Source organism: Enterobacter sp. C4G1, from assembly GCF_052886895.1.
Genome location: NZ_JBQVVV010000002.1, coordinates 1,535,603 through 1,592,501, shown reverse-complemented (window position 1 = coordinate 1,592,501; position 56,899 = coordinate 1,535,603). Strand labels below are relative to the sequence as shown.

54 protein-coding genes and 2 pseudogenes (2 of these 56 cut by a window edge) are annotated in these 56,899 nt (G+C 53.6%); 43 read left to right on the top strand and 13 right to left on the bottom strand.

Features of this window, described 5'->3' with window-relative positions:
- The 7 genes from truA to purF all read left to right on the top strand — a co-directional run.
- Positions 1-601, top strand: the 3' portion of a protein-coding gene (gene truA, locus ACT9TW_RS21455; RefSeq protein WP_315686294.1) for a tRNA pseudouridine(38-40) synthase TruA. It extends 212 nt beyond the left edge of the window; the window shows 601 of its 813 coding nt (coding positions 213-813); the start codon falls outside the window, past its left edge; its stop codon occupies positions 599-601.
- Positions 602-628: 27 nt separating this feature from the next.
- Positions 629-1,288, top strand: coding sequence for a DedA family protein (locus ACT9TW_RS21450; RefSeq protein WP_446493637.1), 660 nt, complete (start codon positions 629-631; stop codon positions 1,286-1,288).
- Between the two features lie 154 nt (positions 1,289-1,442).
- Positions 1,443-2,348 (top strand): acetyl-CoA carboxylase, carboxyltransferase subunit beta, encoded by a 906-nt coding sequence (accD, locus tag ACT9TW_RS21445; protein WP_182061894.1) that lies wholly within the window; start codon positions 1,443-1,445, stop codon positions 2,346-2,348.
- Positions 2,349-2,417: 69 nt separating this feature from the next.
- The gene (gene folC, locus ACT9TW_RS21440) at positions 2,418-3,686 is read left to right on the top strand and encodes a bifunctional tetrahydrofolate synthase/dihydrofolate synthase (RefSeq protein WP_446493636.1); all 1,269 of its coding nucleotides are present in this window, start codon (positions 2,418-2,420) and stop codon (positions 3,684-3,686) included.
- A complete protein-coding gene (dedD, locus tag ACT9TW_RS21435; protein WP_182061892.1) occupies positions 3,676-4,377 on the top strand; it encodes a cell division protein DedD in 702 nt (233 codons plus the stop codon). The genes folC and dedD overlap by 11 nt, the downstream gene beginning before the upstream one ends.
- A gap of 187 nt (positions 4,378-4,564) precedes the next feature.
- Positions 4,565-5,053, top strand: a complete 489-nt coding sequence (gene cvpA, locus ACT9TW_RS21430; RefSeq protein WP_014071138.1) for a colicin V production protein — start codon at positions 4,565-4,567, stop codon at positions 5,051-5,053.
- Between the two features lie 180 nt (positions 5,054-5,233).
- Positions 5,234-6,751 (top strand): amidophosphoribosyltransferase, encoded by a 1,518-nt coding sequence (gene purF, locus ACT9TW_RS21425; protein WP_182061891.1) that lies wholly within the window; start codon positions 5,234-5,236, stop codon positions 6,749-6,751.
- Between the two features lie 39 nt (positions 6,752-6,790).
- Here the strand turns inward: purF and ACT9TW_RS21420 are convergent, their stop codons facing one another.
- Positions 6,791-8,761, bottom strand: coding sequence for a glycoside hydrolase family 127 protein (locus ACT9TW_RS21420; RefSeq protein WP_446493635.1), 1,971 nt, complete (start codon positions 8,759-8,761; stop codon positions 6,791-6,793).
- Between the two features lie 7 nt (positions 8,762-8,768).
- Positions 8,769-10,175 carry an MFS transporter gene (locus ACT9TW_RS21415; protein WP_446493634.1) on the bottom strand — a complete coding sequence of 469 codons (1,407 nt, stop codon included), beginning with the start codon at positions 10,173-10,175 and terminating at the stop codon, positions 8,769-8,771.
- 298 nt (positions 10,176-10,473) lie between these two features.
- On the opposite strand from ACT9TW_RS21415, the gene ACT9TW_RS21410 reads away from it, so the two are divergent.
- From ACT9TW_RS21410 to hisP, 7 genes are all read left to right on the top strand, one after another.
- Entirely contained in the window at positions 10,474-11,487 is a 1,014-nt protein-coding gene (locus ACT9TW_RS21410) for a LacI family DNA-binding transcriptional regulator (protein WP_182061888.1), read from the top strand.
- Positions 11,488-11,528: 41 nt separating this feature from the next.
- Positions 11,529-12,098, top strand: coding sequence for a UbiX family flavin prenyltransferase (locus ACT9TW_RS21405; RefSeq protein ID WP_182061887.1), 570 nt, complete (start codon positions 11,529-11,531; stop codon positions 12,096-12,098).
- A gap of 290 nt (positions 12,099-12,388) precedes the next feature.
- The gene (argT, locus tag ACT9TW_RS21400) at positions 12,389-13,171 is read left to right on the top strand and encodes a lysine/arginine/ornithine ABC transporter substrate-binding protein ArgT (RefSeq protein ID WP_182061886.1); all 783 of its coding nucleotides are present in this window, start codon (positions 12,389-12,391) and stop codon (positions 13,169-13,171) included.
- Positions 13,172-13,413: 242 nt separating this feature from the next.
- Positions 13,414-14,196 carry a histidine ABC transporter substrate-binding protein HisJ gene (hisJ, locus tag ACT9TW_RS21395; RefSeq protein WP_315686288.1) on the top strand — a complete coding sequence of 261 codons (783 nt, stop codon included), beginning with the start codon at positions 13,414-13,416 and terminating at the stop codon, positions 14,194-14,196.
- A gap of 88 nt (positions 14,197-14,284) precedes the next feature.
- Positions 14,285-14,971: a histidine ABC transporter permease HisQ gene (locus ACT9TW_RS21390; protein WP_182061884.1), complete on the top strand. Its 687-nt coding sequence runs from the start codon at positions 14,285-14,287 to the stop codon at positions 14,969-14,971.
- Positions 14,968-15,684: an ABC transporter permease gene (locus ACT9TW_RS21385; protein ID WP_182061883.1), complete on the top strand. Its 717-nt coding sequence runs from the start codon at positions 14,968-14,970 to the stop codon at positions 15,682-15,684. Before ACT9TW_RS21390 ends, ACT9TW_RS21385 begins: the two co-directional genes overlap by 4 nt.
- 8 nt (positions 15,685-15,692) lie before the next feature.
- Positions 15,693-16,466 (top strand): histidine ABC transporter ATP-binding protein HisP, encoded by a 774-nt coding sequence (gene hisP / locus ACT9TW_RS21380; protein WP_182061882.1) that lies wholly within the window; start codon positions 15,693-15,695, stop codon positions 16,464-16,466.
- Positions 16,467-16,560: 94 nt separating this feature from the next.
- On the opposite strand, the gene ACT9TW_RS21375 is transcribed toward hisP, so the two are convergent.
- The 4 genes from ACT9TW_RS21375 to yfcG form a co-directional block, all read right to left on the bottom strand.
- Positions 16,561-17,082 carry a GNAT family N-acetyltransferase gene (locus ACT9TW_RS21375; protein ID WP_446493633.1) on the bottom strand — a complete coding sequence of 174 codons (522 nt, stop codon included), beginning with the start codon at positions 17,080-17,082 and terminating at the stop codon, positions 16,561-16,563.
- Positions 17,083-17,085: 3 nt separating this feature from the next.
- Positions 17,086-17,991, bottom strand: a complete 906-nt coding sequence (locus ACT9TW_RS21370) for a TIGR01777 family oxidoreductase (protein WP_446493632.1) — start codon at positions 17,989-17,991, stop codon at positions 17,086-17,088.
- Positions 17,992-18,004: 13 nt separating this feature from the next.
- Positions 18,005-18,373: a dihydroneopterin triphosphate 2'-epimerase gene (gene folX / locus ACT9TW_RS21365; RefSeq protein ID WP_182061879.1), complete on the bottom strand. Its 369-nt coding sequence runs from the start codon at positions 18,371-18,373 to the stop codon at positions 18,005-18,007.
- A gap of 74 nt (positions 18,374-18,447) precedes the next feature.
- Positions 18,448-19,077, bottom strand: a complete 630-nt coding sequence (gene yfcG / locus ACT9TW_RS21360; protein WP_315686282.1) for a GSH-dependent disulfide bond oxidoreductase — start codon at positions 19,075-19,077, stop codon at positions 18,448-18,450.
- Between the two features lie 138 nt (positions 19,078-19,215).
- On the opposite strand from yfcG, the gene yfcF reads away from it, so the two are divergent.
- Genes yfcF through yfcD form a run of 3 tightly spaced genes read left to right on the top strand, consistent with a single transcriptional unit; the run spans position 19,216 to position 21,077 of the window.
- On the top strand, positions 19,216-19,860 hold the full coding sequence (gene yfcF / locus ACT9TW_RS21355) for a glutathione transferase (RefSeq protein WP_446493631.1): 645 nt from the start codon (positions 19,216-19,218) through the stop codon (positions 19,858-19,860).
- 55 nt (positions 19,861-19,915) lie between these two features.
- On the top strand, positions 19,916-20,467 hold the full coding sequence (gene yfcE, locus ACT9TW_RS21350; RefSeq protein ID WP_182061876.1) for a phosphodiesterase: 552 nt from the start codon (positions 19,916-19,918) through the stop codon (positions 20,465-20,467).
- A 55-nt stretch (positions 20,468-20,522) separates the two neighbouring features.
- A complete protein-coding gene (gene yfcD, locus ACT9TW_RS21345) occupies positions 20,523-21,077 on the top strand; it encodes an NUDIX hydrolase YfcD (RefSeq protein ID WP_182061875.1) in 555 nt (184 codons plus the stop codon).
- Positions 21,078-21,080: 3 nt separating this feature from the next.
- Here the strand turns inward: yfcD and ACT9TW_RS21340 are convergent, their stop codons facing one another.
- The gene (locus ACT9TW_RS21340) at positions 21,081-22,100 is read right to left on the bottom strand and encodes a LacI family DNA-binding transcriptional regulator (RefSeq protein WP_182061874.1); all 1,020 of its coding nucleotides are present in this window, start codon (positions 22,098-22,100) and stop codon (positions 21,081-21,083) included.
- A gap of 236 nt (positions 22,101-22,336) precedes the next feature.
- Here ACT9TW_RS21340 and ACT9TW_RS21335 point away from each other — a divergent pair, with 236 nt between their 5' ends.
- The 5 genes from ACT9TW_RS21335 (at position 22,337) to ACT9TW_RS21315 (ending at position 26,320) form a co-directional block, all read left to right on the top strand.
- Positions 22,337-22,780, top strand: a complete 444-nt coding sequence (locus tag ACT9TW_RS21335; RefSeq protein WP_315686278.1) for a PTS sugar transporter subunit IIA — start codon at positions 22,337-22,339, stop codon at positions 22,778-22,780.
- An 80-nt stretch (positions 22,781-22,860) separates the two neighbouring features.
- The gene (locus ACT9TW_RS21330) at positions 22,861-23,133 is read left to right on the top strand and encodes a PTS sugar transporter subunit IIB (protein WP_014071121.1); all 273 of its coding nucleotides are present in this window, start codon (positions 22,861-22,863) and stop codon (positions 23,131-23,133) included.
- A gap of 22 nt (positions 23,134-23,155) precedes the next feature.
- On the top strand, positions 23,156-24,547 hold the full coding sequence (locus ACT9TW_RS21325) for a PTS ascorbate transporter subunit IIC (RefSeq protein ID WP_182061871.1): 1,392 nt from the start codon (positions 23,156-23,158) through the stop codon (positions 24,545-24,547).
- Positions 24,544-25,374 (top strand): transketolase, encoded by an 831-nt coding sequence (locus ACT9TW_RS21320; protein WP_446493630.1) that lies wholly within the window; start codon positions 24,544-24,546, stop codon positions 25,372-25,374. Before ACT9TW_RS21325 ends, ACT9TW_RS21320 begins: the two co-directional genes overlap by 4 nt.
- On the top strand, positions 25,367-26,320 hold the full coding sequence (locus tag ACT9TW_RS21315; RefSeq protein WP_446493629.1) for a transketolase family protein: 954 nt from the start codon (positions 25,367-25,369) through the stop codon (positions 26,318-26,320). The genes ACT9TW_RS21320 and ACT9TW_RS21315 overlap by 8 nt, the downstream gene beginning before the upstream one ends.
- A gap of 107 nt (positions 26,321-26,427) precedes the next feature.
- On the opposite strand, the gene pta is transcribed toward ACT9TW_RS21315, so the two are convergent.
- Both pta and ackA read right to left on the bottom strand, forming a co-directional pair.
- Entirely contained in the window at positions 26,428-28,569 is a 2,142-nt protein-coding gene (gene pta / locus ACT9TW_RS21310) for a phosphate acetyltransferase (RefSeq protein ID WP_014071117.1), read from the bottom strand.
- Positions 28,570-28,645: 76 nt separating this feature from the next.
- Positions 28,646-29,848, bottom strand: coding sequence for an acetate kinase (gene ackA / locus ACT9TW_RS21305; protein ID WP_182061869.1), 1,203 nt, complete (start codon positions 29,846-29,848; stop codon positions 28,646-28,648).
- A 337-nt stretch (positions 29,849-30,185) separates the two neighbouring features.
- Between ackA and yfbV the strand changes: the two genes are divergently transcribed.
- From yfbV to ACT9TW_RS21285, 4 genes are all read left to right on the top strand, one after another.
- Positions 30,186-30,641: a terminus macrodomain insulation protein YfbV gene (gene yfbV, locus ACT9TW_RS21300; RefSeq protein WP_014071115.1), complete on the top strand. Its 456-nt coding sequence runs from the start codon at positions 30,186-30,188 to the stop codon at positions 30,639-30,641.
- 91 nt (positions 30,642-30,732) lie between these two features.
- Positions 30,733-31,227, top strand: coding sequence for a YfbU family protein (locus tag ACT9TW_RS21295; RefSeq protein WP_182061868.1), 495 nt, complete (start codon positions 30,733-30,735; stop codon positions 31,225-31,227).
- Positions 31,228-31,238: 11 nt separating this feature from the next.
- Complete coding sequence (locus ACT9TW_RS21290) at positions 31,239-31,898, top strand: sugar phosphatase (protein WP_446493628.1); 660 nt, start codon at positions 31,239-31,241, stop codon at positions 31,896-31,898.
- A 77-nt stretch (positions 31,899-31,975) separates the two neighbouring features.
- Positions 31,976-33,808 carry an SLC13 family permease gene (locus ACT9TW_RS21285; protein WP_446493627.1) on the top strand — a complete coding sequence of 611 codons (1,833 nt, stop codon included), beginning with the start codon at positions 31,976-31,978 and terminating at the stop codon, positions 33,806-33,808.
- Positions 33,809-33,862: 54 nt separating this feature from the next.
- Here the strand turns inward: ACT9TW_RS21285 and yfbR are convergent, their stop codons facing one another.
- Both yfbR and alaA read right to left on the bottom strand, forming a co-directional pair.
- On the bottom strand, positions 33,863-34,462 hold the full coding sequence (yfbR, locus tag ACT9TW_RS21280; RefSeq protein ID WP_182061865.1) for a 5'-deoxynucleotidase: 600 nt from the start codon (positions 34,460-34,462) through the stop codon (positions 33,863-33,865).
- Between the two features lie 95 nt (positions 34,463-34,557).
- Positions 34,558-35,772 (bottom strand): alanine transaminase AlaA, encoded by a 1,215-nt coding sequence (gene alaA, locus ACT9TW_RS21275; RefSeq protein WP_003861471.1) that lies wholly within the window; start codon positions 35,770-35,772, stop codon positions 34,558-34,560.
- A gap of 949 nt (positions 35,773-36,721) precedes the next feature.
- Here alaA and lrhA point away from each other — a divergent pair.
- The 14 genes and pseudogenes from lrhA (at position 36,722) to nuoN (ending at position 53,198) form a co-directional block, all read left to right on the top strand.
- Positions 36,722-37,628 (top strand): annotated as a pseudogene (gene lrhA, locus ACT9TW_RS21270) (transcriptional regulator LrhA).
- 630 nt (positions 37,629-38,258) lie between these two features.
- Entirely contained in the window at positions 38,259-38,699 is a 441-nt protein-coding gene (gene nuoA / locus ACT9TW_RS21265) for an NADH-quinone oxidoreductase subunit NuoA (RefSeq protein WP_014071109.1), read from the top strand.
- Positions 38,700-38,714: 15 nt separating this feature from the next.
- Positions 38,715-39,389, top strand: a complete 675-nt coding sequence (gene nuoB / locus ACT9TW_RS21260) for an NADH-quinone oxidoreductase subunit NuoB (protein WP_003861482.1) — start codon at positions 38,715-38,717, stop codon at positions 39,387-39,389.
- 89 nt (positions 39,390-39,478) lie between these two features.
- Positions 39,479-41,281, top strand: coding sequence for an NADH-quinone oxidoreductase subunit C/D (nuoC, locus tag ACT9TW_RS21255; RefSeq protein WP_014071108.1), 1,803 nt, complete (start codon positions 39,479-39,481; stop codon positions 41,279-41,281).
- A 2-nt stretch (positions 41,282-41,283) separates the two neighbouring features.
- On the top strand, positions 41,284-41,784 hold the full coding sequence (nuoE, locus tag ACT9TW_RS21250; protein ID WP_014071107.1) for an NADH-quinone oxidoreductase subunit NuoE: 501 nt from the start codon (positions 41,284-41,286) through the stop codon (positions 41,782-41,784).
- Positions 41,781-43,118: an NADH-quinone oxidoreductase subunit NuoF gene (gene nuoF / locus ACT9TW_RS21245; RefSeq protein WP_182061862.1), complete on the top strand. Its 1,338-nt coding sequence runs from the start codon at positions 41,781-41,783 to the stop codon at positions 43,116-43,118. The genes nuoE and nuoF overlap by 4 nt, the downstream gene beginning before the upstream one ends.
- A 55-nt stretch (positions 43,119-43,173) precedes the next feature.
- On the top strand, positions 43,174-45,897 hold the full coding sequence (gene nuoG, locus ACT9TW_RS21240; RefSeq protein WP_446493626.1) for an NADH-quinone oxidoreductase subunit NuoG: 2,724 nt from the start codon (positions 43,174-43,176) through the stop codon (positions 45,895-45,897).
- Positions 45,894-46,870, top strand: a pseudogene (nuoH, locus tag ACT9TW_RS21235) (NADH-quinone oxidoreductase subunit NuoH). Before nuoG ends, nuoH begins: the two are co-directional and overlap by 4 nt.
- A gap of 13 nt (positions 46,871-46,883) precedes the next feature.
- Positions 46,884-47,426: an NADH-quinone oxidoreductase subunit NuoI gene (nuoI, locus tag ACT9TW_RS21230; RefSeq protein WP_014071104.1), complete on the top strand. Its 543-nt coding sequence runs from the start codon at positions 46,884-46,886 to the stop codon at positions 47,424-47,426.
- Positions 47,427-47,436: 10 nt separating this feature from the next.
- Positions 47,437-47,991, top strand: coding sequence for an NADH-quinone oxidoreductase subunit J (gene nuoJ, locus ACT9TW_RS21225; protein ID WP_182061860.1), 555 nt, complete (start codon positions 47,437-47,439; stop codon positions 47,989-47,991).
- Positions 47,988-48,290, top strand: a complete 303-nt coding sequence (nuoK, locus tag ACT9TW_RS21220) for an NADH-quinone oxidoreductase subunit NuoK (RefSeq protein WP_003861496.1) — start codon at positions 47,988-47,990, stop codon at positions 48,288-48,290. Before nuoJ ends, nuoK begins: the two co-directional genes overlap by 4 nt.
- Positions 48,287-50,128 carry an NADH-quinone oxidoreductase subunit L gene (gene nuoL / locus ACT9TW_RS21215; protein ID WP_446493625.1) on the top strand — a complete coding sequence of 614 codons (1,842 nt, stop codon included), beginning with the start codon at positions 48,287-48,289 and terminating at the stop codon, positions 50,126-50,128. Before nuoK ends, nuoL begins: the two co-directional genes overlap by 4 nt.
- 76 nt (positions 50,129-50,204) lie before the next feature.
- The gene (nuoM, locus tag ACT9TW_RS21210; RefSeq protein ID WP_182061858.1) at positions 50,205-51,734 is read left to right on the top strand and encodes an NADH-quinone oxidoreductase subunit M; all 1,530 of its coding nucleotides are present in this window, start codon (positions 50,205-50,207) and stop codon (positions 51,732-51,734) included.
- 6 nt (positions 51,735-51,740) lie between these two features.
- Positions 51,741-53,198 (top strand): NADH-quinone oxidoreductase subunit NuoN, encoded by a 1,458-nt coding sequence (gene nuoN, locus ACT9TW_RS21205; RefSeq protein ID WP_182061857.1) that lies wholly within the window; start codon positions 51,741-51,743, stop codon positions 53,196-53,198.
- A 163-nt stretch (positions 53,199-53,361) separates the two neighbouring features.
- Here nuoN and ACT9TW_RS21200 read toward each other — a convergent pair whose 3' ends face one another.
- Together ACT9TW_RS21200 and rnz are read right to left on the bottom strand one after the other, a co-directional pair.
- Positions 53,362-54,366: a chemotaxis protein gene (locus tag ACT9TW_RS21200; RefSeq protein WP_446493624.1), complete on the bottom strand. Its 1,005-nt coding sequence runs from the start codon at positions 54,364-54,366 to the stop codon at positions 53,362-53,364.
- Positions 54,367-54,430: 64 nt separating this feature from the next.
- Positions 54,431-55,348: a ribonuclease Z gene (rnz, locus tag ACT9TW_RS21195; protein WP_446493623.1), complete on the bottom strand. Its 918-nt coding sequence runs from the start codon at positions 55,346-55,348 to the stop codon at positions 54,431-54,433.
- A gap of 72 nt (positions 55,349-55,420) precedes the next feature.
- On the opposite strand from rnz, the gene ACT9TW_RS21190 reads away from it, so the two are divergent.
- The 3 genes from ACT9TW_RS21190 to menF all read left to right on the top strand — a co-directional run.
- A complete protein-coding gene (locus ACT9TW_RS21190) occupies positions 55,421-55,882 on the top strand; it encodes a GNAT family N-acetyltransferase (RefSeq protein ID WP_446493622.1) in 462 nt (153 codons plus the stop codon).
- 53 nt (positions 55,883-55,935) lie between these two features.
- On the top strand, positions 55,936-56,241 hold the full coding sequence (gene elaB / locus ACT9TW_RS21185; RefSeq protein WP_182061853.1) for a stress response protein ElaB: 306 nt from the start codon (positions 55,936-55,938) through the stop codon (positions 56,239-56,241).
- 98 nt (positions 56,242-56,339) lie between these two features.
- Positions 56,340-56,899 carry the 5' end (the start) of an isochorismate synthase MenF gene (menF, locus tag ACT9TW_RS21180; protein WP_446493621.1) on the top strand. The gene runs 736 nt beyond the window's last position, so only the first 560 of its 1,296 coding nucleotides appear in the window; it begins with the start codon at positions 56,340-56,342; its stop codon lies beyond the right edge, outside the window.

Below are 56,899 nucleotides of genomic sequence, written 5' to 3'. Positions count from 1 at the left end.
TTTCGAAACCACCGCTGTACGTAAAGATGCCGCATGGACGCTGGGCGTAAATGCGAATTTACCTGGAGACATTGCGGTTCGTTGGGTGAAAGCTGTGCCGGATGATTTTCATGCGCGCTTCAGCGCCACCGCACGCCGCTACCGCTATGTCATCTATAACCAGCGCCTGCGTCCTGCGGTGTTAAGCCAGGGCGTGACCCATTTTTATGAACCGCTGGATGCAGAACGTATGCACCGTGCGGCGCAGTCTTTGTTAGGAGAAAATGACTTTACGTCGTTCCGTGCGGTGCAGTGTCAGTCCCGTACGCCGTGGCGTAACGTCATGCACATTAACGTCAGTCGTTATGGCGCATATGTGGTGGTAGATATCAAAGCCAATGCCTTTGTACATCATATGGTCAGGAATATTGTTGGCAGCCTGATGGAAGTGGGTGCCGGACACCAGCCGGAGAGCTGGATTGCAGAACTGCTGGCAGTTAAGGACAGAACGCTTGCGGCAGCAACGGCGAAAGCTGAAGGGCTGTATCTGGTATCAGTCGATTATCCGGAACGGTTTGACCTTCCTAAACCGCCAATGGGCCCGCTATTTTTAGCGGACTAAACAAGGTGCAATTAAGGCTTATATAATATGGACTTAATACGTTTTCTGATTGATTTCATTCTGCATATCGATGTTCACCTGGCGGAGCTGGTCGCACAATATGGCGTGTGGGTATACGCCATTCTGTTCCTGATCCTGTTCTGTGAAACCGGTCTGGTGGTTACACCTTTCCTGCCGGGAGATTCGCTGCTGTTCGTTGCCGGGGCGTTATCGGCGCTGCCAACGAATGATCTGAATGTACATATGATGGTGGCGCTGATGGTTGTCGCAGCGATTGTGGGTGATGCCCTCAACTACACCATTGGTCGGGTGTTCGGTGAGCGATTATTCAGCAACCCTGACTCGAAGATTTTCCGCCGTAGCTACTTAGACAAAACGCACGCGTTCTACGAACATCATGGCGGCAAAACTATTATCCTTGCGCGATTTGTGCCAATTGTTCGTACTTTTGCCCCCTTTGTGGCAGGAATGGGCCATATGTCCTATCGTCACTTTGCGGCGTACAACGTTGTTGGCGCACTGCTGTGGGTACTGCTGTTTACCTACGCAGGTTACCTGTTTGGTGACCTTCCGGTGGTGCAGGAAAACCTTAAGTTGCTGATTGTAGCCATTATTGTGCTCTCAATCCTGCCAGGCGTTATCGAAATTATTCGCCACAGACGCGCGGCGGCAAAACAAGCGAAGTAAATGCACATCGGCGGTTCGACCACTTTTTTATCCAAAGTTTCGGGCTGTTATGTTTTAATGTGCAACATTCATGGTCTGTTGGAGGCAAAAATGGCATTATTCGCCTCTTATAGCAAAACTGGCATCCGACCAGGTTCAGGCAGAAAGGTTATCAATGAGCTGGATTGAACGAATTAAAAGCAACATAACCCCGACTCGTAAAGCGAGTATTCCAGAAGGGGTATGGACGAAGTGTGATAGCTGCGGCCAGGTTCTGTACCGCGCGGAGCTGGAACGCAATCTTGAGGTGTGTCCTAAGTGTGACCACCACATGCGCATGTCGGCGCGTAACCGCGTGCATAGTCTGCTGGACGAAGGTTCTCTGGTAGAACTGGGTAGCGAACTCGAGCCGAAAGACGTGCTGAAGTTCCGCGATTCCAAAAAATACAAAGATCGTCTGGCCTCTGCTCAGAAAGAGACTGGCGAGAAAGACGCGCTGATCGTGATGAAAGGCACTCTGCACGAGATGCCGGTTGTTGCCGCAGCGTTTGAGTTCTCCTTTATGGGTGGCTCAATGGGCTCCGTAGTGGGGGCGCGTTTCGTTCGTGCTGTAGAGCAGGCGCTGGAAGACAACTGCCCGCTGATCTGCTTCTCCGCCTCTGGTGGCGCACGTATGCAGGAAGCGCTGATGTCCCTGATGCAGATGGCGAAAACCTCTGCTGCGCTGGCGAAAATGCAGGAACGCGGTCTGCCGTACATTTCTGTACTGACCGACCCAACCATGGGTGGCGTCTCTGCAAGCTTCGCGATGCTGGGCGATCTGAACATCGCTGAGCCAAAAGCGCTGATCGGCTTTGCGGGCCCTCGCGTTATCGAACAAACCGTACGTGAAAAACTGCCGCCTGGATTCCAGCGCAGTGAATTCCTCATCGAGAAAGGCGCTATCGACATGATCGTTCGCCGCCCGGAAATGCGCCTGAAACTGGCAAGCATTCTGGCGAAGCTGATGAATCTGCCAGCGCCTAACCCGGATGAGCCGCGCGAAGGCGTGGTCGTACCGGATCAGGAACCCGAAGCCTGATAACTGAAAAGGGCAGGGCCGGTTGGCGCTGCCCTTTTTCTTTCTAATCGTTAATGACAACCGGGCATCATGGAAAATAACAGCATTCCCCAAGCCACGTCGCCCCTGGCCGCGTGGCTTTCTTATCTGGAAAACCTGCACAGTAAAACTATTGATATGGGGCTTGAGCGCGTAAGCCAGGTCGCCGCGCGTCTGGACGTGTTAAAACCGGCACCTTTCGTGTTTACTGTTGCGGGCACTAACGGTAAAGGTACCACCTGCCGCACGCTGGAATCGATACTGATGGCCGCGGGCTTTAAGGTTGGCGTTTACAGCTCTCCGCATCTGGTGCGTTATACCGAGCGTGTGCGCGTACAAAACAGCGAATTGCCGGAATCTGCCCATACCGCCTCCTTTGCCGAAATCGAAGCCGCGCGCGGTGAGATCTCATTAACCTATTTTGAATACGGTACGCTCTCTGCATTGTGGCTGTTTAAGCAGGCACAGCTTGATGTCGTGATTCTGGAAGTTGGCCTGGGCGGGCGTCTTGATGCCACCAACATGGTGGACGCTGATGTCTCCGTGGTGACCAGTATTGCCCTGGATCATACCGACTGGCTGGGGCCGGACAGGGAAAGCATTGGCCGCGAGAAAGCCGGTATTTTCCGCGCTAACAGGCCTGCTGTAGTAGGCGAGCCGGATATGCCGCACACCATTGCTGACGTTGCGAAAGAGAAGGGCGCTGTGCTGCTGCGTCGCGGGGTTGACTGGCAGTACGAGGTGCAGGAAAACGGCTGGCGTTTCAGTGATGATCAGGGTGCGCTGGAAAACCTGCCGCTGCCGCAGGTGCCGCAGCCGAATGCGGCAACCGCACTGGCAGCGCTGCGTGCCAGTGGACTGAACGTGAGTGAACAGGCGATTCGCGATGGCATCCGGAATGCGGTTCTGCCCGGGCGTTTCCAGATTGTCAGTGAGTCACCGCGCGTGATCCTGGATGTGGCGCATAACCCTCATGCGGCAGCATATCTTGCCGGACGTCTTAAATCGTTACCAAAAACCGGGCGCGTCCTGGCGGTTATCGGTATGCTTCATGATAAAGATATCGCTGGCACGCTGGCCTGCATGGAGACTGTGGTCGATTGCTGGTATTGTGCTCCACTGGAGGGGCCACGTGGCGCCACTGCCGAACAGTTGATGGAACATCTCGGCAAAGGCGAAATCTATAAAAGCGTGGCGCTGGCCTGGGAAGCTGCGATGGCAGATGCTAACCCAGAAGATACCGTGCTGGTGTGTGGGTCGTTCCACACCGTAGCACATGTCATGGAAGTGATGGACGCGGGGAGAACCGGTGGCGAGTAAGTTTCAGAACCGTTTAACAGGAACCATTGTGCTTGTTGCGCTGGGGGTGATTATTCTCCCCGGTTTGCTCGACGGGCAGAAAAAGCATTATCAGGACGAATTCGCGGCAATCCCGCTGGTCCCTAAGCCGGGCGACCGTGACGAGCCTGATATGTCTCCTGCTGCCACTCAGGCTCTGCCTGCTCAGCCCCCGGAAGGTGCGGCTGAAGAGGTGCGGGCAGGGGATGCTGCGGCACCGTCGCTCGATCCTTCTCGTCTGGCAGTGAACACCAACAGTGAAATCGATCCTGTGCCTGTTCCGGTTGAGCAGCCTAAGCCTGTTGAAAAACCGAAACCTGTCGAGAAACCACAGCCAAAACCGCAGCGTGATAAAACCACCGATCAGCTTGCGGCTGCGTCAGAAACACCGCCTCCGGCAAAACCGGCTCAGCAGGATGCTGCCCCAACCGGTAAAGCCTACGTTGTGCAGCTCGGTGCGCTAAAAAATGCCGATAAAGTCAATGAGGTAGTGGGTAAACTGCGCAGTGCGGGTTATCGGGTTTACACTTCACCTTCCACGCCTGTACAGGGTAAAATCACCCGTATTCTCGTGGGGCCGGAAGCATCTAAAGATAAGCTGAAAGGATCGCTTGGCGAACTGAAGCAAATCTCTGGTCTGAGCGGTGTGGTGATGAATTACAGCGCGAACTGATCTCCCTCTCTCCCCCTGGGGTGAGGGAAACATACGTCCGCAGAGACGTAAAAAGCCTGTGGCGTTGAACATTTTTTCAGCGCCTTTTTTATTTACGCGCGGGAAGGAAATCCCTACGCAAACGTTTTCTTTTTCTGTTAGAATTCGCCCCGAACTGGATGACAGGGCGTTTAATCGTGGGACACATATGGTCTGGATTGATTACGCCATCATTGCGGTGATTGGTTTTTCCTGTCTGGTTAGCCTGATCCGTGGCTTTGTACGTGAAGCGTTATCGCTGGTGACATGGGGTTGTGCTTTCTTTGTTGCCAGTCATTACTACACTTACCTGTCTGTCTGGTTCACGGGCTTTGAAGATGAACTGGTCCGAAATGGAATCGCCATCGCGGTATTGTTTATCGCGACGCTGTTAGTCGGCGCTATCGTGAATTACGTGATAGGTCAGCTGGTCGAGAAAACCGGTCTGTCAGGAACGGACAGGGTGCTCGGGATCTGTTTCGGGGCGTTGCGTGGCGTGCTGATTGTGGCTGCGATACTGTTCTTCCTTGATACCTTTACCGGGTTCTCAAAAAGTGAAGACTGGCAGAAGTCGCAGCTCATTCCAGAGTTCAGCTTCATCATCAGATGGTTCTTTGACTATCTGCAAAGCTCGTCGAGTTTCTTGCCCAGGGCATAAGCTCTGAGATGTGGCTTAGAGTTTGGTTTATTAGGCTATTTTACTTGCCATTTTGAACCAGGGCAGTGCTCACAATCCTCGCGTACTACGTGTACGCTCCGGTTGTTGCGCGCTGTCCGTGTTCAAACTGTCTGCGACAATTACGCCTACTAAACCAAACTCTTAACGAGGAAAAGACGAATGTGCGGTATTGTCGGTATCGCCGGTTTCATGCCGGTAAACCAGTCTATTTATGACGCATTATCGGTGCTTCAGCACCGTGGACAGGATGCAGCAGGCATCATCACCATTGATGCAAACAACTGCTTCCGTTTACGTAAAGCAAACGGCCTGGTAAACGATGTGTTTGAAGCCCGCCATATGCAGCGCCTGCAAGGTAATATGGGGATTGGTCACGTTCGTTATCCTACTGCTGGCAGTTCCAGCGCCTCTGAGGCTCAGCCTTTCTACGTTAACTCTCCATACGGCATCACGCTTGCCCACAACGGCAACCTGACCAACGCCCATGAGCTGCGTAAAAAGCTGTTCGAAGAGAAACGTCGCCACATTAACACGACTTCTGATTCTGAAATCCTGCTCAATATCTTCGCCAGTGAGCTGGATAACTTCCGCCATTATCCGCTGGAAGCAGACAACATCTTTGCCGCCGTTGCCGCGACTAACCGCCAGATCCGTGGCGCGTATGCTTGTGTGGCGATGATTATCGGTCACGGAATGGTTGCCTTCCGCGATCCAAACGGTATCCGTCCGCTGGTGCTCGGCAAGCGCGATCTTGGCGATGGCCGTACTGAATATATGGTTGCCTCTGAAAGCGTAGCGCTGGATACCCTGGGCTTTGAGTTCCTGCGTGACGTCGCACCAGGCGAAGCGGTTTACATCACTGAGAAGGGCCAGCTGTTTACCCGTCAGTGTGCCGACAACCCGGTCAGCAACCCATGCCTGTTCGAATACGTCTACTTCGCCCGTCCTGACTCCTTCATCGATAAGATTTCTGTGTACAGCGCACGCGTGAACATGGGCACCAAACTGGGTGAGAAGATTGCCCGCGAGTGGGACGATCTTGATATCGACGTGGTTATCCCAATCCCGGAAACTTCCTGCGATATCGCACTGGAAATCGCCCGCATTCTGGATAAGCCATACCGTCAGGGTTTTGTGAAAAACCGTTACGTTGGCCGTACCTTTATCATGCCGGGCCAGCAGCTGCGCCGTAAATCCGTGCGCCGTAAGCTGAACGCCAACCGTGCTGAGTTCCGTGACAAGAACGTGCTGCTGGTGGATGACTCCATCGTGCGTGGTACGACGTCTGAGCAGATTATCGAGATGGCGCGTGAAGCTGGTGCGAAGAAAGTGTACCTGGCCTCTGCAGCACCGGAAATCCGCTTCCCGAACGTGTATGGCATCGATATGCCAACCGCCAATGAGCTGATTGCTCACGGTCGCGAAGTGGACGAAATTCGCCAGATAATCGGTGCCGACGGCCTGATCTTCCAGGACCTGACCGATCTGATCGACGCCGTACGCGCCGAGAACCCGGATATTCAGCAGTTCGAATGCTCCGTATTCAATGGTATCTACGTAACTAAAGACGTTGACCAGCAGTACCTTGACTACCTTGACTCGCTGCGCAACGACGATGCGAAAGCCGTCCAGCTGCAAAACGATCTCGAAAGCTTAGAGATGCACAACGAAGGTTGATAAACCTGAAGGGCGGCGCTGATGCCGCCCTTCGATTTTTTAACGGCCTTCATTCACCCAGATCCGCATTTCTCCTTCTCCTCTGTTCGCCCAGCTAAACCATGGGATAAACGTCAGCGTCTGCATTTCCACCGCCGTCTGGCGAGTATCAAAGCTGTACAGCGGTTTTTCTTCCTGCGCTGTCAGAACACGTAATCCTTCCGCTTGCAGCAACACTTTTCCTTTCAGCACGCCCGTGCCCGGTTTCTCGCGAAACGCGCTCGCTTCCGGCAGGGTGAGGTTATGCAATTCTGCGCCGTTATCCGCCTCTTCCAGGCAGTAGACCAACGGCCCACGCTGAATTGCCACTTTACCAGCAGCATGACGTACCAGCGGGTTGGCGTAGACGCGACGAATGGTCATTGGCAGATGAAGCGTAATGACGTCACCTTCTCGCCATGTGCGGTGCAGGTGCAGATAGCCTTTGATGTTTTTACCCTGGTCCGCTTCACCGTTGACCAGAACCTGCGGGGTTGCACACCATTCTGGCAGGCGCAGCGCCAGCGTATGCTCCACGGCCCCGGGATGGGTAAAGCGAATTGTCACGTCTTCATCCCACGGGTAGTTGCCCTCAATAATGAGCGCCAGCGTCTGATTATTTACCGTAAATTGCGCCTCGCTACCGGCATAGAAGTTGATGAACAGCGCATCCGGGCGAGGGGTGTAAATGTAATGGCCGATTGCCACTAACGTGCGGGCGATATTGGGCGGGCAACAGGCGCATCCGAACCAGCGCTGGCGAACCGGTTTGATATGGTCATAAATGTGGTTATGGGGAATGCTTTTCGGGTAGGTTTCCAGCGGGTTAACGTAAAAGAAGTGCTTACCGTCCAGGGCCATGCCGCCCAGCACCGTATTGTAGAATGCCCGCTCCATGACATCGGCATAGTGTGCATCGCCTTCCATTTCCAGCATCCGGCGGGCAAACATCATTAGGCCGATTGAGGCACAGCTTTCGCCGTAAGCGGTGTCGTTTGGCAGGTCGTAGTCACTGGTAAACGCTTCCCCGATCCCCTGTGAACCGATACCGCCGGTGATATACATCCGCCGCTGGACCATATTGTTCCAGATGCGCAGGCAGCTCTGACGCTTCTCTTCATCGTGCGTCATGCGCGCGATATGCGCGAGGCCTGCCATCAGGTACACCGAACGCACCGCGTGGCCTACAGCTTCATGTTGTTCGCTGAGCGGCTTATGCGCGTGGGTATAGGTTTTGTCTTTGATCATCCCCGGCCAGGCATCGCCCCAGCCGACCCAGTGGCGAGTGCCGCCGCGTTTTTCAAACTCAATATCGTAATAGTGCGGCTGCTGACCGCGCTCTTCGACGAAGAAACGGGCCAGTGCCTGATAGCGCGGTTCGCGGGTAATTTCATACAAGCGCATCAGCGCCAGTTCGATTTCCGGGTGGCCTGGATAACCGCGAAGATGACCGGGACCCGGGCCGAACACCGAGTCGATGTGATCGGCAAAACGGCAGGCGATTTCGAGCAGGCGGCCCTTGCCGGTGGCGTTAAAGAACGCGACCGCCGCTTCGAACAGATGCCCGGCACAGTAAAGTTCGTGGCATTCGGCCAGGTTGGTCCAGCGCTGACCTGGCTCCTTCACGGTATACCAGGTGTTCAGATAGCCATCTTCGCACTGGGCCTGTGCCAGCAGTTCAATTACCTCATCGGCGGTTTTTTCAAGCTGTGGATCTGGCTTCTGGCGTAAAGACCAGGCAACCGCTTCAAGCCATTTGGTGACGTCACTGTCCTGAAAGACCATGCCGTAAAACTCACCGTGCTCCAGCCCGGCGGCGATACGGTAGTTGGCCAGCGCGTGGCTGGGCTCCGCCTCTGGGAGAGCGTCATTAAGGGCTTCCCACTGATAAGGGATCACGACGTCGCGGATGAGGCGTTGATATTCCCCTAAAAACGGGTCGGTAACGGTGATTCGATTCAGATCGGCTTCAATCACATCAGACTGCATCATGTTTACCTCAGGAAATGTGTGAATGTCGTTGGTGAAGATCGGTTGAAATACGTTTCATCATTGGGCCGTTGAGGCGGCACTTCAGCAGGCACATGGCCAGCACAAAGTGGAACAGCGCCGGAACCAGGCTTTGCAGCAGGGTGATGCCGTGAACGGAGGCCGGGGTCTGATTACCAAGACCTGGCTGATAGGCCACCATAATCAGGATCAGGCTGATGATGCCGCCGGAAGAGGCCCAGGAGAGCTTGATGAAAAAGAGGTTGAAGGCGAAGTTCATCCCGGAGGAGCGCACGCCCGTTTTCCATTCACCGTAGTCATCCGCGAAGGCCATAATTGAGAAGTGCAGCGGCAGGGTGAAGCCCTGGATCACGCTGTTAATGGCAATGCACACTAGCCACAGTGTCTGGTATTGCGGCCCGATTGGGAGGAAGTACATGCCAATCCCGAATGCGACCAGCACCAGGTTAGTCCAGAAATACAGATGCACCATATCCACGTGGCGGGAGAGCGGGTTAACAATAACCGCACCGGCAATCCCGGCCACGGTGAGGATCCCAAAGAACAGCGACATATATCCCGCGCTTCCCTGGAGGACGTAGGAGATAAAATACATATACCCGCCGCCGCGAATGCACAGGATGTTGACCAGCAGGAAAGACATCACCAGCATCATCAGCAGTTGATCGTTTTTACGCAGCCCCTGTAAATGCTCGCGCAGGGTAAAATTGCCTGCCAGCGACAGCGGCACGCGTTCCTTCACCCAGATGAAGCACAGCAAAAACATCACGACCCCAATGGTGCATAATACGGTCACACCGTACTGATACCCTTTTGCCAGATTGCCCTGGCCGAAGTACTCCACCATCCAGGGTAGGCCGACCGCCACCAGAAAACCGGCAATGCCGCTCAACACAAAGCGCCATGACTGGCAGGACATCACCTGGTCGTGGCGGTTGGTAATCGTATTAATCAGCGCGCAGTAAGGTACGTTATTGGCGGTGTAACCAATGGAGAGCAGGAAATAGGTACCAAATGCCCAGGCGATTTTTGCGTTCGGACCCATATCCGGCACGGTAAAGGTCAGAATACCGATTACGCCAAGCGGTACGGCAGTCCACAGTTGCCAGGGGCGAAAACGGCCCCAGCGGCTGCGGGTGCGGTCGGCGATAATGCCCATCACCGGGTCGGAGATGGCATCGAAAATACGCAGTACAAAGAACATAGCCCCAACAATCGCCGGGCTAAGACCAAACACGTCCGTATAGAAAAAAAGTAAAAAACCGCTGATCAAATCAGAGATACAGTGCCCGCCTGCATCCCCTAATCCGTAGCCAATTTTTTCGCGGGTAGAGAGGGTTTCTCCCGCATCAACAACGCTTGGTACATCACTATCCAGATCATCGACAGTAGCCATAACTCATCCCATATGCAGTAGCAGTTAGCGATCGTTTAGCAAGCCATTACGACATTTCTCTGACTTTTTTACGTAAAAATAAACGCAGGTGAGCATAGATCTGGCATGGAGTTTCGGTATATGGCGTTGTGTATTCGATGTGAAATCGATCGTAATTTTTACTAAAAATAAATTATTTATAGTGATACTCATCACTCAATGGTGCAGGGGAGCGATTTGGCGTGGGGTTTTGTTGCAGGAGTGAGTAATATGTATTGAGTGAAAGGCGAAGGGCGACTGAAAGGTAACACCGTAAAAAATGGTAAAAAAGACCCGAATTAAGGATATTGCTACGGCAAGCGGCGTGTCGATTGCGGCGGTATCGCGTGCCCTGAAAGGGCAGCCAGGTCTGAGTGAGGAGACTCGCCAGCGTATCCTGTTCATTGCCGAAGCTGAAGGTTACGACTTCAGTCGTTTACGTAATGGGCGAATTAAGCGCCTGCTGTTTTTACTCCATAAACAGCACAATATTGCCAGCGCTTTACCCTTTTATTCTTCAGTCATGCTGGGTGTTGCCGATGCGTGTCGGGAAAATGACGTCGCCATGAGCTTTCAGCCCGTCGGCCCGGAAGATTCGATCAATGAGATAGTTAACCTGCATCAGCCCGATGCGGTGATTTGCGCAGGTTATATGGAGCCCGAGGTATTACGGGAGATCCATAAAATATCGCTACCCGTGGCGCTGGTCGACCTGTGGGCGCCGGAATTCCCCTGCGTGAACCCGGATAATTTCCACGGTGGTTTTGTGGCGACCCGGCATCTTATCCAGCAGGGCAGAACACGGATTGCCTTTCTGGGGCACTCTTTACACCATTACAGCATTCGCCAGCGTGTGGAGGGCTACCAGCAGGCATTATTTGATGCCGGGCTGACTTTACCCCCTGAGTACCAGGTTGAAGTGCCACCGGTGAAAGACATTGAACAGGCGCTGGTTGACGGGATGCATCATCTTCTCGCCTTGCCTCGTCCGCCGGATGCTATCTTTGCTTATAACGACGTTGCCGCACTGGTGGCGATGCGTGTTTGTGCACGTAAGGGGCTGAATGTCCCGGAGGATATGGCGATTGTCGGTTTCGACGATATTGATGCCGCGGCCTGGGCTCATCCTCCGCTGACCACGGTGGCGATTGATAAGCGAGAGCTTGGCCGGGATGCATTTCGCCTCTTGCTGAATGAAGAGAGCGAAAGAAACTTGCTCCAGCCTGTCCGGCTTGTCATTCGTGAAAGCTCTGGCAGCGAAGCATCTCATGCGCTGTTGCGCCCGGCACGTTAATCCGGCAAAGTTTGCGTCATTATGTGGAAGAGGCAATCTTAGTGAAACGACTCATTGTAGGGATAAGCGGTGCCAGCGGCGCAATTTACGGCGTTCGTCTGTTGCAGATACTGCGTGACGTGGCAGAAGTGGAAACCCATCTGGTGATGAGCCAGGCGGCGCGTCAGACACTCTCCCTCGAAACCGATTTCTCCCTGCGCGATGTTCAGTCACTGGCTGATGTGGTTCACGATGCCCGTGATATCGCGGCCAGCATCTCTTCGGGTTCGTTTAAAACGGCGGGAATGGTGATTTTGCCCTGCTCAATTAAAACCCTCTCAGGCATTGTTAACAGCTATACCGACACGCTGGTGACGCGCGCTGCGGATGTGGTGCTGAAAGAGCGCCGCCCGCTGGTATTATGCGTACGCGAAACGCCGCTGCACCTGGGGCATCTGCGCTTAATGACCCAGGCGGCAGAGCTGGGTGCCATCATCATGCCGCCTGTGCCAGCGTTCTACCACCGGCCTCAGTCGCTGGATGATGTGATTAATCAGACGGTTAACCGCGTGCTGGATCAGTTTGATATCGACCTGCCTGAAGACCTTTTCACGCGCTGGCAAGGTGCCTGAATCTGTGCACCAGATGTGTGCATGAAAAGACAAGTTGCCCTGTTTCAGGGCAAAACTGCAACCGCGATCATATCCTCAACATTTAATTCGCTTTTTCCCTTTTTCTCTTTCCGGTTCGTTCGGCAGACCTGCTATCTTTCACCATTAAGGCAATATCGCAACGTTTTATTAACATATTTAACGTCGATTTTTTGACCAGACGGCAATGTGGCATAAGACCTGCAAGAGAAGCCTGCAACACAACACACAACACAATACATAATAAAATCACGGTACTTGAGGGTAAATGTATGAAGAAGACGGTTTTGGCTCTGTCTTTGCTCGTGGGGTTAAGTGCAGCAGCAGGTAGCTACGCAGCGCTTCCACAGACAGTACGTATCGGTACAGACGCAACCTACGCGCCATTCTCTTCCAAGGATGCGAAAGGCGATTTCGTTGGGTTTGATATCGATCTGGGAAATGAGATGTGCAAACGCATTGCGGTTAAATGCACATGGGTGGGCAGTGACTTCGACGCGCTGATCCCGTCACTGAAAGCCAAGAAAATTGACGCCATTATCTCCTCTCTTTCCATCACCGAAAAACGTCAGCAGGAGATTGCCTTCTCTGACAAGCTCTACGCCGCAGACTCTCGTCTGATTGCCGCGAAAGGCTCCCCAATCCAGCCAACCATCGACTCGCTGAAAGGTAAGCACGTGGGTGTGCTTCAGGGCTCAACCCAGGAAGGCTTCGCTAATGCGACCTGGCGTGAAAAAGGCGTGGATGTGGTGGCTTACCAGAACCAGGATCTGATTTACTCTGACCTGGCGGCAGGCCGTCTTGATGCTGCGTTCCAGGACGAAGTGGCCGCAAGCGAAGGCTTCCTGAAACAACCTGCGGGCAAAGATTATGCGTTTGCTGGCCCGTCTGTTAAAGACAAAAAATACTTTGGCGACGGCACCGGTATTGGCCTGCGTAAAGACGATACTGAGCTGAAAGCAGCGTTCGACAAAGCATTTGCCGAACTGCGTAAAGACGGTACCTACGACAAACTGGCGAAGAAATACTTCGACTTCAACGTATACGGCGACTAATCGCTGCTGGCGGGAATGCACCATGGCAGGGGGCTGTCGTGGTGCTTTACGGGTGTTGGTGAACCATTATGGTGCATTTGCGGTCAGTAAATGGCCTGTTAATGCATACTTAAGCACTCATGATGCAAAAAATCCCACCGGTGGGGCATTATCTTTTGCCTTGCGGAGGGGATTAATGGCACATTAAGGCCACCCCGTCGTAGTAAAAAATCCCGTAAGAATCCAGTCTGTTGAGGATAGATATGAAAAAACTGATATTGTCACTTTCTCTGGTGTTGGCCGTTTCCAGCACAACCGCGGCTTTCGCTGCCATTCCGCAAAAAATTCGTATTGGTACTGATCCAACCTATGCCCCGTTCGAATCGAAGAATGCGAAAGGGGAACTGATCGGTTTTGACATCGATCTGGCCAACGAACTGTGCAAACGTATCAAAGCGCAATGTACCTATGTTGAAAACCCACTGGATGCGCTGATCCCATCGCTGAAAGCGAAAAAAATCGACGTGATTATGTCCTCTCTCTCTATCACCGAAAAACGTCAGCAGGAAATTGCCTTCACGGACAAACTCTACGCTGCGGATTCTCGCCTGGTGGTGGCAAAAGCTTCTGATATCCAGCCAACGATTGAATCACTGAAAGGCAAACGCGTGGGCGTGTTGCAGGGGACCACTCAGGAAACCTACGGCAACGAACACTGGGCGCCAAAAGGGATTGAAATTGTCTCTTATCAGGGCCAGGAAAATATCTACGCTGACCTGACGGCTGGCCGTATTGATGCCGCATTCCAGGATGAAGTCGCCGCAAGCGAAGGCTTCCTGAAACAGCCTGTGGGTAAAGATTACAAGTTCGGTGGTCCGTCCATTAAGGATGTGAAACTCTTTGGTGTGGGTACCGGTATGGGCCTGCGCAAAGAAGACAACGAACTGCGTGAAGCACTGAACAAAGCGTTTGCAGAAATGCGTGCTGACGGTACTTACGAAAAACTGGCGAAAAAATACTTTGATTTCAACGTGTACGGCGGCTAATCCCCCCGTCATATAACGTGCGCCCCCTCCTGACATGGGAGGGGAAAAGACACGGTTTCACTACTCACGATACGACAGGGCACGCGGTATGCTGTACGGATTTTCTGGCGTTATTTTACAAGGCGCGCTGGTCACCCTTGAGCTGGCTATCAGCTCCGTGGTGCTGGCGGTGCTGATAGGCCTGGCGGGTGCAGGGGCAAAGCTTTCAGCAAACAGACCTCTGGCGCTGCTGTTTGAAGGCTATACCACGCTGATTCGCGGTGTTCCTGATCTGGTGTTGATGTTGCTGATTTTTTACGGCCTCCAGATTGCGCTGAACAGCCTGACAGACGCCATCGGCATGGAGCAAATTGATATCGACCCAATGGTGGCCGGTATTATTACCCTCGGCTTTATTTACGGTGCGTACTTCACGGAAACCTTCCGCGGTGCTTACATGGCTGTGCCGAAAGGGCACATTGAAGCAGCGACCGCGTTTGGTTTTACCTCCTCACAAACATTTCGCCGGATCATGTTCCCGGCCATGATGCGCTACGCGTTGCCGGGCATCGGTAACAACTGGCAGGTTATCCTCAAGGCGACCGCGCTGGTTTCTCTGCTCGGCCTGGAAGACGTGGTTAAAGCGACGCAGCTTGCGGGTAAGAGTACCTGGGAGCCGTTCTACTTTGCTGTGGTATGTGGCGTTATCTATCTGGTCTTTACGACCGTCTCCAATGGTGTGCTGCTTCTGCTCGAACGTCGCTACTCCGTGGGTGTGAAGAGGGCTGACCTGTGATTGAGATTATTCAGGAATACTGGAAATCGCTGCTGTGGACAGATGGCTATCGCTTCACCGGTGTGGCGATAACCCTGTGGCTGCTGATTTCGTCGGTGGCGATGGGCGGCATTCTGGCGATCTTTATGGCCATTGGCCGCGTGTCGAATAACAAATTTATTCGTTTCCCTATCTGGCTGTTTACCTATGTTTTTCGCGGCACGCCGCTGTACGTGCAACTGCTGGTGTTCTACTCAGGTATGTACACCCTGGAGATAGTAAAAGGCACTGAAATGCTGAATGCCTTCTTCCGTAGCGGTCTGAACTGTACGGTGCTGGCCTTAACGCTGAATACCTGTGCCTATACCACCGAGATTTTTGCCGGTGCTATTCGCTCGGTGCCGTACGGTGAAATTGAAGCCGCGCGCGCCTACGGGTTCTCTTCCGTGAAGCTTTACCGTTGCATTATTTTGCCATCGGCACTGCGTATCGCACTGCCGGCATACAGCAACGAAGTGATTTTGATGCTGCACTCTACCGCGCTGGCGTTTACTGCCACTGTGCCGGATCTGCTCAAAATCGCCCGTGATATTAACTCCGCGACCTATCAGCCGTTTACCGCGTTTGGCATTGCGGCAGTACTCTATTTGATTATTTCGTATGTCCTGATTAGCCTGTTCCGCAAGGCTGAAAAACGCTGGTTGCAGCATATAAAACCTTCTTCGACGCACTGAGAATTATGATGGCTGAGAACAAACTAAACGTTATCGACTTGCACAAACGCTACGGCGAACATGAAGTGCTGAAAGGGGTGTCGCTACAGGCTAATGCGGGCGATGTGATCAGTATTATCGGCTCATCTGGCTCGGGTAAAAGTACCTTCCTGCGCTGCATTAACTTCCTCGAAAAGCCGAGCGAAGGCTCCATCGTGGTAAGCGGCCAGAACATCAACCTGGTGCGAGATAAAGACGGTCAGCTGAAAGTTGCGGATAAAAACCAGCTGCGCCTGCTGCGTACCCGCCTGACAATGGTGTTCCAGCACTTTAACCTCTGGAGCCATATGACGGTGCTGGAGAACGTGATGGAAGCGCCGGTTCAGGTGCTGGGCTTAAGCAAGCAGGAAGCACGTGAACGCGCGATTAAATACCTGGCAAAAGTGGGTATTGATGAGCGCCAGCAGATGAAGTACCCGGTGCATCTTTCCGGTGGTCAGCAGCAGCGTGTCTCTATTGCCCGCGCGCTGGCGATGGAGCCGGAAGTGCTGTTGTTCGATGAACCGACCTCTGCGCTTGACCCTGAACTGGTTGGCGAAGTACTGCGCATTATGCAGAAGCTGGCCGAAGAGGGGAAAACGATGGTGGTGGTGACGCACGAAATGGGCTTTGCCCGTAACGTGTCGAACCATGTGATTTTCCTGCATCAGGGGAAAATCGAAGAGCAAGGACACCCGGATGAGGTGTTAGCGAACCCGCAAAGCGCGCGTTTGCAACAGTTCCTGAAAGGCTCTCTGAAGTAACTGGAGTTCTCCCTCTCCCCGTGGGAGAGGGACGGGGTGAGGGCATCAGGCCGCAGTACCGCCAATTCGCCCGGTGGCGCTTCGCTTACCGGGCCTACAAAGTCTGTTGCCGTCCGGTAGATTCCAGTCGATAAACCCAGTCGTCATACCGAACCCCGTCAATCTCATACGCCTTTTCCAGCACCTGTATACGTACAAAACCCGCTTTTTCTAGTACCCGCACCGACCCGCCGTTATCCGCAAGCACGTAGGCGTTAACTGCCTTCACGCCCGTCTGGTTAAACGCGTACTCACACATCGCACAAAGCGCTTCGCTGGCGATCCCTTTTCCCTGCGCCGCGGGCACCACCGTATAACCAATATCCGCTTCTTCGCGGTTTACCGCGCTGATTTGCAGGCCAATATCACCAAGCGGGGTATCATCATCATGCATACGAATAACAAAAATATGCGGCGCGGTCAGGCGCGCAGCGAACACGCGACGCGTCTCTTTTTCCGGTGCGATGGCAGCCATATAGCGCATGATGGCGCGGTCTTCCCGCAGGGTGCGGAAAAACGCCCAGTCAGAGGGTTCGAAAGGAGCCAGGTGCAGCCGGGGTGTGGTGATAGTTGCCATAATCTACGGGTGAGAATGACCCACCACATCCCCCAGCGCCTCTTCTAAGTCGTACCAGCGAAACGCAAATCCCGCTGCTTCCAGCCGTTTTGGCAGCGCGCGCTGCCCGCCGAGCACCAGCACAGACGCTTCGCCCATTATCAGCCGGATAACCGTTGCAGGCACGCGCAATATCGCCGGGCGATGAAGCGCATGACCCAGCGCATGAGCAAACTGTTCATTACGTACCGGATATGGAGACACCATATTAAACGGCCCGCGCAGATCGTTATCCAGCAGCCAGAGTATACCGTTGACCATATCGTCGATATGGATCCAGGCAAGATACTGACGGCCATTACCGATCGGTCCGCCCAGTCCCAGCCTGAAGGGGGGGAGCATCTTCGCCAGAATGCCGCCTTTTGGCGCAAGCACCACGCCGGTTCGCAGCAGGCAAACGCGGGTGTTATCGCTCTGCGCTGCGCAGGCGATGCGTTCCCACTGGGCGCAGAGTTTATGGGTAAATTCGTTATGCGGTGGTTCCTCTTCGGTCACCACCACTTCACCCAGATCGCCGTAATAACCGGCAGCGGAGCCGGAAATAAACACGGCTGGCGGGGTATGGCTGTTGCGGAAAAGCTCAACCAGCTTTTCGGTGATGTTCCACCGGCTGCTGCACAGCAGCTGTTTTTGCTCTTCCGTCCAGCGTTTGTCGGCGATGGGTTCGCCGGCAAGGTTGATAACGGCGTCGAAGCCATCAAGATTCTGCTGTTCTGCCAGACTTTTCCAGATGTCGACCCCTGTTCCGAGCACCTGACGTGCTTTTTCCGGGCTGCGGGTGACAACGGTTATCTCGTGGTGTAACGCTTGCAGGCGAGGAATGAGATGGCTTCCAATCAGACCAGTGCCGCCAGTCAGCAGAATCTTCATACAACCTCCAGGTTTATGCCTGGCGTTGCCAGCTTAACGTCATGGAGACTGAGTCGGCGTAACGCAGGGCGTGAAGTTTATCGATCTCTACTTCAGCATAAGTGACCCAGTGATGTTCGCGTGCGATATCGAGCACATCCTGAGTTAATTTTTCCAGCAAAGAGAAGCGGTTGTTCTCAACGTACTGGATGATGCTTTTGGTAATGGTGCGATAGTTCAGCGCATCGTTGATGTCTTCGCTGGCGCGCGCTTTGTCGGCCGGGTAGTGGATAGCCACATTGATGACGATATCCTGGCGGTTGGCGATCTCTTCTTCCTTGATACCGATGAAGGTGCGTAAGCGTAAGTTTTTGATGCGAATAATAGCGTCATGTTGCGACATTGCAGGTCTTCTCCGTGTCATTATTTCCTCTATGATACATGAGGATATAACACCTGCCCAAGAGGGGCAGGTGTTTAAATCTGTTGCGCTTTTTGCAGGGCGCGCTCGGTGGCCGGGCGCGTACGGATGCGCTCGAACCAGTTATTCACCGCAGGGTAAGTGGCTAAGTCGATACGGTGCCGTTCGTGGGTGTTGATCCACGGCCAACAGGCGATGTCGGCAATACTGTAATGATCGCCTCCGAGCCAGGGTGATTTTTCCAGCCGACGATTCATCACGCCATAAAGTCTTTGTGTCTCAACCTGATAGCGCTCTATCGCGTAGGGGATCAGCTGCGGCGCGAAGGCATTAAAATGGTGATTCTGCCCCAGCATGGGCCCGAGCCCACTTGATTGCCAGAACAACCATTGCAGTGTGTGGTGGCGTTCACGCAATTCACCGCTGAGAAGCTTGCCGGTTTTCTCTGCCAGATACAGCAAAATCTCACCTGATTCAAACAGGCTAAGCGGTCTGCCGCCGTCCGCTGGTGCGTTATCAACAATGGCAGGAATTTTGTTATTGGGTGAGATAGTAAGGAAATCCGGTCTGAACTGGTCGCCCTTGCTGATATCGACACGGATGATCCGGTAATCCAGTTTCGCTTCTTCAAGAAAGAGGGTGACCTTATGACCATTCGCGGTAGGGGCATAGTAGAGGTCTATCATTCTCATCTCCTGTTATGACAAAGTGCCGGGCGATAAAAACGAGTATAGGTGCTTGTTGTAAATCGTGAGTTTTCATCAAGTGACAGGGAAGCAAAGAGATTATATGTTGAGTGAAAACCAGTCGTCGATGAGGAAATTATGAACCAACCTGCAATTGCGTTATGGTCCGATGCCGATTTCTTTTCCCCATATGTCATGAGCGTGTACGTCGCATTGGCCGAAAAAGGGCTGTCGTTTACGCTTAAAACCGTTGATTTGAACAGTGGCGCTCACCTGAAACCAGAATGGCAGGGCTACACGCTGACCCGCCGCGTGCCGGTGCTGGAAATTGACGGGTTCGAGCTCAGCGAATCGTCGGCGATTGCGGAATTCCTGGAAGAGCGGTTTGCGCCGCCGGAATGGGAACGCATCTACCCGCACGATCTCCAGAAACGAGCGCGGGCGCGTCAGATCCAGGCGTGGTTACGCAGTGACCTGGTGCCGATCCGTGTGGAACGCTCCACCGATGTTGTTTTTGCCGGGGTGAAAAAACCGCCGCTCAGTGAGGAAGGTCTTGCCAGCGCGCGTAAACTCATTGATACCGCATCATCGCTGCTGGCCCACGGTAATCCGAATCTTTTTGGTGAATGGTGTATTGCCGATGTCGACCTGGCGCTGATGCTGAACCGTCTTATTCTCAACGGCGACGAGGTTCCTCAGTTGCTGGTCGATTATGCGACATTCCAGTGGCAGCGCGCGTCAGTACAGCGCTTTGTGGCACTCTCCGCTAAGCGTGCGTGCTGATAAGCCCTGAGGCTTCAGGTATGATAGGGCAGTCTGTTTTCCTGAGGAGTGGCTGATGAAACTTATGTTTGCGTCGGATATTCACGGGTCGCTGCCCGCAACAGAGCAGGTGTTATCTCTGTTCGCACAGAGCCGGGCGCAGTGGCTGGTTATTCTGGGCGATGTGTTGAACCATGGCCCGCGCAATGCGTTACCGGAAGGGTACGCCCCGGCGCAGGTTGCTGAGAAGCTCAACACGGTTGCACAGCGCATTATTGCCGTGCGCGGTAATTGCGATAGTGAAGTTGACCAGATGCTGCTGCATTTCCCCATGACGGCACCCTGGCAGCAGGTTGTGCTGGAAAAATGCCGTCTCTTTTTGACTCACGGTCATCTTTTTAGCCCGGACAATCTCCCTGCGCTCGCCGCTGGCGATGTCCTGGTTTATGGTCATACTCATATTCCGGTGGCGGAAAAACGTGGGGAGATTTATCACTTTAACCCCGGTTCAGTGAGCATACCGAAAGGCGGATACCCGGCGAGCTACGGGTTGTTGGATGAGAATACGTTAAGCGTTATCGCACTTAATGATCAGCAAGTTATTGCGCAGGTAACGATTAATCCGTAAGTTACACCTCAACTGCAAACGCGCCGTAAGAGCGCTCAGACGAAAAGGTTTCCCGATGGTGGAGCAGAGTCATTTGGCAAGTACAGAGTGGGTAGACATTGTCAACGAAGACAATGAAGTGATCGCGCAGTCAAGCCGCGCGCAAATGCGTGCAGAGCGTCTGCGCCACCGTGCAACCTATATCGTGGTTCATGATGGTATGGGCAAAATCCTGGTACAACGTCGCACTGACACCAAAGATTTTCTCCCCGGGATGCTGGATGCCACTGCGGGCGGCGTCGTTCAGGCAGACGAAGTGTTGCTGGAGTCAGCACGTCGTGAAGCCGAAGAAGAGTTAGGTATTGCGGGCGTGCCGTTTGCCGAGCACGGTCAGTTCTATTTTGAAGACGAAAATTGCCGCGTCTGGGGCGGGCTGTTTAGCTGCGTATCCCATGGGCCATTTGCGCTTCAGGAAGAAGAAGTCAGCGAAGTGAGCTGGATGACCCCTGAAGAGATCACCGCTCGCTGTGATGAATTCACCCCAGATTCGTTAAAAGCGCTGGCGCTGTGGATGAGTCGCAACGCCAATAACGAATCCGCAAAACCCGAGAAACAGGAAGAGGCTGAATAAGCTTTAACAACTCTCTCGCAAACACAGGCTGGAGGCGATAGGTTTATGATCGCTCCAGTCTCCGTCATTAAGACGTTCCAGCAGCGCCTTTCCCGCTTCAATACCAATCTTACGATGCGGCACGGCCATTGTGGTCAGCGGCGGCTGACAAACCCGGCTCACATCGCTATCGCCAAACCCGACCACTGCAAGCTCGTCCGGCACTTTGATGCGGCGTCTCTGACATTCGTACAACGCCCCGCAGGCCATCTCGTCCGAGACGCAAACCAGCGCATCCAGCTCAGGCCAGGCCAGTAAAAACTCCGGCAGTTGCGCCGTGCCGGTGGAGAAATTAGGCGGCATGGCCGCATTAATCACCCGATTAGGCGACATATGGTGGCGCAGCATGGCTTTGTACCAACCCTGCAAATGTTGCTGGAATATCCACTGTTCCTGGTTAGCGCACAGCAGGCCTATGTTCTGGTAGCCGCGCTGGATAAGCATCTCCGTCAGCTCATACATGGCGGCCACGTTGTCGATCCCGATATTCATATCGATAGGGTCGGCACGCATTGCCCCCATTTCCATCACCGGAATTGAGGCATTCTTCAGCCAGTGGCGCACGGTATCGCTATGTTCGACGCTGAGTAAAATCGCGGCGGCAATGTTTGATGCCAGCAAGGTTTCGAGCAGTTTCTCTTCTTGTTCAAGACGATGCTGAGATTCTGCCAGCATTATCTGGTAGCCCGCGGGTTGCAGTACCTGCTGTAAACCGGCAAACATTTCTGAGCAACCTGCTTCGGAAAGGTTGGGAACAACCATTGCGATCGTCCATGAGGAGGCCGATGCCAGCGCACTGGCGGCCAGATTGGGCATATACCCCAGTTCCTGCACAGCGGCTTCAATTTTCTCACGTAGTTTATCGGAAACCTGTTCGGGTGTGCGTAACGCACGGGACACGGTCATCGTGCCCACACCAGCAAGTTGTGCAACATCGGCAAGTGTCACTTTACCGGTACTACGTCGTTTTCGGGTTAGAGACATACACCTTCCTGCTGACCAGTCGCGACTCATTTCATCCTTCGCTTCACGTGACAGGCAGTATACGCCTTAAATCCCTTTATTTTCTGTGATTTTACACATTGATTACAATTTGATAGCGCTATCACAATTCTGAATGTTAGTGATTGGTAGCGCTATCTTTGCGATCATGATCACAGTCAAGTATTCAGGTGTTGAATAAAGTTTGCTCATCTTTTGCGTAACACCGGGAGAGCAAAGTGCTCAAAAGCTGGATATATGATACAACCATCACCCTTCAGGACAGCGTAGAAAACTGGCCTCAGGCGCTGGAGCTGTGTGCAAAACCATTGCTCGACATGCAGGTGATCGCGCCAGAGTATGTGACGGCAATCGTTGAGCAGCACCATAAGCTCGGGCCGTATTATGTGCTGGCACCAGGGCTGGCTATGCCACATGCGCGGCCAGAAGAGGGGGCAAAAGGACTTGGCCTGTCATTATTAAAACTGAAACACGGAGTGTCTTTTGGTGCCGGAGAATTCGATCCCGTTGATGTGATCGTTATGCTGGCGGCCCCCGATAAGCATAGTCATATTGAAATGATATCTGCGCTGGCAGAGTTATTTTCCAGTGACGAAGATATGGCTGAATTGCATCAGGCGAATACGCTGGAGGATATTAAAAAGATTATCGACCGCTTCTGATTTAATTACTTTAAACCGATAAGTCACAACATTACGCGAAAGCGTGATGCGACGTACTCTACTCAAAAAAGGGGATAACAATGAAAATCATGGCTATTTGCGGTTCTGGCCTGGGCAGTAGTTTTATGGTCGAAATGAATATTAAAAAGGTGCTTAAAAAACTGGAAATTGACGCGGATGTCGAACACTCCGACCTTTCATCAGCCACGCCGGGTGCCGCCGATCTCTTTGTGATGGCAAAAGACATTGCGGCCAGTGCCAGCGTGCCAGAAAGCCAACTGGTGGTGATCAATAACATCATCGATATCAACGAACTCGAAACGCAACTGCGTGCCTGGTTCGCAAAACAATAAACCCTGAAGAGGCGAGGTGGATATGTTTATCCTTGAAACGCTGAATTTTGTTGTTGATATATTAAAAGTCCCTTCGGTACTGGTTGGCTTAATTGCGTTAATCGGTTTGGTTGCGCAGAAAAAAGCATTTTCCGATGTCGTTAAAGGCACAATTAAAACCATTCTGGGTTTTATTGTTCTGGGCGGCGGCGCAACGGTACTGGTGGGCTCCTTAAATCCATTAGGTGGAATGTTTGAACATGCCTTCACTATTCAGGGCATCATCCCTAATAACGAAGCGATTGTGTCTATTGCGCTGGAGAAATACGGTGCATCCACGGCGTTGATTATGGCCTTCGGGATGGTGGCAAATATTATTGTCGCGCGATTCACCCGCCTGAAGTACATCTTCCTGACCGGACACCACACCTTCTATATGGCGTGCATGATTGGCGTGATCCTGACAGTGGCAGGGTTTGAAGGTGTCGGCCTGGTGTTCACCGGCTCACTGATCCTGGGCTTGATCATGGCGTTCTTCCCGGCGATTGCGCAGCGTTACATGAAGCGCATTACCGGCAACGATGAGATCGCCTTCGGCCACTTTGGCACGCTTGGTTATGTGCTTTCAGGCTGGATTGGCAGCAAGTGCGGCAAAGGCTCGCGTTCAACCGAAGAGATGAACCTGCCGAAGAACCTTAGCTTCCTGCGTGACAGCTCTATTTCTATCTCCCTGACCATGATGATTATCTATCTGATCATGGCAGTAAGTGCCGGGCGTGAATACGTAGAGGCGACCTTCAGCGGCGGCCAGAACTACCTGGTGTACGCCATCATCATGGCGATTACCTTTGCGGCTGGCGTGTTCATTATCCTGCAAGGTGTGCGCCTGATTCTGGCGGAGATCGTTCCGGCCTTTACCGGCTTCTCGGAAAAACTGGTGCCGAATGCGCGCCCGGCGCTGGACTGCCCTGTGGTCTACCCGTATGCGCCAAATGCGGTGCTGATTGGCTTCCTGTTCAGCTTCCTCGGCGGTCTGGTCGGGCTGTTCATCTGCGGTCAGTTCAGTTGGGTGCTTATCCTGCCGGGCGTGGTGCCGCACTTCTTTACTGGCGCAACGGCGGGTGTGTTCGGTAATGCAACCGGCGGGCGTCGCGGGGCCATGATTGGTGCGTTTGCCAACGGCCTGCTGATCACCTTCTTGCCTGTACTGCTGCTGCCGGTTCTCGGGGCGATTGGTTTTGCCAACACCACCTTCTCGGATGCTGATTTCGGCGCAGTCGGGATTGTGCTGGGCAACCTCGCACGCTTCCTGTCGCCAATGGCGATCACCGGGCTTGTTGTTGCGTTGTTCGCGCTGCTGGTGGCGTACAACGTGTTCGCTAAAAACAAATCTGCGGGCGGTAATGCGCAGGAAAACACCGGAGCCAAATCATGAATGTCACTGAAATCACCCAACTGGCGCGTGAAATCCGCGTTGAAACCCTGAAATCACTGACGCAGCTGGGTTTTGGTCACTATGGCGGCAGTATGTCGGTGGTCGAAACGTTGGCCGTTCTGTACGGGGCGGTAATGAAAATTGACCCGGCCGACCCCGACTGGCCAGAGCGTGACTACTTTGTGCTGTCGAAAGGACACGCTGGCCCGGCGCTGTACAGCACCCTGGCGATTAAGGGCTACTTCCCGGTTGCAGAGCTGAGCACCCTGAACCAGAACGGAACGCGTCTGCCAAGCCATCCGGACAGGCTGAAAACGCGTGGTGTGGACGCTACCACCGGTTCCCTGGGGCAGGGGATTTCCATCGCAGGCGGAATGGCGCTGTCGCACAAGCTGTCAGGCAGGCCGAACCGGGTATTTTGCATCGTGGGTGACGGCGAGCTGAACGAAGGGCAGTGCTGGGAAGCGTTCCAGTTTATTGCCCACCATCGCCTGAACAACCTGACGGTGTTCGTTGACTGGAACAAACAGCAGCTTGATGGCGAGCTGGACGAAATCATCAGCGCATTCGACCTGGAAGGGAAATTCCGCGCCTTTGGCTTTGACGTGGTGACGGTAAAAGGTGACGACATCCCGGCGCTGCTGGAGGTGACATCCCTGATACCGCAGGCCGATGCGCGTCCGCGGGCGGTGATCCTCGACAGCATCAAAGGGCAGGGGGTGCCGTATCTGGAGCAGCTTAGCAATTCGCACCACCTGCGATTGACCGAAGAGAGCAAAGCGGCACTCAACGAGACAATCCGCCAACTGGAGGCTTCACATGATTAAGGTTGCACCCGCAGGACAAAAAGATGCCGTAGAGATGCGTAAAGTCTACGCCGGTTTTGTGGCAAAACAGATTGAGGCCGGGAGCAAGATAATCGCCCTGGAAGCCGATCTGATGAGCTCTATGGCAATGGACGGCGTGGCGCGCGATTACCCGCAGCATGTGATTAACTGCGGCATTATGGAGGCTAACGTTATTGGTACGGCGGCTGGGTTGTCTCTCACCGGACGTAAACCCTTCGTGCATACCTTTACCGCGTTCGCCAGCCGCCGCTGTTTTGACCAATTGTTTATGTCCCTGGACTACCAGCGTAATAACGTGAAAGTTATCGCATCTGATGCCGGCGTGACGGCCTGTCACAACGGTGGCACGCATATGTCGTTTGAGGATATGGGCATTGTGCGTGGCCTTGCCCATTCGGTAGTGCTGGAAGTCACCGATGCAGTGATGTTCGAAGATGTTTTGCGCCAGCTTATCGACCTCGAAGGCTTTTACTGGGTGCGCACCATCCGTAAGCAGGCACCGAGCGTCTATGCGCCGGGCTCGATGTTTACTATCGGTAAAGGCAACGTGCTGCGTGAAGGAACCGACATTACTCTGATTGCCAACGGCATTATGGTGGCAGAAGCGCTGGAAGCCGCGCGTCAGCTTGAGCAGGAAGGGGTGAGCGCTGCGGTCATCGACATGTTTACCCTCAAGCCCATTGACCGCATGTTAGTGAAGAATTATGCAGAGAAAACCGGGCGTATCGTCACCTGCGAAAACCACAGTATTCATAACGGGCTGGGTTCAGCCGTAGCGGAAGTGTTGGTAGAGACGTGTCCGGTGCCGATGCGGCGCGTGGGCGTGAAGGAACGCTACGGCCAGGTGGGTACGCAGGATTTCCTGCAAAAAGAGTACGGCCTGACGGCACATGACATTGTGTCGGCGGCAAGAGAGCTGCTGTAAATAAAAAAGGCGACTCTGTAGTCGCCTTTCTTGCCGGATGGCGCTTCGCTTATCCGGCCTACAAAACCGTAGGCCCGGTAAGCGCTAGCGCCACCGGGCTTTTTATCTTACTGCTGCTGTGAAGACTGGATCGCGGTCAGAGCGATGGTGTAGACGATATCGTCTACCAGCGCGCCACGAGACAGGTCGTTCACAGGTTTGCGCATCCCTTGCAGCATTGGCCCGATGGAGATCAGGTCAGCTGAACGCTGTACCGCTTTGTAGGTGGTGTTACCGGTGTTCAGATCCGGGAAGATGAACACGGTAGCGCGACCTGCAACCGGCGAGTTCGGCGCTTTGGATTTCGCAACGTCTGCCATAACGGCGGCGTCGTATTGCAGTGGGCCGTCGATCATCAGGTCAGGACGTTTTTCCTGTGCCAGACGAGTTGCTTCGCGAACTTTCTCTACATCGCTACCTGCACCAGAAGTACCGGTGGAGTAAGAGAGCATCGCCACGCGTGGTTCGATACCGAACGCAATCGCGGAGTCAGCAGACTGGATAGCGATTTCAGCCAGTTGTTCTGCGGTTGGGTCTGGGTTGATCGCGCAGTCACCGTAAACATAAACCTGTTCAGGCAGCAGCATGAAGAACACAGAAGACACCAGAGAGCTGCCTGGCGCTGTTTTGATCAGCTGCAATGGCGGGCGAATGGTGTTCGCAGTGGTGTGAACCGCACCAGAAACCAGGCCGTCAACTTCGTCCTGTTCCAGCATCAGCGTACCCAGAACCACGTTGTCTTCCAGCTGTTCACGCGCAACAGCTTCGGTCATGCCTTTGCTCTTACGCAGTTCGACCAGACGTGCAACATAGCTTTCGCGAACCACTTCTGGATCGACGATTTCAATGCCTGTGCCCAGCTCAACGCCCTGAGAGGCTGCTACGCGGTTGATCTCTTCCGGGTTACCCAGCAGCACACACGTCGCGATACCGCGCTCTGCACAGATGGCAGCCGCTTTAACAGTACGTGGTTCGTCGCCTTCTGGCAGAACAACACGTTTGCCTGCTTTACGCGCCAGCTCGGTCAGCTGGTAACGGAATGCCGGAGGAGACAGACGACGGCTACGCTCGGAGGTCGCAGTCAGGGATTCGATCCAGTCTGCGTTGATGTAGCTTGCAACGTATTCCTGAACTTTCTCGATACGCTCGTGGTCATCAACCGGTACTTCCAGGTTGAAGCTTTGCAGGCTCAGAGAGGTCTGCCAGGTGTTGGTGTTCACCATGAATACTGGCAGGCCAGTGGCGAAAGCGCGCTCGCAGAGCTTGCTTACGCGTGGGTCCATTTCGTACGCACCGGTCAGCAGGATGGCACCGATTTCCACGCCGTTCATCGCAGCAAGGCACGCAGCAACCAGCACGTCAGGACGGTCAGCGGAAGTCACCAGCAGGGAACCTGCACGGAAGTGTTCCAGCATGTGCGGAATGCTGCGCGCACAGAAGGTGACAGACTTCACGCGGCGGGTGTTGATGTCGCCTTCGTTAACCACGGTAGCGTTCAGGTGACGCGCCATATCAATTGCACGGGTCGCAATCAGATCAAAGCTCCATGGCACCGCGCCCAGAACAGGCAGTGGGCTGGCTTCCTGAAGTTTAGCCGCGTCAACTTTAACCACTTTCGCTTTGGAAGAGTCGTCGAAGATTTCGGACAGGTCAGGGCGAGTACGACCCTGCTCATCAACCGGTGCGTTCAGTTTGTTAACGATAACGCCGGTGATGTTGGTATTTTTCGCGCCGCCGAAGCTGCTGCGAGTCAGTTCGATACGCTCTTTCAGCTGTTCCTGAGTATCTGTACCCTGGGACATCACAAAGACGATTTCAGCGTTCAGCGTTTTCGCGATTTCAAAGTTCAGAGACTGGGCAAACTGATGCTTGCGCGTTGGCACCAGGCCTTCAACCAGTACCACTTCTGCATCTTGCGTGCTGGCGTGGTAGTTGGCGATGATCTCTTCCATCAACACGTCTTTCTGGTTGCTGGAAAGCAGAGATTCAACGTGGCTCATCTTCAGCGGTTCAGCTGCTGGCAGATTGGAGTTCTTGCGCACGATGGTGGTGGTCTGGTCAGGCGCATCGCCACCGGCACGTGGCTGGGCGATTGGCTTAAAGACGCTCAGACGAACGCCTTTGCGTTCCATAGCACGGATAACGCCAAGGCTGACGCTGGTCAGGCCGACGCTGGTTCCGGTAGGGATCAGCATAATAATACGGGACACGGTTTATCCTCTTTCGTTACCGCCGAAATTGGGCGGGCTACAAAACAGCACCGCCAGCTTAGCTGGCGGTGTGGAATCAGGCTGTCAGGCGGCTCGCGTCTTGCGCGATGACCAGCTCTTCGTTAGTTGGAATAACGATAGCAGGACGGGTGCCTTCTTTGTTGATGAAACCAGACTTACCGAAACGGGCAGCCAGGTTACGTTCGTGATCAACCTCGAAGCCCAGAACGCCCAGTTTACCCAGGGACAGTTCACGGACCATTGCGGCGTTTTCACCGATACCACCGGTGAAGATAACCGCGTCCAGACGACCTTCCATCAGTGCAGTATAAGAACCGATGTACTTAGCCAGACGGTGGCAGTAAACGTCCATTGCACGTTTAGCGTCTGCTTTGTCTGTGTAGTTGTCTTCAACATAACGGCAGTCGCTGGTCACTTCGGTCAGACCCAGCAGGCCAGACTCTTTGGTCAGCATCTTGTTAATCTGATCAACGCTCATGCCCAGGGTGTCGTGCAGGTGGAAGATAATCGCCGGGTCGATATCACCGGAACGCGTACCCATCACCAGACCTTCCAGTGGGGTCAGGCCCATGGAGGTATCAACACATTTACCGTTGCGGATAGCAGAAACAGAACCACCGTTGCCCAGGTGGCAGGTGATGATGTTCACTTCTTCAACCGGTTTGTTCAGCACTTTTGCCGCTTCCTGTGTGACATAGAAGTGGCTGGTGCCGTGCGCGCCGTAACGACGTACGCCGTGCTCTCTGTACAGGCTGTACGGCAGGGCATACAGGTAAGACTCTTCCGGCATAGTCTGATGGAACGCGGTATCGAATACGGCCACGTTTTTGTCTTTCAGATTCGGGAAGGATTTCAGTGCTTCAGCGATACCGATCAGGTGAGCTGGGTTGTGCAGCGGCGCGAAGGATGCAGAGTCTTTGATACCCTGGATCACAGATTCGTCGATCACCACGGAACTGGTGTATTTTTCGCCGCCGTGGACGATACGGTGACCAATCGCAGTCAGCTGAGCAGACAGTTCTGGTTTTTGTGCCAGAATAGTGTTAACGATAAAGTTCAGCGCTTCACTGTGAGCGGCGCCTGCACCTAAAGCCGCTTCTTGTTTGCTGCCGTCCATCTTCCACTTGATACGTGCTTCTGGCAGGTGGAAACATTCGGCCAAACCAGAGAGGTACTCGTCACCGTTGAGCGCATCGATGATGGCGAATTTCAGTGAGGAGCTACCGCAGTTCAGAACCAGTACTAACTTACTCGACATGGAAGTACCTATTATTGATACGTGGCTAAAAAAACGTCAGTGAGTCGTGAAGCGTAACGCAATCGGACCCAGACATTTATGATTAACATCATGCCGAACGAACATTCTGGCATGATGGAAGAAATACATATGATTTTATGCCATTTTGAACATTTTTCAGACAATGGCATAATATGCGATAATTTGACGAGTTAACGATTCTCGTCTAAGGCCCTATCAGGCTGGCACAGAATACCCGATACTGGGTAGCGATGACAAAATATTTTGAACGTTGTCATAGCTTGTTGTGGTTTTGCACGAAAATTTTAATTTTTATATGTGAAGTTGAGGTACAGCCATGTCGACACCTGAGATCCCCTCCGTGAGCTTTTTCAGTCTGTTTCGTCGGGGCCAGCATTACGCAAAGACGTGGCCCATGGAAAAGCGCCTTGCGCCAATGTTCGTTGAGAATCGCGTGATACGCGCCACGCGTTATGCGATTCGTTTTATGCCGCCTGTGGCTATCTTTACCCTGTGCTGGCAAATTGCACTGGGTGGCCAGCTTGGGCCGGCCGTTGCCACAGCGCTGTTTGCGCTAAGCCTGCCAATGCAGGGCCTGTGGTGGTTAGGCAAACGTTCGGTAACACCGTTGCCACCAACAATTTTACACTGGTTTTATGAAGTTCGCGGAAAACTTGAAGAGGCTGGGCAGGCGTTAGCCCCGGTTGAAGGTAAACCGGATTATCAGGCGCTGGCCGATACCCTTAAGCGAGCATTTAAACAACTTGATAAAACATTCCTCGATGATTTGTGATTGATCATCGAAACGACTATTAAAAGAAGGCACAGTAACAAACCGTTACCGTGTCTTTTTTTTAAGTGCAATGCGCTACAGGAGTCGAAAGATGGAAATGACCCATGCTCAACGTCTGATTTTGTCTAACCAGTACAAGATGATGACTATGCTTGATCCCGACAACGCTGAGCGCTACAGCCGCTTGCAGACTATCGTTGAACGCGGGTTTGGTTTGCAGATGCGCGAACTGGATCGCGAGTTTGGCGAGCTTAAAGAAGAAACCTGCCGTACCGTTATCGATATCATGGAGATGTATCACGCACTGAACGTTTCCTGGACCAATCTCAAAGATCAGCAGTCCATCGATGAACGTCGCGTCACGTTCCTGGGCTTTGATGCCGCAACTGAAGCGCGTTATCTCAGCTATGTGCGCTTTATGGTGAACACAGAAGGGCGTTATACCCACTTTGATGCGGGCACGCACGGTTTTAATGCGCAGACTCCAATGTGGGAAAAATACCAGCGTATGTTGAGCGTCTGGCACTCCTGCCCGCGCCAGTACCATTTAAGTAGCAACGAAATTCAACAAATCATTAATGCCTGACGGAGGTGCATGTGCAGTGTAAAGGTTTTCTGTTTGATCTGGACGGTACGCTGGTGGATTCGCTGCCGGTTGTGGAGCGCTCCTGGTGCCATTGGGCCGACAGGCATGGCATAGACCACCAGGAAGTATTGAATTTCATCCATGGCAAACAGGCCATTACCTCGTTGCGCCATTTCCTGGCGGGGAGCTCGGAGGAAGAGATTCAGGCGGAGTTCAAATATCTTGAGCAAATTGAAGCGACAGATACTGACGGGATCGTTGCACTTCCTGGTGCGCGTGAACTGCTTGAACATCTGAACGAAGCGCACATCCCGTGGGCTATCGTGACATCGGGTTCAATCCCTGTTGCACATGCGCGTCATAAAGCGGCGGGTTTACCTAAGCCTGAAGTGTTTATCACCGCAGAACGCGTTAAGCACGGCAAACCAGAGCCTGATGCATTTTTACTGGGCGCTGAGTTACTGGGGCTTGCACCCGCAGAGTGTGTCGTGGTGGAAGATGCGGCGGCCGGTGTTCTGGCTGGTTTGAATGCTGGCAGCCACGTTATCGCGGTTAACGTACCGGCGGACTCTCCCCGGCTGGACGAAGCCGATTTTGTCCTCAGCTCTCTGACGGCGATAGCGGTCTCTAAGTCGCCTGACGGAGTTGTAACTGTCTCGTTGAAAATGTAATCCCATGATTTAGCCCCACTTTGTTGGGGCTTTTTTATGGCACTCTTTTCCTCTGATCCCTCTGACAAGGATATGTTGTGAACGGTGAACTGATTTGGGTCCTCAGCCTGCTTTTAATCGCCATCATTCTCTTTGCCACAGGCAAGGTGCGCATGGATGCCATCGCCTTGTTTGTCATTGTTGCCTTTGTACTGAGCGGCACGCTCACGCTGCATGAAGCCTTCTCAGGGTTTAGTGACCCTAACGTCATTCTGATTGCGGCCCTGTTTATTATCGGTGATGGCCTGGTGCGCACCGGTGTGGCGACCATTATGGGGGCGTGGCTGGTCAAGGTTGCGGGTAACAGTGAAACCAAAATGCTGGTCTACCTGATGGTAACCGTTGCCGGGCTGGGCGCGTTTATGAGTTCAACCGGCGTGGTGGCCATTTTCATTCCGGTTGTCCTGAGTGTCTCCATGCGAATGCAGACCTCGCCGTCACGTCTGATGATGCCCCTGAGCTTTGCCGGGCTTATCAGCGGCATGATGACGCTGGTGGCCACGCCGCCAAACCTGGTGGTCAACAGTGAGTTAATCCGCGAAGGGTTGCAGGGGTTTAGCTTTTTTAGCGTCACCCCGCTTGGGCTGGTGATTCTGGTTCTGGGCGTTATCTATATGCTGTTAACCCGTTTTGCGCTAAAGGGCGAAAAACAGGATAAAGCGAAAGATGGCTGGAAGCGGCGTACCTTCCGCGATTTGATTAAAGAGTATCGCCTGACTGGCCGGGCCCGCCGCCTGGCGATCCGCCCAGGTTCGCCGATGGTTGGTCAGCGGCTTGATGACCTCAGGCTGCGCGAGCGTTACGGCGCGAACGTTATCGGTGTGGAGCGCTGGCGTCGCTTTCGTCGGGTGATTGTCAATGTTAACGGGGTATCAGAATTCCGTGCGCGCGACGTTTTGCTGATTGATATGTCCACGGCAGACGTCGACCTGCGCGAGTTTTGCAGCGAACAGCTGCTTGAGCCCATGGTTCTGCGCGGCGAGTATTTTTCGGATCAGGCGCTGGATGTGGGCATGGCTGAAGTCTCACTTATTCCTGAATCGGAACTGCTGGGTAAAACCGTCCGCGAAATTGGTTTTCGTACCCGCTACGGCCTGAATGTTGTTGGTCTGAAACGTGACGGCGTGGCGCTTGAAGGCGCTGTGGTCGATGAACCTATTCTGCTGGGAGATATCTTCCTGGTCGTGGGCAACTGGAAGCTAATCAGCCAACTGGGGCAAAAAGGCCGTGATTTTGTGGTGCTCAACATGCCCATTGAAGAGAGCGATGCCTCACCTGCTCACAGCCAGGCACCTCATGCGATTTTTTGCCTGGTGCTGATGGTTGCTCTGATGCTTACCGACGAGATCCCCAATCCGGTGGCGGCAATTATTGCTTGTTTGCTAATGGGTAAATTCCGTTGCATAGATGCGGAAAGTGCCTACAAAGCCGTTCACTGGCCGAGCATTATTCTTATCGTCGGGATGATGCCCTTTGCGCTGGCGCTGCAAAAAACCGGCGGTGTGAACTTGATTGTGAAAGGGTTGATGGACGTTGGCGGTGGCTACGGGCCTTATATGATGATGGTGTGCTTGTTTGTTATGTGTGCCGCGATTGGCTTGTTTATCTCAAACACCGCAACAGCCGTATTAATGGCACCCATTGCCCTGGCGATGGCGAAATCAATGAGCGTCTCGCCTTATCCGTTTGCCATGATGGTGGCGATGGCGGCGTCGGCGGCCTTTATGACGCCTGTCTCTTCACCGGTTAACACGCTGGTGCTGGGGCCGGGTAACTATAAATTCAGTGATTTCGTGAAGATTGGGGTGCCATTTACGGTGCTGGTGATGGTGGTGTGCGTGGTGTTAATTCCTGTTTTATTCCCGTTTTAGCGCCAGCGCAGAAACATAGGCCGGGTAAGGCGAAGCCGCCACCCGGCAAAAAAATTACAACGGCGAATCCTGGCTAATCTCGTCCAGCGATAAATGGAAGCTCGGCACAAACACCTGCATAAAATAGTCCATCTCATCGCTGCGGCGGGACTCCAGCGTTTTCTCCAGACGCGTTTTTGCCAGTAAAAATTCGTTGTTTCCCGCTGACAACTCTTCCAGACACTTCAGATAGGCGCACAGCGCATCTGCCTGCTTCACCAGTGATTTCTCGTCTTCGGTGTAGCTATGCTCATCGATTAGCGGCTCGAAGATATCGCGTAACTCTTCCGGCACCATGTCGATCAGCTTCTGCTGAGCAATCTTCTCGATGGCCTTATATTCCTGGGCAATTTGCGAATTGAAATATTTCACCGGGGTGGGTAAATCCCCGGTCAGAACTTCTGACGCATCATGGTACATCGCCAGCAGGGCAATGCGTTCTGCGTTGACTTGTCCGTTAAATTTACGGTTTTTAATGGCTGCCAGCGCGTGGGCGACCATCGCGACCTGCAAACTGTGTTCTGACACATTCTCAGTGCGCACATTGCGCATCAGCGGCCAGCGGTTGATGAGCTTAAGGCGGGAAAGGTGGGCAAAGAAATGGCTCTGACTCATAGGTTACCTTTTGTCTTCACTGCGACAGGTTTCATTGTGCGGGGAGGGGAGGCAAGATGCAAATCAGGCTACCGGAAGTAGCCTGATTTTTAAGATTACTGATGATAACCGGAGAGGAACCGCCCGAAGCGGCTGATGGCCATTTCCAGATCATCTTCGCGCGGCAGGGTAACGATACGCACGTGATCCGGCCACGGCCAGTTAAACGCAGTCCCCTGAACCAGCAGCACTTTCTCCTGAAGCAGGAAGTCGAGCACCATTTTCTGATCGTCATGAATATTGAAGCGCTTAGCGTCAATTTTCGGGAACATATAGAGTGCGCCGTTTGGCTTCACGCAGGACACACCCGGAATATCGTTGATGAGTTCCCATGCACGGTTGCGCTGCTCATACAGACGCCCGCCAGGGACAATAAACTCGCTGATGCTCTGGTAACCGCCCAGCGCCGTCTGGATCGCGTGCTGCGCCGGGACGTTTGCGCACAAGCGCATAGACGCCAGCATTTCCAGCCCTTCGATATAGCCTTTCGCGTGTTTTTTCGGGCCGTTCAGTACCATCCAGCCCTGACGGAAGCCCGCCACGCGGTAGGTTTTTGACAGGCCGTTGAAGGTGACGGTCAACAGGTCTGGCGCCAGCGCGGCGATAGAGTGGTGCTGCGCTGCGTCATACAGGATCTTGTCGTAGATTTCGTCAGCGAAAATGATCAGGTTGTGCTGGCGGGCGATCTCTACGATCTCCATCAGCAGCTCTTTGGAGTACACCGCACCCGTTGGGTTGTTCGGGTTGATAATCACAATCCCGCGCGTACGTGGGGTGATTTTGGCGCGGATATCATCCAGATCCGGGAACCAGTCGGAGGATTCATCGCACAGGTAGTGCACCGCTTTACCGCTGGACAGCGACACGGCAGCCGTCCACAGCGGGTAATCCGGTGCCGGAACCAGCATTTCGTCACCGCTGTTCAGCAGTGCCTGCATCGCCTGCACGATCAGTTCAGAAACGCCGTTACCGATATAGATATCTTCCACGGTCACATCACGCATCCCACGCGCCTGATAATGCTGCATGATGGCTTTACGTGCTGAGTAGAGTCCTTTGGAATCGCAATAACCTTGCGCAGTTGGTAGGTTGCGGATCACATCAACCAGGATTTCATCCGGCGCTTCAAAACCAAATGGCGCGGGGTTACCAATGTTGAGCTTCAGAACCTTGTTGCCTTCTTCTTCGAGACGTTTTGCCTCTTTGAGAACCGGGCCGCGAATGTCATAACAGACGTTATCTAGTTTGCTGGATTTTTCGATAGGGGACATGAACCTTTAACCTTTTCGCTATTATTGCCACTCCCTGCCGTGGAAGTCAGCACGGAACAATGTACTCCCACCTCGCGTCGTTTTGAAGGGCGTACAGAAGAAGATTTTGCACAATGGGATAAATTCTTTGTAATCTATTTCCCTATCCGTAAACGATTTGCCTGCACTAAAGTAACGTATGTAGTGTGGAATTAGGTTTATTGTGCTTTTTATGTCTTGATTTGTTGCATTTTATGCTGGAATAAATAAAGCTCAGATCTGCAAGATGGGGAACAGCAGAGCAGTTTCCCTGCGTGACTTTTCGTAAAACCTGAGTTTTAAGGGGTGTTGCGCATTATATTGATTAACAGGGTTAAAAGTTGTCCATGTAAAATTAATGTTAAGTGTTATTAATGAATAACCTTAATCTAAATTAAACTTTATTTATTATTACCGATGAAAATGCAACTTTCGTTAATTTTAATAAAATTAGTTAAGTTGCTTATCAGCCCTGTTAAATCCTGAATATTGCAATAATACTTATAAATAAAGTGGATTTGGGTTAAGATGTCTTTCAGGAGAGTAGATGAGAGATACTCATGTATTGCCTATCTGAATCAACTTTTCTTATATAATTGATTGTTATTGTTAGGGTTATCTCTGGCTGGAATGTGTAAACTACATCCTGCTACGTTAACAGCGCTGCGATCAAGATGGCAGGAAATGTGCATTTCCTTTAATGGAATTTACATAAACCTGCAAACATCTAAATATCCTGAACGTTTAAGAGAATAAAAATAACGTCATGAAACGTGATTTCTGACTGTTGGTTTACAGCAGCACAATAACTATCTGTCAGGCAGTCTGCCGGGCCGGGATGCGAGGGAAATCCTTCAGAAGGAATTGTTTAACTGTTACACACAGCTTCAACCCGGGCAGCTCCGCACGAGCAACCTGTAAGTGAATAGATATGATAAATGCAAATCGTCCGATAATGAATCTCGACCTCGATCTGCTGAGAACGTTTGTTGCGGTCGCCGATCTCAACACTTTTGCAGCAGCTGCTGCCGCAGTTTGCCGTACCCAGTCAGCCGTGAGCCAACAAATGCAAAGGCTGGAACAACTGGTCGGTAAAGAGCTTTTTGCACGCCATGGGCGTAATAAACTTTTAACTGAGCACGGTATTCAGCTTTTAGGTTATGCCAGGAAAATACTTCGCTTTAATGATGAAGCATGTATGTCATTAATGTTTAGCAACCTTCAGGGAGTGCTAACATTAGGCGCATCTGATGAATCCGCTGATACCATATTGCCTTTCCTTCTCAACCGTATTAGTTCGGTTTATCCGAAACTTGCGCTGGATGTTAGCGTAAAACGTAACGCCTTTATGGTGGATATGTTGAAGGAGAATGAAGTTGATTTGGTGGTGACTACGCATCGTCCTGGGCAATTTGATTGTCTGACGTTACGGACCTCACCAACACATTGGTATTGCGCGGCCGAATATGTTCTGCAAAAAGGTGAGGCTATTCCGTTAGTCTTGCTCGATGACCCGAGCCCGTTCCGCGATATGGTGATTTCAGCACTGAATGAAGCCAATATCCCGTGGCGTCTGGCTTATGTGGCATCGACCTTGCCAGCAGTGCGTGCCGCCGTGAAAGCGGGGCTTGGCGTAACGGCTCGTCCGGTAGAGATGATGAGCCCGGATCTGCGTGTATTGGGTAAAGCTGACGGTCTTCCGGTACTGCCGGATCCAGCAATAACGGGCGAAGGTCGTGTTTGAGGCCATGGAAAACTACCATAACCCCTGGCAATATGAGCATGTTACTCCCGAAGGGGGGGGCGACTCCCTGGTGGTTCAAGGGGATTTTGAGTGATCAATAGCTCAAATTTCTGGTAACAAAATGTAAGTGTAAAAAAGAGCCACTCGCGTGATTTTCTCACGGAGTGGTTTTTTTTTGATAAAAATAACCTTTTACAGAATAAGGTTTAGGTAAATAAATATTAATTATCATGGCGTTAATGTGATTGGTTTAAAAATTAAACAATTTCTGTTCTCAGTTCCTTTCTGGGGTACTCATGTTAAAAAAACGGGAAATATGTTGCCGTTTTTTTGATTGAATTAACAAAAGCGTGTCTCAGATCAAGAAAATACTCCTATTTGGGGGGAGGAATCGTTGGCAAATCCTGTCAAAATAGGAGGGTTATTTTTTTTACTTCCAAAACGGACACGATTCAACAACATGCTGTTGACGTAAAGTCAGGTACCCACCAGGGTTAAATGGCATGAAATGTTAATGGGAATCGTTCGATGTAATTTAATGTGAAGAAACCTTTGTTAAAGTTGACAAAAGGTTATAGAAAGGAGTAAAAAACCACATCATTTTGCTGTCTACGCCTCATTTCCGACAGTTAGTGTAAGGTTATTTGTTCCTCCCCATGAATCGATGTGATGCCCATCTGCCAGCAAGAGCAGTGTCGTCGGTATCACTTTTGATGAGTAAGCAATGAGTATGTCAACATCCACAGAAGTCATCGCTCATCACTGGGCATTCGCAATCTTTCTTATTGTAGCCATTGGCCTGTGCTGCCTGATGTTAGTCGGCGGCTGGTTCCTGGGCGGTCGCGCCCGCGCAAGGCACAAAAACACACCTTTCGAATCAGGCATTGATTCAGTAGGTTCCGCTCGCTTACGCCTGTCTGCCAAGTTCTACCTGGTAGCCATGTTCTTCGTCATCTTCGACGTTGAAGCGCTTTACCTTTTCGCATGGTCTACCTCCATCCGCGAAAGTGGTTGGGTGGGCTTTGTCGAGGCCGCAATTTTCATTTTAGTGCTACTGGCCGGTCTGGTTTATCTGGTGCGTATCGGCGCGCTGGACTGGACGCCTGTGCGTTCACGTCGTGAACATATCAACCCGGAAAACAGTATCTCTAATCGTCAGCAGTAACAGCGAGGCAATAAGATGGATTATACGCTCACCCGCATAGATCCTAACGGTGAGAATGACCGTTACCCCCTGCAAAAACAGGAGATCGTAACCGATCCCCTGGAGCAAGAAGTCAATAAAAGCGTGTACATGGGCAAGCTCGAGCACGCCATGCACGATATGGTCAACTGGGGTCGTAAGAACTCCATCTGGCCATACAACTTTGGCCTTTCTTGCTGCTACGTTGAAATGGTGACGTCATTCACTGCGGTGCATGACGTTGCGCGTTTTGGGGCAGAGGTACTGCGTGCTTCCCCACGTCAGGCCGACCTGATGGTGGTAGCCGGTACATGCTTTACCAAAATGGCACCTGTCATTCAGCGTCTTTATGACCAGATGCTGGAGCCAAAATGGGTTATCTCCATGGGCGCATGTGCAAACTCAGGCGGTATGTACGACATTTATTCCGTTGTGCAGGGCGTTGATAAGTTCATTCCCGTGGATGTGTACATCCCAGGTTGTCCGCCACGTCCGGAAGCTTACATGCAGGCTCTGATGCTGTTACAGGAGTCCATCGGTAAAGAACGCCGTCCGCTCTCATGGGTTGTAGGCGATCAGGGTGTGTATCGCGCCAACATGCAGTCTGAGCGCGAGCGTAAACGCGGTGAACGTATTGCTGTCACCAATCTGCGTACGCCTGACGAAATTTAATTTGCGCCTGTAGGCCTGGAGAACACCTTCGCATATCACTACTCAAATAGCGCGAAGCCAGGCTTGACAGTCACCACGGACCATTTGCAATGGTGAACAATATGACCGACTTAACCGCGCAAGAAGCCGCATGGCAAACCCGGGATCATCTGGATGACCCGGTCATTGGCGAGCTGCGCAACCGTTTTGGGCCGGATGCCTTTACTGTTCAGGCCACCCGCACCGGGGTACCCGTTGTTTGGGTGAAGCGTGAACAATTACTGGAAGTCGTCGATTTCCTCAAGAAATTGCCAAAACCATACGTCATGCTGTTTGACTTACACGGCATGGATGAACGTCTGCGTACCCACCGCCAGGGCCTCCCTGCTGCGGATTTTTCCGTTTTCTACCACCTGATCTCAATAGACCGCAACACGGATATCATGCTCAAGGTGGCATTGTCTGAAAACGACATGCATCTGCCAACGATCACCAAACTTTTCCCGAACGCCAACTGGTATGAGCGTGAAACCTGGGAAATGTTCGGCATGACCTTTGACGGCCACCCGCACCTGACGCGCATCATGATGCCGCAGACCTGGACAGGCCACCCGCTGCGTAAAGACTACCCGGCACGTGCCACTGAATTCGACCCGTTTGAGCTGACCAAAGCCAAGCAGGATCTAGAGATGGAAGCGCTGACCTTCAAGCCGGAAGACTGGGGCATGAAGCGTGGTACCGAAAACGAGGACTTCATGTTCCTTAACCTCGGTCCAAACCACCCGTCTGCACACGGTGCATTCCGTATTATTCTTCAGCTCGATGGCGAAGAGATTGTCGACTGTGTACCGGATATCGGCTACCACCACCGTGGTGCTGAGAAGATGGGTGAGCGTCAGTCCTGGCACAGCTACATTCCGTATACCGACCGTATCGAATATCTCGGCGGCTGCGTAAACGAAATGCCATACGTGCTGGCCGTTGAGAAACTGGCAGGTATCACTACGCCAGATCGCGTTAACGTGATTCGCGTTATGCTCTCAGAACTGTTCCGTATTAACAGCCACCTGCTGTACATCTCCACGTTCATTCAGGACGTTGGCGCGATGACCCCGGTCTTCTTCGCCTTTACTGACCGTCAGAAAATTTACGATTTGGTAGAAGCGATTACCGGTTTCCGTATGCACCCGGCCTGGTTCCGTATCGGCGGTGTGGCACACGATCTGCCGCGCGGATGGGACCGTCTGCTGCGTGAATTCCTCGACTGGATGCCAAAACGTCTTGCTTCTTACGAGAAAGCCGCGCTGCGTAACACCATCCTGAAAGGCCGTTCCCAGGGCGTTGCCGCTTACGGTGCGAAAGAAGCGCTGGAGTGGGGTACAACGGGGGCAGGTCTGCGTGCGACCGGTATTGATTTCGACGTGCGTAAAGCCCGTCCTTACTCTGGTTACGAGAACTTCGACTTTGAAGTCCCGGTTGGCGGCGGCGTTTCCGACTGCTACACCCGTGTGATGCTGAAAGTTGAAGAGCTGCGCCAGAGTCTGCGCATCCTTGAGCAGTGCCTCAACAACATGCCGGAAGGCCCGTTCAAAGCGGATCACCCGCTGACGACGCCGCCACCGAAAGAGCGCACGCTGCAACATATCGAAACCCTGATCACGCACTTCCTGCAAGTGTCCTGGGGCCCGGTCATGCCGGCGCAGGAATCCTTCCAGATGATCGAAGCGACCAAGGGTATCAACAGTTACTACCTGACCAGCGACGGCAGCACCATGAGCTACCGTACCCGTGTGCGTACGCCAAGCTTCGCGCACTTGCAGCAGATCCCGGCCGCTATCCGCGGCAGTCTGGTCTCTGACCTGATTGTGTATCTGGGTAGTATCGATTTTGTTATGTCAGATGTGGACCGCTAATTATGCACGAAAATCAACAACCACAGACCGAGGCTTTTGAGCTGAGTGAGGCAGAACGTGCCGCCATTGAGCACGAGATGCACCACTACGAAGACCCGCGTGCGGCGTCCATTGAAGCGCTGAAAATCGTACAGAAACAGCGTGGTTGGGTGCCGGATGGGGCGATCTATGAGATCGCAAAAGTGCTGGGTATTCCGGCAAGTGACGTAGAAGGTGTGGCAACGTTCTATAGCCAGATCTTCCGCCAGCCGGTTGGCCGCCACGTGATCCGCTACTGTGACAGCGTGGTTTGTCACATTACGGGTTATCAGGGCATTCAGGCTGCTATTGAGAAGAAACTCGATATCAAACCGGGCCAGACCACGTTCGACGGTCGTTTTACCCTGCTGCCAACCTGCTGCCTGGGTAACTGCGACAAGGGGCCGACCATGATGATTGATGAGGACACTCACAGCCATCTGACGCCGGAAGCCATTCCTGACCTTCTGGAGCAGTACAAATGAAAACTGTAATTCGTACTGCTGAGACTCATCCGCTGACCTGGCGTCTGCGTGATGACAAACAGCCGGTATGGCTTGAAGAATACGAAAGCAAAAACGGCTATGCCGGTGCGCGTAAAGCCCTGGGTGGCATGGCACCGGACGACATCGTTAATGTGGTGAAAGACGCTGGCCTGAAAGGGCGCGGCGGTGCGGGCTTCTCCACCGGTCTGAAGTGGAGTCTGATGCCGAAAGACGAGTCCATGAACATCCGTTACCTGCTGTGTAACGCCGATGAAATGGAGCCGGGCACCTATAAAGACCGCCTGCTGATGGAACAGCTGCCGCACCTGCTGGTGGAAGGCATGTTGATCTCCGCGTTCGCGCTGAAAGCGTACCGTGGCTACATCTTCCTGCGCGGTGAGTACATCGAAGCGGCAGAAAACCTGCGTCGCGCGATTGCTGAAGCGACCGAAGCAGGTCTGCTGGGTAAAAACATTCTGGGCACCGGTTTTGACTTCGAACTGTTCGTGCACACCGGTGCAGGGCGTTACATCTGCGGTGAAGAAACCGCACTGATTAACTCCCTTGAAGGCCGTCGTGCGAACCCGCGTTCCAAGCCACCGTTCCCGGCGAGCTCTGGCGTATGGGGTAAACCGACCTGCGTAAACAACGTCGAAACCCTGTGTAACGTCCCGGCAATCCTCGCCAATGGCGTGGAGTGGTATCAGGGCATCTCTTCAAGTAAGGATGCAGGTACCAAGCTGATGGGCTTCTCTGGCCGCGTGAAGAACCCAGGTGTCTGGGAGCTGCCATTTGGCACGACCGCGCGCGAAATTCTTGAAGACTATGCAGGCGGGATGCGTGACGGGCTGAAATTCAAAGCCTGGCAGCCAGGCGGGGCAGGGACAGATTTCCTGACCGAGGCCCACCTTGATCTGCCAATGGAATTCGAAAGCATTGGTAAAGCAGGCAGCCGTCTGGGTACGGCGCTGGCGATGGCCGTCGACCACGAGATCGGCATGGTGTCGCTGGTACGTAACCTGGAAGAGTTCTTCGCCCGTGAGTCCTGCGGCTGGTGTACACCGTGCCGTGATGGTCTGCCTTGGAGCGTGAAGATCCTGCGTGCTATTGAACGTGGCGAAGGCCAGCCGGGCGATATCGAGACACTTGAGCAACTGTGTCGATTCCTGGGCCCAGGTAAAACCTTCTGTGCCCACGCACCGGGTGCTGTAGAGCCATTGCAGAGCGCGATTAAATATTTCCGCGACGAATTCGAAGCAGGCATCAAGCAGCCGTTCAGCAATACCCATTCAATTAATGGTATTCAGCCGAACCTGCTGAAAGCGCGCTGGTAAAGACAGAATTTTGATTAACGCTCAGAGCTAATCTGAGCCAACTGGAAGCATGCTAATGGCTACGATTCATGTAGACGGCAAAGAATATGAGGTCAACGGGGCGGACAACCTGCTAGAAGCTTGTCTGTCGCTCGGCCTTGATATTCCGTACTTTTGCTGGCATCCGGCGCTGGGCAGCGTCGGTGCTTGCCGCCAGTGTGCGGTGAAGCAATATCAAAACGCGGAAGACACGCGTGGTCGCCTGGTGATGTCCTGTATGACGCCAGCTACCGAAGGCACCTTTATTTCGATTGACGATGAAGAAGCCAAACAGTTCCGCGAAAGCGTTGTGGAATGGTTGATGACCAACCACCCGCACGACTGTCCGGTCTGTGAAGAGGGCGGTAACTGCCACCTTCAGGATATGACCGTTATGACCGGTCACAGCTTCCGTCGCTATCGCTTTACCAAACGTACCCACCGCAATCAGGATCTGGGGCCGTTCATCTCTCACGAAATGAACCGCTGCATTGCCTGCTACCGCTGTGTGCGTTACTACAAAGACTATGCAGACGGTCAGGATCTGGGCGTATATGGCGCACATGACAACGTCTACTTCGGTCGTCCGGAAGACGGTACGCTGGAAAGCGAATTCTCCGGTAACCTGGTAGAAATCTGCCCGACCGGCGTATTCACGGACAAAACCCACTCCGAGCGCTACAACCGTAAATGGGACATGCAGTTTGCACCAAGCATCTGCCAGCAGTGCTCCCTTGGTTGTAACACCAGCCCGGGTGAACGTTACGGCGAACTGCGTCGTATCGAAAACCGCTATAACGGTACCGTTAACCACTACTTCCTGTGCGACCGTGGTCGTTTCGGTTATGGCTATGTGAACCTGAAAGACCGTCCGCGTCAGCCGGTTCAGCGCCGTGGCGATGACCTGATCACCCTGAACGCTGAACAAGCGATGCAGGGCGCGGCAGATATTCTGCGCCAGTCGAAGAAAGTGATCGGTATCGGCTCCCCACGTGCCAGCGTTGAAAGTAACTTCGCGCTGCGTGAACTGGTTGGAGCTGAAAACTTCTACACCGGTATCGCCCAGGGCGAGCAGGAACGTCTGCAACTGGTGCTGAAAGTGCTGCGCGAAGGCGGTATTCATACTCCTGCGCTGCGAGAAATCGAATCCTATGATGCAGTTCTGGTGTTAGGTGAAGACCTGACTCAGACTGGCGCTCGCGCGGCTCTGGCGGTTCGCCAGGCGGTGAAAGGTAAAGCACGCGAAATGGCGGCAGCCCAGAAAGTGGCTGACTGGCAGATTGCGGCAATCCTGAACATCGGCCAGCGCGCCAAGCATCCTCTGTTTGTTACCAGCATTGATGATACCCGTCTGGATGATATCGCAGCGTGGACCTACCGCGCGCCGGTTGAAGACCAGGCCCGTCTCGGCTTTGCCATTGCACACGCGCTGGACAACAACTCTCCGGCAGTTGAACTGGATCGCGACCTGCAAAACAAGGTTGACGTGATTGTTCAGGCGCTGGCGGGTGCGAAGAAACCGCTGATTATTTCCGGTACTAATGCCGGTAGCGTTGAGATTGTTCAGGCTGCAGCAAACGTTGCCAAAGCCCTGAAAGACCGCGGTTCAGACGTTGGCGTGACCATGATTGCCCGTGCGGTGAACAGCATTGGCCTGGGTATGATTGGCGGCGGTTCACTGGACGCAGCGTTAAGCGAACTGGAAACCGGTGCTGCTGACGCGGTTATCGTGCTTGAGAACGACCTGCATCGTCATGCTTCTGCGGCACGCGTTGACGCTGCGCTTGCAAAAGCACCGCTGGTGATGGTGATTGATCATCAGCGCACCGCGATTATGGATAAAGCGCACCTGGTGCTCTCTGCGGCAAGCTTCGCAGAAAGCGACGGTACGGTGATTAACAACGAAGGCCGCGCACAGCGCTTCTTCCAGGTTTATGACCCGGCGTACTACGACAGCAACACCATTATGCTGGAAAGCTGGCGCTGGCTGCACTCCCTGGACAGCACCGTGCAGAGCCGTGAAGTGGACTGGACGCAGCTTGACCACGTTATCGACGCGGTTGTGGAAAAACTGCCTCAGCTGGCGGGCATCAAAGATGCTGCACCTGACGCAAGCTTCCGTATTCGCGGCCAGAAACTGGCGCGTGAACCACACCGTTACAGCGGTCGTACCGCAATGCGTGCCAACATCAGCGTGCATGAACCTCGTCAGCCGCAGGACAAAGACACGATGTTCGCCTTCTCTATGGAAGGGAACAACCAGCCGTCTGCGCCGCGCTCTCAGGTTCCGTTCGCATGGGCTCCTGGCTGGAACTCCCCACAGGCATGGAACAAGTTCCAGGCAGAAGTTGGCGGCTCCCTGCGTCACGGCGATCCGGGTGTGCGTCTGATTGAAGCCTCCGAAAACGGTCTGGATTTCTTCAGCGCCGTACCGGCAAGCTTCCAGGCTCAGGAAGGTAACTGGCGTATTGCGCCGTACTACCATCTGTTTGGTAGCGACGAAATGTCCCAGCGTTCTCCTGTATTCCAGCAACGTATGCCGCAGCCTTACATCAAGCTCAACCCGGCAGACGCCGCGAAGCTTGGCGTGAATGCGGGCGCGAACATTGCCTTTAGCTACGATGGCCAGACAATCAGCCTGCCGCTGATTATCTCCGAAGGTCTGACAGCAGGGCAGGTGGGTCTGCCGATGGGGATGCCTGGCATCGCTCCGGTACTGGCGGGCGCGCGTCTTGATAACTTGCAGGAGGCAAAAGCATGAGTTGGTTAACGCCGGACCTTATCGACATCCTGCTGAGCATTCTGAAAGCGGTTGTGATTCTGCTGGTGGTGGTCACCTGCGGTGCATTCATGAGCTTTGGTGAACGTCGTCTGCTTGGTCTGTTCCAGAACCGTTACGGACCGAACCGCGTGGGCTGGGGTGGTTCACTCCAGCTGGTCGCGGACATGATCAAGATGTTCTTTAAAGAGGACTGGATCCGCGCTTCTCGGATCGCGTGATCTTTACTCTGGCACCGATGATTGCCTTTACCTCGCTGCTGCTGGCGTTTGCTATCGTTCCTGTCAGCCCGACCTGGGTTGTGGCTGACCTGAACATCGGCATTCTGTTCTTCCTGATGATGGCAGGCCTCGCGGTTTACGCGGTGCTGTTCGCAGGCTGGTCCAGTAACAACAAATACTCCTTGCTGGGTGCAATGCGTGCTTCTGCGCAGACGCTGAGCTACGAAGTATTCCTGGGTCTTTCCCTGATGGGCGTGGTGGCGCAGGCCGGTTCATTCAACATGACCGACATCGTCAACAACCAGGCCGACATCTGGAACGTTATCCCGCAGTTCTTTGGTTTTGTTACCTTTGCTATCGCGGGCGTGGCGGTGTGTCACCGTCACCCGTTTGACCAGCCAGAAGCCGAACAGGAACTGGCCGACGGTTACCACATTGAATATTCCGGTATGAAATTCGGTCTGTTCTTCGTGGGCGAGTACATCGGTATTGTCACCATTTCCGCGTTGATGGTAACGCTGTTCTTTGGTGGCTGGCATGGCCCGTTCTTACCGCCGTTCATCTGGTTCGCGTTGAAAACCGCGTTCTTCATGATGATGTTCATTTTGATTCGTGCGTCCTTACCGCGTCCTCGTTATGACCAGGTAATGTCCTTCGGCTGGAAAGTGTGCCTGCCGCTGACGCTCGTCAACTTGTTGGTAACGGCAGCTGTCATTCTCTGGCAGCAGCCATAAGGGGCTTTAGACCATGACCTTAAAAGAATTATTGGTAGGCACCGGCACCCAGCTACGCAGTATCTGGATGATCGGCCTGCACGCGTTTGCCAAACGCGAAACCCAGATGTACCCGGAAGAGCCGGTATATCTGCCGCCGCGCTACCGTGGTCGTATTGTGCTGACGCGCGATCCGGACGGTTCCGAGCGCTGCGTTGCCTGTAACCTGTGTGCGGTAGCGTGTCCGGTAGGCTGTATCTCTCTGCAAAAAGCAGAGACGGTAGATGGCCGCTGGTATCCTGAGTTCTTCCGCATCAACTTCTCACGCTGCATCTTCTGTGGTCTGTGTGAAGAAGCGTGCCCAACCACGGCGATTCAGCTGACTCCAGACTTCGAACTGGGTGAGTACAAGCGTCAGGATCTGGTGTACGAGAAAGAGGATCTGCTGATTTCCGGTCCGGGCAAATACCCGGAATATAACTTCTACCGGATGGCGGGTATGGCAATCGACGGCAAAGATAAGGGCGAAGCAGAGAACGAAGCTAAGCCTATCGACGTCAAGAGCCTGTTACCGTAAGGAGAGGGCAATGGAATTCGCTTTTTATATCTGTGGCCTTATCGCCATCCTGGCTACGCTGCGAGTGATTACGCACACCAACCCGGTGCATGCGCTGCTCTATTTAATCATTTCGCTGCTGGCTATTTCCGGGGTGTTCTTTGCGCTGGGCGCGCATTTTGCTGGTGCGCTGGAAATCATCGTCTACGCCGGGGCCATCATGGTGCTGTTCGTCTTCGTGGTGATGATGCTGAACCTGGGCGGCTCAGAAATTGAGCAGGAACGTCAGTGGTTAAAACCGCAGGTGTGGATTGGCCCGGCAATTCTGTCGGCCATCATGCTGGCGGTGATCGTTTACGCCATTCTGGGCGTGAACGACCAGGGCATCGACGGTACGCCAATCAGCGCGAAAGCCGTGGGTATTTCCCTGTTTGGTCCGTACGTTCTGGCGGTTGAACTGGCCTCGATGCTGCTGCTGGCAGGCCTGGTTGTTGCTTTCCACGTTGGCCGCGAAGAGCGTGTTGGCGAGGTGCTGAGCAACCGCACTGACGACCGCGCGAAAAGAAAAACGGAGGAACGCGCATGATCCCCTTAACACATGGACTGATCCTCGCGGCGATTTTATTCGTTCTGGGTCTGACCGGTCTGGTTATCCGCCGCAATCTGCTGTTTATGCTGATCGGCCTGGAAATCATGATTAACGCTTCCGCGCTGGCCTTTGTGGTTGCCGGTAGCTACTGGGGCCAGACCGATGGTCAGGTGATGTACATTCTCGCCATCAGCCTCGCGGCTGCCGAAGCGAGTATTGGCCTGGCGCTGTTGTTGCAGCTCCATCGTCGCCGCCAGAACCTGAACATCGATTCAGTAAGTGAGTTGCGTGGATGAACATGCTTGCCTTAACCATTATTTTTCCGCTGATTGGCTTCGTGCTGCTGGCATTTTCTCGTGGCCGCTGGTCTGAGAATCTGTCGGCTACCGTGGGCATTGGCTCTATCGGTCTGGCGGCGCTGGTAACAGCGTACGCGGGTATCGATTTCTTCAACAACGGACGTCAGCCTTTCAGCGTGCCGCTGTGGACCTGGATGTCGGTCGGTGATTTCAACATCGGTTTCAACCTGGTGCTGGATGGTCTGTCTCTGACCATGCTCTCCGTGGTGACCGGCGTGGGCTTCCTGATCCACATGTTCGCCTCCTGGTATATGCGCGGTGAAGAGGGTTACTCCCGCTTCTTCGCCTACACCAACCTGTTTATCGCAAGCATGGTGGTTCTGGTGCTGGCCGATAACCTGCTGCTGATGTATCTGGGCTGGGAAGGTGTGGGTCTGTGTTCTTACCTGTTGATCGGTTTCTACTACACCGATCCGAAGAATGGCGCAGCGGCCATGAAAGCGTTCGTCGTGACCCGTGTGGGTGACGTGTTCCTCGCTTTCGCGCTGTTCATTCTCTACAACGAACTGGGCACGCTGAATTTCCGCGAAATGGTGGAACTGGCGCCGGCTCACTTCGAAGCAGGCAACAACATGCTGATGTGGGCAACGCTGATGCTGCTGGGTGGTGCTGTGGGTAAATCTGCACAGCTGCCGTTGCAGACATGGCTGGCAGATGCGATGGCGGGTCCAACCCCTGTCTCCGCGCTGATCCACGCAGCGACCATGGTTACCGCGGGTGTTTACCTGATTGCGCGTACCCACGGTCTGTTCCTGATGACTCCGGAAATTCTGCATCTGGTGGGTATTGTGGGTGCGGTCACGCTGGTGCTGGCAGGCTTTGCCGCGCTGGTTCAGACCGACATCAAACGTGTTCTCGCTTACTCCACTATGAGCCAGATTGGTTACATGTTCCTGGCACTGGGTGTTCAGGCATGGGACGCGGCAATTTTCCACCTGATGACGCACGCCTTCTTTAAAGCGCTGCTGTTCCTCTCATCCGGTTCCGTGATCCTGGCCTGCCACCACGAGCAGAACATCTTCAAAATGGGCGGACTGCGTAAGTCCATCCCGCTGGTGTATGTCTGCTTCCTGGTGGGCGGCGCGGCGCTGGCGGCACTGCCGCTGATTACCGCGGGCTTCTTCAGTAAGGACGAAATCCTTGCGGGTGCCATGGCGAATGGTCATATCAATCTGATGGTTGCAGGTCTGGTCGGCGCGTTCATGACCTCTCTGTATACCTTCCGTATGATTTTCATCGTATTCCACGGTAAAGAACAAATTCATGCTCACGCAGGGAAGGGGATTACCCACCACCTGCCGCTGATTGTGCTGCTGGTACTTTCCACCTTCGTTGGCGCGATGATTGTGCCACCGTTGCAGGGCGTACTGCCGGCGACAACCGAGCTTGAGCACGGTCGCGTTCTGACGCTTGAAATCACCTCTGGTGTGGTCGCTGTCGCGGGCATCCTGATTGCGGCATGGCTGTGGTTGGGTAAACGTACGCTGGTAACCTCTGTTGCCAACAGTGCGCCAGGCCGTCTGCTGGGCACCTGGTGGTACAACGCGTGGGGCTTCGACTGGCTGTACGACATGATTTTCGTCAAGCCGTTCCTGGGTGTTGCGTGGCTGGTGAAACGCGATCCACTGAACAGCATGATGAATATCCCGGCGATCCTGTCCCGCTTTGCAGGTAAAGGCCTGCTGTACAGCGAGAACGGTTACCTGCGCTGGTATGTGGCGTCCATGAGCATCGGTGCGGTTGTCGTGCTGGCGCTGCTGATGGTGTTGCGTTGATCGTTAAGTGAATTTTATTCGAATTCGTTGAAAATCAGGCCCCTGCTGGGGGCCTTAAAAAGGAATGTAAATCGCCATGTTACTACCCTGGCTAATATTAATTCCCTTCATCGGCGGCTTCCTGTGCTGGCAGACTGAACGCTTTGGCGTGAAGATGCCGCGCTGGATCGCGCTGATCACCATGGGATTGACGCTCGCGCTTGGTCTGCAACTCTGGTTGCAGGGTGGTTACTCTCTGACCCAGTCTGCGGGTATTCCGCAGTGGCAGTCTGAGTTTATCCTGCCGTGGATCCCACGTTTCGGCATTACGATTCACCTGGCGATCGACGGTCTGTCGCTGCTGATGGTCGTGCTGACCGGTCTGCTCGGTGTTCTGGCGGTACTTTGTTCCTGGCGAGAAATCGAAAAATACCAGGGCTTCTTCCACCTGAACCTGATGTGGATCCTGGGCGGCGTCATCGGCGTGTTCCTTGCCATCGACATGTTCCTGTTCTTCTTCTTCTGGGAGATGATGCTGGTGCCGATGTACTTCCTGATCGCGCTGTGGGGCCATAAGGCATCCGACGGTAAAACGCGTATCACGGCGGCAACCAAGTTCTTCATCTATACCCAGGCGAGTGGTCTGGTAATGCTGATTGCGATCCTGGCGCTGGTGTTTGTTCACCACAACGCGACCGGTATCTGGACCTTCAACTATCAGGATCTGCTGAAGACACCAATGTCTCACGGTGTTGAATATCTGCTGATGCTGGGCTTCTTCATCGCCTTTGCGGTGAAAATGCCGGTGGTTCCGCTGCACGGCTGGCTGCCAGATGCGCACTCTCAGGCACCAACAGCGGGTTCCGTTGACCTGGCGGGTATCTTGCTGAAAACCGCAGCCTATGGCCTGCTGCGTTTCGCTCTGCCGCTGTTCCCGAACGCCTCCGCTGAGTTCGCACCGATTGCCATGTGGCTGGGTGTGATTGGTATCTTCTACGGTGCCTGGATGGCGTTTACGCAGTACGACATCAAGCGTCTGATTGCTTACACCTCCGTTTCCCACATGGGCTTCGTGCTGATTGCTATCTATACCGGTAGCCAGCTGGCGTACCAGGGCGCGGTTATCCAGATGATTGCGCACGGTCTGTCCGCAGCCGGCCTCTTCATCCTGTGTGGCCAGCTGTACGAACGTCTGCACACTCGTGACATGCGTATGATGGGCGGCCTGTGGGGCAAAATGAAATGGCTGCCAGCGCTGTCCATGTTCTTCGCTGTTGCCACCCTGGGGATGCCAGGCACCGGTAACTTCGTCGGCGAATTTATGATTCTGTTCGGAAGCTTCAAAGTGGTTCCGGTGATTACCGTTGTCTCCACCTTCGGTCTGGTGTTCGCTTCTGTGTACTCACTGGCGATGCTGCACCGCGCTTACTTCGGTAAAGCGAAGAGTGAGATTGCTGCACAAGAACTGCCTGGGATGTCGCTGCGTGAGTTGTTCATCATCCTGCTGCTGGTCGTACTGCTGGTGCTGCTGGGCTTCTATCCACAGCCGATTCTGGATACCTCGCATTCCGCGATGGGTAACATCCAGCAGTGGTTTGTTAATTCTGCTTCTACTACAAGGCCGTAATTCGCCATGACAATAACTCCACAACAACTGATCGCGCTGCTACCGCTGCTGATCGTCGGATTGACGGTGGTGGTTGTGATGCTCTCCATTGCGTGGCGACGCAATCACTTCCTGAATGCGACCCTGTCCGTTCTGGGTCTGAACGCTGCGTTGGTTTCCCTCTGGTTTGTTGGCCAGGCGGGCGCGATGGATGTCACCCCGCTGATGCGTGTTGACGGCTATGCCATGCTATACACAGGGCTGGTTCTGCTGGCGAGTCTGGCAACCTGCACCTTTGCGTACCCGTGGCTTGAAGGCTACAACGACAACAAAGAAGAGTTTTACCTGCTGGTACTGATTGCCGCACTGGGCGGCATTCTGCTGGCGAATGCGAACCACCTGGCTGCGCTGTTCCTCGGTATTGAGCTTATCTCTCTGCCGCTGTTCGGCCTGATTGGTTACGCCTTCCGTCAGAAGCGTTCACTGGAAGCGAGTATCAAGTACACCATCCTGTCAGCGGCGGCATCATCGTTCCTGCTGTTTGGTATTGCGCTGCTGTACGCTCAGTCCGGTAACCTCTCCTTCGTGGCGCTCGGCAAGAGCCTCGGCGACGGGATGCTGCACGAACCACTGCTGCTGGCAGGCCTGGGTATGATGATTGTTGGCCTTGGCTTTAAACTGTCTCTGGTTCCGTTCCACCTGTGGACGCCAGACGTATACCAGGGTGCTCCGGCACCGGTATCTACCTTCCTGGCGACGGCGAGCAAAATCGCTATCTTCGGTGTGGTGATGCGTCTGTTCCTGTACGCACCAGTGGGTGATAGTGAAGCGGTTCGCGTGGTGCTGGGCATTATCGCGTTCGTTTCCATCATCTTCGGTAACCTGATGGCGCTGAGCCAGACCAATATCAAACGTCTGCTGGGCTACTCGTCTATCTCCCATCTGGGTTACCTGCTGGTGGCACTGATCGCGCTGCAAAGCGGTGAGATGTCGATGGAAGCCGTTGGTGTGTATCTGGCAGGTTATCTGTTCAGCAGCCTCGGCGCGTTCGGCGTGGTGAGTTTGATGTCCAGCCCGTACCGTGGCCCGGATGCAGATTCACTGTTCTCTTACCGTGGTCTGTTCTGGCACCGTCCGATTCTGTCTGCGGTAATGACCGTGATGATGCTGTCCCTGGCCGGTATTCCGATGACGCTGGGCTTTATCGGTAAGTTCTACGTACTGGCAGTCGGTGTGCAGGCAGGCCTGTGGTGGCTGACCGCCGGTGTGGTGATTGGCTCCGCGATTGGTCTGTACTACTACCTGCGCGTGGCTGTGAGCCTGTACCTGAGTGCTCCTCAGCAGCTCAACCGCGATGCGCCAACCAACTGGCAGTACAGCGCCGGTGGTATTGTGGTGCTGATCTCTGCGCTGCTGGTACTGATCTTCGGTATCTATCCGCAACCGCTGATCACCATCGTGCAACACGCGATGCCGCTGATGTAAGGTGAAAGCAAAAAGGCAACGAAAGTTGCCTTTTTTAATGTTTGCGCCCTCTCCCGGTGGGAGAGGGACGGGGTGAGGGCATCAGCCCGCACAGAGTGCCCAGCGGCGCTGCGCTTGCAGGGCCTACGGGTTTTGTAGGTCGGGTAAGCGAAGCGCCACCCGGCTATGCCAGCTGCTTCCGGCTAATCAACGGCCCGTCAATCTTCTTCACCGAACGCTCCAGCACTTCTTCGATAACCGACGACAGCTCGTTCAATTCAAACTTCGCCACATATCCGTCGGCCTTCACCTTGCGGATATGATCTTCGTTGGCATTCCCTGAAAGGGACGAGTGGATCACCACCGGAATATCTTTCAGTACCGGGTCGGATTTGATTTTGCGCGTCAGCGTAAAACCGTCCATCTCTGGCATTTCGAGGTCGGTCAGCACCAGGGCGATTTTATCGGTGATTGGCACACCTTCGGCCTGCGCCTGGGCAGCGAGAACGCCAATTTTTTCCCATGCGTCTTTGCCGGTGATATGCAACTGCGCCGGGATCTCCATGGCCTGCAAGCCTTTCTCCAGCATGGAACGCGCAACTTTGGAATCTTCCGCCACGATAGCCACCGCGCCAGGCTTGATGTTGAATTTCGTGGTTTGCAGATTGGTGGCGTGTAGATCGTGGTTTGCCGGGGTGATGTCATACAGGATCTGCTCAACGTCCAGCACCATCGCCAGATCGTTGGTATCGGTCTTCTCATCAAGACAGGCAATGCTGGTGATGTACCGCCCGCTGACGGCGGTTTCCGCCGCGTGCACCTGCTTCCAGTCCAGACGCATAATGTTCTCGACTGATTCCACGGCAAAGGCCTGTACGCTGCGGGCATATTCCGTGATCAGCAGGATATTCAGTCCGGTTGTAGGCTTACAACCCGCGACGGCAGCCAGGTCGATCACCGGGATCACCTGGTCGCGAATGTTCACCATCCCCATCAGCGGTGATTTCATTCCCGCGGGTTTGGTGAATTCCGGCATTGGCACAATTTCGCGCAGCTTAAAGACGTTAATGCCAAACAGCTCGGATTTGTTTGCATTCAGAGAGGTGCCAAGACGGAACAGCAACAGCTCAAAACGGTTCGACAGGGTCAGATTCGCCCTGTCATCAATATCTTTCTGGAAATTATCCATTCTACCCTCAAGTGAAATGCTGACCTTTTAATCGTTATCGGCATCCTGAGGGAAAAATGAAGGACTAAACGCTGACCTGAGTGAAATCTTCCGCCAGCTCGCAGTTTTCAAACACTTCCCGGCACTCCGCCAGCAGATTTTCACAGCCTCGGGCGTCGTAACGAGAGCTGACATGCGTCACGATCAGTTTCCTGACACCTGCTTCCAGTGCAAGCCGGGCAGCCTGGCGGGTAGAGCTATGGCCACGGCTGTTGGCTTTCTCTTCCATTGCCGTTTCGAGCGTGGCTTCATGCACCATCACATCAACACCCTGAGCAAGCTCATGTGCGCCAGGGCATGGCGCGGTATCGCCAAAAATCGCCAGCGTCTTGCCGGGCAATGGGGCCGAGAGATATTGCAGACCGTTAATCTTGCGCCCGTCTTCAAGCTCGACAGTGTCGCCCAGTTTCAGCCGCTGGAACAGTGGCCCCGGACGCACGCCATCGGCAATCAGCGCCGCGGCGTTGAGCGTGCCCGGCTTATCATGCTCTTCAATGCGATAACCGTAGCACTCAACCGGGTGATTTAGCGGCCGGGCAATGACCCGATAAGCACCGTCATCGAAGACCAGCCCGTCGGCAATCTCAACCACCTCCAGCGGGTAGTCGGTCCACGAACCGCTCAGACGCAGGGTCGTTTCAACAAATTCCGCGATCCCCGCAGGGCCATAAATGGTCAGGGGATTGGCATTCCCGGCCATCGAGCGGCTGCAAAGCAGGCCGGGCAGACCAAACAGATGATCACCGTGCAGATGGGTAATGAAGATTTTATCGAGCTTACCGGGATGATAAGTCGTGTGTAATAGCTGATGCTGCGTGCCTTCGCCACAGTCAAACAACCACAGCCCGCCACGGGTGGGATGCTGCAAATCCAGCAGCATGGCCGTTACATTTCGTGAGCGGGTTGGCACGCCGGCGGAAGTACCCAGAAAAATCAGTTCCATAACACAGTCAGACCCTTTGCTGAATGGGAAGGGGTTTAGTATAACGTGATGAACCCTAAGAAGGAGCCTGACATGATCCAGTGGCAAGATTTACACCATAGCGAGCTGACCACCTTTTCCCTGTACGCACTTCTGAAACTGCGTTGTGAAGTGTTCGTTGTTGAACAAACCTGCCCGTATCAGGACATCGATGGTGATGACCTGATAGGGGAAAACCGTCACATTCTGGGTTGGAAAGATAACGAGCTGGTCGCGTATGCGAGGATTCTGAAAAGCGAAGACGAATTTGAGCCGGTGGTGATTGGCCGCGTTATCATCAGCGGCAGCGCGCGTGGTGAAAAGCTAGGTTATCGCTTAATGGAACAAACGCTGGCTGCCTGCGAAAAACAGTGGCCAGACAAGGCGTTATACCTGGGTGCACAGGCGCATCTTCAGTCATTCTATGCGCACTTCGGGTTCGCTCCGGTGACGGATGTGTATGACGAAGACGGCATTGCGCATATCGGCATGGCGCGAGAAGCGAAACAGGCGTAATGGGGTGTCGTTGTCTATAGTTAGCGGACTGGCGTACTAACATGGAGAAAAATATGTCTTTTCATTCCTGGGAGACCCGTATCGACGACGACCTGGCTTTACTGAGCGAAACGCTGGAAGAGGTGTTACGTTCTTCAGGTGACCCCGCCGATCAGAAGTATATCGAGCTAAAAGAGCGTGCCGAGCATGCATTGCGTGACGTGCAGTCCCGCGTCAGTCAGGCTTCAGATACCTACTACTACCGCGCCAAACGCGCGGTGTATCGTACTGATGACTATGTGCATGAAAAACCCTGGCACGGCATCGGGGTTGGTGCTGCGGCGGGGCTGGTATTAGGGCTGCTGCTGGCGCGTCGTTAAGAGGTTGATGCAGACGGTAAACCACTCCCTATACGTGGGTACTGCTATTTATTATCAGTACCCCGTATAATGTGAGGTTTTAACAGGGAGAGGTTCGCGTGCAATCGATTTTCATCGCGCTGGAACGTCTGCGTGACCAGCTTGCGCAAGCACTACCGGCTACGCCAGGTTTACGTCATTTCGATGTCTCTTTCCCGCTAAATGATGCCTTTGATCCCCTGGCCTGGCTTGGCTCCCAGGCATCTTATCCCCAGTTCTACTGGCAACAGCGTAACGGCGATGAAGAGCTGGCCGCGCTGGGTGCCGTCGCACACTTTTCTTCTCTGGCTTTGGCATCACAGTTTTTAAACGCCTGTGACGCGCCGGATACCACCCGTATCTGTGGGCTAAATGCCTTTAACCCGGAGCAGGGCAGTCTGTTTTTGCCGCGCCTGCTGTGGTTACGTAATGCGGGAATAGCCACATTACGCCTGCACCTGTGGAGTGCCACTTCCCTTCAGGATGATGCGCGTCAGGCGCTGGATTTTTTACAGCAGTTGGGTGAATCCCAGCCGATTCCCGCTCTGTCGCTTCAGGCTCTCAGAGAGACGCATCAGCCCGACAAACCGGAATGGCTGCGCCTTGTCCGCCTTGCAACGCAGACCATTGCGCACGGTGA

What these genes read in the sequence shown, in the direction of transcription:
- ACT9TW_RS21450 (WP_446493637.1), top strand. Translation starts at nt 629, where the DNA reads ATGGACTTAATACGTTTTCTGATTGATTTCATTCTGCATATCGATGTT.
- accD (WP_182061894.1), top strand. Translation starts at nt 1,443, where the DNA reads ATGAGCTGGATTGAACGAATTAAAAGCAACATAACCCCGACTCGTAAA.
- folC (WP_446493636.1), top strand. Translation starts at nt 2,418, where the DNA reads ATGGAAAATAACAGCATTCCCCAAGCCACGTCGCCCCTGGCCGCGTGG.
- cvpA (WP_014071138.1), top strand. Translation starts at nt 4,565, where the DNA reads ATGGTCTGGATTGATTACGCCATCATTGCGGTGATTGGTTTTTCCTGT.
- purF (WP_182061891.1), top strand. Translation starts at nt 5,234, where the DNA reads ATGTGCGGTATTGTCGGTATCGCCGGTTTCATGCCGGTAAACCAGTCT.
- ACT9TW_RS21420 (WP_446493635.1), bottom strand. Translation starts at nt 8,761, where the DNA reads ATGATGCAGTCTGATGTGATTGAAGCCGATCTGAATCGAATCACCGTT.
- ACT9TW_RS21415 (WP_446493634.1), bottom strand. Translation starts at nt 10,175, where the DNA reads ATGGCTACTGTCGATGATCTGGATAGTGATGTACCAAGCGTTGTTGAT.
- ACT9TW_RS21410 (WP_182061888.1), top strand. Translation starts at nt 10,474, where the DNA reads ATGGTAAAAAAGACCCGAATTAAGGATATTGCTACGGCAAGCGGCGTG.
- argT (WP_182061886.1), top strand. Translation starts at nt 12,389, where the DNA reads ATGAAGAAGACGGTTTTGGCTCTGTCTTTGCTCGTGGGGTTAAGTGCA.
- hisJ (WP_315686288.1), top strand. Translation starts at nt 13,414, where the DNA reads ATGAAAAAACTGATATTGTCACTTTCTCTGGTGTTGGCCGTTTCCAGC.
- ACT9TW_RS21390 (WP_182061884.1), top strand. Translation starts at nt 14,285, where the DNA reads ATGCTGTACGGATTTTCTGGCGTTATTTTACAAGGCGCGCTGGTCACC.
- hisP (WP_182061882.1), top strand. Translation starts at nt 15,693, where the DNA reads ATGGCTGAGAACAAACTAAACGTTATCGACTTGCACAAACGCTACGGC.
- ACT9TW_RS21375 (WP_446493633.1), bottom strand. Translation starts at nt 17,082, where the DNA reads ATGGCAACTATCACCACACCCCGGCTGCACCTGGCTCCTTTCGAACCC.
- ACT9TW_RS21370 (WP_446493632.1), bottom strand. Translation starts at nt 17,991, where the DNA reads ATGAAGATTCTGCTGACTGGCGGCACTGGTCTGATTGGAAGCCATCTC.
- folX (WP_182061879.1), bottom strand. Translation starts at nt 18,373, where the DNA reads ATGTCGCAACATGACGCTATTATTCGCATCAAAAACTTACGCTTACGC.
- yfcG (WP_315686282.1), bottom strand. Translation starts at nt 19,077, where the DNA reads ATGATAGACCTCTACTATGCCCCTACCGCGAATGGTCATAAGGTCACC.
- yfcF (WP_446493631.1), top strand. Translation starts at nt 19,216, where the DNA reads ATGAACCAACCTGCAATTGCGTTATGGTCCGATGCCGATTTCTTTTCC.
- yfcE (WP_182061876.1), top strand. Translation starts at nt 19,916, where the DNA reads ATGAAACTTATGTTTGCGTCGGATATTCACGGGTCGCTGCCCGCAACA.
- yfcD (WP_182061875.1), top strand. Translation starts at nt 20,523, where the DNA reads ATGGTGGAGCAGAGTCATTTGGCAAGTACAGAGTGGGTAGACATTGTC.
- ACT9TW_RS21340 (WP_182061874.1), bottom strand. Translation starts at nt 22,100, where the DNA reads ATGTCTCTAACCCGAAAACGACGTAGTACCGGTAAAGTGACACTTGCC.
- ACT9TW_RS21330 (WP_014071121.1), top strand. Translation starts at nt 22,861, where the DNA reads ATGAAAATCATGGCTATTTGCGGTTCTGGCCTGGGCAGTAGTTTTATG.
- ACT9TW_RS21325 (WP_182061871.1), top strand. Translation starts at nt 23,156, where the DNA reads ATGTTTATCCTTGAAACGCTGAATTTTGTTGTTGATATATTAAAAGTC.
- ACT9TW_RS21320 (WP_446493630.1), top strand. Translation starts at nt 24,544, where the DNA reads ATGAATGTCACTGAAATCACCCAACTGGCGCGTGAAATCCGCGTTGAA.
- ACT9TW_RS21315 (WP_446493629.1), top strand. Translation starts at nt 25,367, where the DNA reads ATGATTAAGGTTGCACCCGCAGGACAAAAAGATGCCGTAGAGATGCGT.
- ackA (WP_182061869.1), bottom strand. Translation starts at nt 29,848, where the DNA reads ATGTCGAGTAAGTTAGTACTGGTTCTGAACTGCGGTAGCTCCTCACTG.
- yfbV (WP_014071115.1), top strand. Translation starts at nt 30,186, where the DNA reads ATGTCGACACCTGAGATCCCCTCCGTGAGCTTTTTCAGTCTGTTTCGT.
- ACT9TW_RS21295 (WP_182061868.1), top strand. Translation starts at nt 30,733, where the DNA reads ATGGAAATGACCCATGCTCAACGTCTGATTTTGTCTAACCAGTACAAG.
- yfbR (WP_182061865.1), bottom strand. Translation starts at nt 34,462, where the DNA reads ATGAGTCAGAGCCATTTCTTTGCCCACCTTTCCCGCCTTAAGCTCATC.
- alaA (WP_003861471.1), bottom strand. Translation starts at nt 35,772, where the DNA reads ATGTCCCCTATCGAAAAATCCAGCAAACTAGATAACGTCTGTTATGAC.
- nuoA (WP_014071109.1), top strand. Translation starts at nt 38,259, where the DNA reads ATGAGTATGTCAACATCCACAGAAGTCATCGCTCATCACTGGGCATTC.
- nuoB (WP_003861482.1), top strand. Translation starts at nt 38,715, where the DNA reads ATGGATTATACGCTCACCCGCATAGATCCTAACGGTGAGAATGACCGT.
- nuoC (WP_014071108.1), top strand. Translation starts at nt 39,479, where the DNA reads ATGGTGAACAATATGACCGACTTAACCGCGCAAGAAGCCGCATGGCAA.
- nuoE (WP_014071107.1), top strand. Translation starts at nt 41,284, where the DNA reads ATGCACGAAAATCAACAACCACAGACCGAGGCTTTTGAGCTGAGTGAG.
- nuoF (WP_182061862.1), top strand. Translation starts at nt 41,781, where the DNA reads ATGAAAACTGTAATTCGTACTGCTGAGACTCATCCGCTGACCTGGCGT.
- nuoG (WP_446493626.1), top strand. Translation starts at nt 43,174, where the DNA reads ATGGCTACGATTCATGTAGACGGCAAAGAATATGAGGTCAACGGGGCG.
- nuoI (WP_014071104.1), top strand. Translation starts at nt 46,884, where the DNA reads ATGACCTTAAAAGAATTATTGGTAGGCACCGGCACCCAGCTACGCAGT.
- nuoJ (WP_182061860.1), top strand. Translation starts at nt 47,437, where the DNA reads ATGGAATTCGCTTTTTATATCTGTGGCCTTATCGCCATCCTGGCTACG.
- nuoK (WP_003861496.1), top strand. Translation starts at nt 47,988, where the DNA reads ATGATCCCCTTAACACATGGACTGATCCTCGCGGCGATTTTATTCGTT.
- nuoL (WP_446493625.1), top strand. Translation starts at nt 48,287, where the DNA reads ATGAACATGCTTGCCTTAACCATTATTTTTCCGCTGATTGGCTTCGTG.
- nuoM (WP_182061858.1), top strand. Translation starts at nt 50,205, where the DNA reads ATGTTACTACCCTGGCTAATATTAATTCCCTTCATCGGCGGCTTCCTG.
- nuoN (WP_182061857.1), top strand. Translation starts at nt 51,741, where the DNA reads ATGACAATAACTCCACAACAACTGATCGCGCTGCTACCGCTGCTGATC.
- ACT9TW_RS21200 (WP_446493624.1), bottom strand. Translation starts at nt 54,366, where the DNA reads ATGGATAATTTCCAGAAAGATATTGATGACAGGGCGAATCTGACCCTG.
- rnz (WP_446493623.1), bottom strand. Translation starts at nt 55,348, where the DNA reads ATGGAACTGATTTTTCTGGGTACTTCCGCCGGCGTGCCAACCCGCTCA.
- ACT9TW_RS21190 (WP_446493622.1), top strand. Translation starts at nt 55,421, where the DNA reads ATGATCCAGTGGCAAGATTTACACCATAGCGAGCTGACCACCTTTTCC.
- elaB (WP_182061853.1), top strand. Translation starts at nt 55,936, where the DNA reads ATGTCTTTTCATTCCTGGGAGACCCGTATCGACGACGACCTGGCTTTA.